Origin of the sequence: Mucilaginibacter sp. UR6-1, from assembly GCF_020880975.1 — a bacterium.
Classification (GTDB): Bacteria; Bacteroidota; Bacteroidia; order Sphingobacteriales; family Sphingobacteriaceae; genus Mucilaginibacter.
Genome location: NZ_JAJIWP010000001.1, coordinates 1,153,427 through 1,211,097 on the forward strand (window position 1 = coordinate 1,153,427; position 57,671 = coordinate 1,211,097).

The 57,671-nt window shown below is 44.9% G+C and carries 42 protein-coding genes (2 of these 42 running past the window's edge); 18 read left to right on the top strand and 24 right to left on the bottom strand.

What is annotated here, in order from left to right; all coding sequences use genetic code 11:
• Positions 1 to 60: the 3' portion of an SDR family NAD(P)-dependent oxidoreductase gene (locus LJ707_RS04910; RefSeq protein ID WP_228949679.1), read on the top strand. It extends 819 nt beyond the left edge of the window; only the last 60 of its 879 coding nucleotides appear in the window; the start codon falls outside the window, past its left edge; its stop codon occupies positions 58 to 60.
• Between the two features lie 56 nt (positions 61 to 116).
• A complete protein-coding gene (locus LJ707_RS04915; RefSeq protein WP_228949680.1) occupies positions 117 to 929 on the top strand; it encodes a helix-turn-helix domain-containing protein in 813 nt (270 codons plus the stop codon).
• A gap of 94 nt (positions 930 to 1,023) precedes the next feature.
• Here LJ707_RS04915 and LJ707_RS04920 read toward each other — a convergent pair whose 3' ends face one another.
• The 3 genes from LJ707_RS04920 to mnmE all read right to left on the bottom strand — a co-directional run bounded on the left by LJ707_RS04920 (position 1,024) and on the right by mnmE (position 4,023).
• A complete protein-coding gene (locus tag LJ707_RS04920) occupies positions 1,024 to 2,076 on the bottom strand; it encodes a cytochrome-c peroxidase (RefSeq protein ID WP_228949681.1) in 1,053 nt (350 codons plus the stop codon).
• 27 nt (positions 2,077 to 2,103) lie between these two features.
• Positions 2,104 to 2,481, bottom strand: a complete 378-nt coding sequence (locus tag LJ707_RS04925) for a hypothetical protein (protein ID WP_228949682.1) — start codon at positions 2,479 to 2,481, stop codon at positions 2,104 to 2,106.
• Positions 2,482 to 2,661: 180 nt separating this feature from the next.
• The gene (mnmE, locus tag LJ707_RS04930) at positions 2,662 to 4,023 is read right to left on the bottom strand and encodes a tRNA uridine-5-carboxymethylaminomethyl(34) synthesis GTPase MnmE (protein WP_228949683.1); all 1,362 of its coding nucleotides are present in this window, start codon (positions 4,021 to 4,023) and stop codon (positions 2,662 to 2,664) included.
• 95 nt (positions 4,024 to 4,118) lie between these two features.
• Between mnmE and LJ707_RS04935 the strand changes: the two genes are divergently transcribed.
• Positions 4,119 to 5,174: a nucleoid-associated protein gene (locus tag LJ707_RS04935; protein WP_228949684.1), complete on the top strand. Its 1,056-nt coding sequence runs from the start codon at positions 4,119 to 4,121 to the stop codon at positions 5,172 to 5,174.
• A 13-nt stretch (positions 5,175 to 5,187) separates the two neighbouring features.
• Here the strand turns inward: LJ707_RS04935 and LJ707_RS04940 are convergent, their stop codons facing one another.
• Positions 5,188 to 6,288 carry a sensor histidine kinase gene (locus tag LJ707_RS04940; protein ID WP_228949685.1) on the bottom strand — a complete coding sequence of 367 codons (1,101 nt, stop codon included), beginning with the start codon at positions 6,286 to 6,288 and terminating at the stop codon, positions 5,188 to 5,190.
• Between the two features lie 154 nt (positions 6,289 to 6,442).
• On the opposite strand from LJ707_RS04940, the gene LJ707_RS04945 reads away from it, so the two are divergent.
• The 8 genes from LJ707_RS04945 (at position 6,443) to LJ707_RS04980 (ending at position 15,382) form a co-directional block, all read left to right on the top strand.
• The gene (locus tag LJ707_RS04945) at positions 6,443 to 7,153 is read left to right on the top strand and encodes a LytTR family DNA-binding domain-containing protein (protein ID WP_228949686.1); all 711 of its coding nucleotides are present in this window, start codon (positions 6,443 to 6,445) and stop codon (positions 7,151 to 7,153) included.
• A 105-nt stretch (positions 7,154 to 7,258) separates the two neighbouring features.
• Positions 7,259 to 10,072 carry a TonB-dependent receptor domain-containing protein gene (locus tag LJ707_RS04950; RefSeq protein ID WP_228949687.1) on the top strand — a complete coding sequence of 938 codons (2,814 nt, stop codon included), beginning with the start codon at positions 7,259 to 7,261 and terminating at the stop codon, positions 10,070 to 10,072.
• 1 nt (position 10,073) lies between these two features.
• On the top strand, positions 10,074 to 10,874 hold the full coding sequence (locus LJ707_RS04955) for a DUF4249 family protein (protein ID WP_228949688.1): 801 nt from the start codon (positions 10,074 to 10,076) through the stop codon (positions 10,872 to 10,874).
• 12 nt (positions 10,875 to 10,886) lie between these two features.
• On the top strand, positions 10,887 to 12,224 hold the full coding sequence (locus LJ707_RS04960; RefSeq protein WP_228949689.1) for an NHL repeat-containing protein: 1,338 nt from the start codon (positions 10,887 to 10,889) through the stop codon (positions 12,222 to 12,224).
• Positions 12,225 to 12,339: 115 nt separating this feature from the next.
• Complete coding sequence (locus LJ707_RS04965; protein WP_228949690.1) at positions 12,340 to 12,639, top strand: CHC2 zinc finger domain-containing protein; 300 nt, start codon at positions 12,340 to 12,342, stop codon at positions 12,637 to 12,639.
• 85 nt (positions 12,640 to 12,724) lie between these two features.
• Positions 12,725 to 13,189, top strand: coding sequence for a RidA family protein (locus LJ707_RS04970; protein WP_228949691.1), 465 nt, complete (start codon positions 12,725 to 12,727; stop codon positions 13,187 to 13,189).
• Between the two features lie 6 nt (positions 13,190 to 13,195).
• A complete protein-coding gene (locus tag LJ707_RS04975; protein ID WP_228949692.1) occupies positions 13,196 to 14,308 on the top strand; it encodes a D-TA family PLP-dependent enzyme in 1,113 nt (370 codons plus the stop codon).
• Positions 14,309 to 14,311: 3 nt separating this feature from the next.
• Complete coding sequence (locus LJ707_RS04980; protein WP_228949693.1) at positions 14,312 to 15,382, top strand: dipeptidase; 1,071 nt, start codon at positions 14,312 to 14,314, stop codon at positions 15,380 to 15,382.
• 5 nt (positions 15,383 to 15,387) lie between these two features.
• Here the strand turns inward: LJ707_RS04980 and LJ707_RS04985 are convergent, their stop codons facing one another.
• On the bottom strand, positions 15,388 to 17,556 hold the full coding sequence (locus LJ707_RS04985; protein ID WP_228949694.1) for a glycoside hydrolase family 3 N-terminal domain-containing protein: 2,169 nt from the start codon (positions 17,554 to 17,556) through the stop codon (positions 15,388 to 15,390).
• A gap of 170 nt (positions 17,557 to 17,726) precedes the next feature.
• Here LJ707_RS04985 and LJ707_RS04990 point away from each other — a divergent pair, with 170 nt between their 5' ends.
• Genes LJ707_RS04990 through LJ707_RS05000 form a run of 3 tightly spaced genes read left to right on the top strand, consistent with a single transcriptional unit; the run spans position 17,727 to position 24,007 of the window.
• On the top strand, positions 17,727 to 19,553 hold the full coding sequence (locus LJ707_RS04990; protein ID WP_228949695.1) for a beta-galactosidase family protein: 1,827 nt from the start codon (positions 17,727 to 17,729) through the stop codon (positions 19,551 to 19,553).
• Positions 19,554 to 19,564: 11 nt separating this feature from the next.
• Positions 19,565 to 21,874 carry a family 20 glycosylhydrolase gene (locus tag LJ707_RS04995; protein WP_228949696.1) on the top strand — a complete coding sequence of 770 codons (2,310 nt, stop codon included), beginning with the start codon at positions 19,565 to 19,567 and terminating at the stop codon, positions 21,872 to 21,874.
• 27 nt (positions 21,875 to 21,901) lie between these two features.
• Positions 21,902 to 24,007, top strand: a complete 2,106-nt coding sequence (locus LJ707_RS05000; RefSeq protein ID WP_228949697.1) for an alpha-L-fucosidase — start codon at positions 21,902 to 21,904, stop codon at positions 24,005 to 24,007.
• 1 nt (position 24,008) lies between these two features.
• Here the strand turns inward: LJ707_RS05000 and LJ707_RS05005 are convergent, their stop codons facing one another.
• From LJ707_RS05005 to LJ707_RS05050, 10 genes are all read right to left on the bottom strand, one after another.
• Entirely contained in the window at positions 24,009 to 24,845 is an 837-nt protein-coding gene (locus LJ707_RS05005; protein WP_228949698.1) for a hypothetical protein, read from the bottom strand.
• Positions 24,846 to 24,858: 13 nt separating this feature from the next.
• Positions 24,859 to 27,111, bottom strand: coding sequence for a GH92 family glycosyl hydrolase (locus tag LJ707_RS05010; protein WP_228949699.1), 2,253 nt, complete (start codon positions 27,109 to 27,111; stop codon positions 24,859 to 24,861).
• Positions 27,112 to 27,161: 50 nt separating this feature from the next.
• Positions 27,162 to 29,831, bottom strand: a complete 2,670-nt coding sequence (locus LJ707_RS05015) for a glycoside hydrolase family 2 TIM barrel-domain containing protein (protein ID WP_228949700.1) — start codon at positions 29,829 to 29,831, stop codon at positions 27,162 to 27,164.
• 25 nt (positions 29,832 to 29,856) lie between these two features.
• The gene (locus LJ707_RS05020) at positions 29,857 to 31,305 is read right to left on the bottom strand and encodes an alpha-L-fucosidase (protein ID WP_228949701.1); all 1,449 of its coding nucleotides are present in this window, start codon (positions 31,303 to 31,305) and stop codon (positions 29,857 to 29,859) included.
• Positions 31,295 to 32,518: an ROK family protein gene (locus LJ707_RS05025; protein WP_228949702.1), complete on the bottom strand. Its 1,224-nt coding sequence runs from the start codon at positions 32,516 to 32,518 to the stop codon at positions 31,295 to 31,297. Before LJ707_RS05025 ends, LJ707_RS05020 begins: the two co-directional genes overlap by 11 nt.
• A 25-nt stretch (positions 32,519 to 32,543) precedes the next feature.
• On the bottom strand, positions 32,544 to 33,890 hold the full coding sequence (locus LJ707_RS05030) for a vanadium-dependent haloperoxidase (protein ID WP_228949703.1): 1,347 nt from the start codon (positions 33,888 to 33,890) through the stop codon (positions 32,544 to 32,546).
• Positions 33,890 to 37,183: a VCBS repeat-containing protein gene (locus LJ707_RS05035; protein ID WP_228949704.1), complete on the bottom strand. Its 3,294-nt coding sequence runs from the start codon at positions 37,181 to 37,183 to the stop codon at positions 33,890 to 33,892. Before LJ707_RS05035 ends, LJ707_RS05030 begins: the two co-directional genes overlap by 1 nt.
• A gap of 84 nt (positions 37,184 to 37,267) precedes the next feature.
• Positions 37,268 to 38,845 (bottom strand): SusD/RagB family nutrient-binding outer membrane lipoprotein, encoded by a 1,578-nt coding sequence (locus LJ707_RS05040; protein WP_228949705.1) that lies wholly within the window; start codon positions 38,843 to 38,845, stop codon positions 37,268 to 37,270.
• 4 nt (positions 38,846 to 38,849) lie between these two features.
• Entirely contained in the window at positions 38,850 to 42,035 is a 3,186-nt protein-coding gene (locus tag LJ707_RS05045; RefSeq protein ID WP_228949706.1) for a SusC/RagA family TonB-linked outer membrane protein, read from the bottom strand.
• Between the two features lie 190 nt (positions 42,036 to 42,225).
• On the bottom strand, positions 42,226 to 42,429 hold the full coding sequence (locus LJ707_RS05050; protein ID WP_228949707.1) for a hypothetical protein: 204 nt from the start codon (positions 42,427 to 42,429) through the stop codon (positions 42,226 to 42,228).
• A 417-nt stretch (positions 42,430 to 42,846) separates the two neighbouring features.
• Between LJ707_RS05050 and LJ707_RS05055 the strand changes: the two genes are divergently transcribed.
• Positions 42,847 to 44,760: a long-chain fatty acid--CoA ligase gene (locus tag LJ707_RS05055; RefSeq protein ID WP_228949708.1), complete on the top strand. Its 1,914-nt coding sequence runs from the start codon at positions 42,847 to 42,849 to the stop codon at positions 44,758 to 44,760.
• Between the two features lie 6 nt (positions 44,761 to 44,766).
• Here the strand turns inward: LJ707_RS05055 and LJ707_RS05060 are convergent, their stop codons facing one another.
• Both LJ707_RS05060 and LJ707_RS05065 read right to left on the bottom strand, forming a co-directional pair.
• A complete protein-coding gene (locus tag LJ707_RS05060) occupies positions 44,767 to 46,668 on the bottom strand; it encodes an OmpA family protein (protein WP_228949709.1) in 1,902 nt (633 codons plus the stop codon).
• Between the two features lie 40 nt (positions 46,669 to 46,708).
• The gene (locus tag LJ707_RS05065) at positions 46,709 to 47,332 is read right to left on the bottom strand and encodes a 7-carboxy-7-deazaguanine synthase QueE (protein WP_228949710.1); all 624 of its coding nucleotides are present in this window, start codon (positions 47,330 to 47,332) and stop codon (positions 46,709 to 46,711) included.
• 98 nt (positions 47,333 to 47,430) lie between these two features.
• On the opposite strand from LJ707_RS05065, the gene LJ707_RS05070 reads away from it, so the two are divergent.
• Together LJ707_RS05070 and LJ707_RS05075 are read left to right on the top strand one after the other, a co-directional pair.
• Positions 47,431 to 48,195: a hypothetical protein gene (locus LJ707_RS05070; protein ID WP_228949711.1), complete on the top strand. Its 765-nt coding sequence runs from the start codon at positions 47,431 to 47,433 to the stop codon at positions 48,193 to 48,195.
• Positions 48,196 to 48,197: 2 nt separating this feature from the next.
• Complete coding sequence (locus LJ707_RS05075) at positions 48,198 to 48,557, top strand: Rieske 2Fe-2S domain-containing protein (RefSeq protein WP_228949712.1); 360 nt, start codon at positions 48,198 to 48,200, stop codon at positions 48,555 to 48,557.
• Here the strand turns inward: LJ707_RS05075 and rsmD are convergent.
• From rsmD to LJ707_RS05100, 5 genes are all read right to left on the bottom strand, one after another.
• The gene (rsmD, locus tag LJ707_RS05080; RefSeq protein ID WP_228949713.1) at positions 48,540 to 49,073 is read right to left on the bottom strand and encodes a 16S rRNA (guanine(966)-N(2))-methyltransferase RsmD; all 534 of its coding nucleotides are present in this window, start codon (positions 49,071 to 49,073) and stop codon (positions 48,540 to 48,542) included. The genes LJ707_RS05075 and rsmD overlap by 18 nt on opposite strands.
• Positions 49,061 to 49,864, bottom strand: a complete 804-nt coding sequence (locus LJ707_RS05085; protein ID WP_228949714.1) for a DUF3822 family protein — start codon at positions 49,862 to 49,864, stop codon at positions 49,061 to 49,063. The genes rsmD and LJ707_RS05085 overlap by 13 nt, the downstream gene beginning before the upstream one ends.
• Positions 49,865 to 49,922: 58 nt before the next feature.
• Positions 49,923 to 50,438, bottom strand: coding sequence for a GNAT family N-acetyltransferase (locus LJ707_RS05090; protein WP_228949715.1), 516 nt, complete (start codon positions 50,436 to 50,438; stop codon positions 49,923 to 49,925).
• Between the two features lie 32 nt (positions 50,439 to 50,470).
• Entirely contained in the window at positions 50,471 to 51,247 is a 777-nt protein-coding gene (locus LJ707_RS05095; protein WP_228949716.1) for an SDR family NAD(P)-dependent oxidoreductase, read from the bottom strand.
• Positions 51,248 to 51,315: 68 nt separating this feature from the next.
• The gene (locus tag LJ707_RS05100) at positions 51,316 to 52,539 is read right to left on the bottom strand and encodes an MFS transporter (protein WP_228949717.1); all 1,224 of its coding nucleotides are present in this window, start codon (positions 52,537 to 52,539) and stop codon (positions 51,316 to 51,318) included.
• A gap of 160 nt (positions 52,540 to 52,699) precedes the next feature.
• On the opposite strand from LJ707_RS05100, the gene LJ707_RS05105 reads away from it, so the two are divergent.
• Entirely contained in the window at positions 52,700 to 52,933 is a 234-nt protein-coding gene (locus LJ707_RS05105) for a helix-turn-helix domain-containing protein (RefSeq protein WP_228949718.1), read from the top strand.
• A 218-nt stretch (positions 52,934 to 53,151) separates the two neighbouring features.
• On the opposite strand, the gene LJ707_RS05110 is transcribed toward LJ707_RS05105, so the two are convergent.
• Together LJ707_RS05110 and LJ707_RS05115 are read right to left on the bottom strand one after the other, a co-directional pair.
• A complete protein-coding gene (locus LJ707_RS05110; RefSeq protein WP_228949719.1) occupies positions 53,152 to 54,567 on the bottom strand; it encodes an efflux transporter outer membrane subunit in 1,416 nt (471 codons plus the stop codon).
• 16 nt (positions 54,568 to 54,583) lie between these two features.
• Positions 54,584 to 57,671, bottom strand: partial view of an efflux RND transporter permease subunit gene (locus LJ707_RS05115; RefSeq protein WP_228949720.1) — the 3' portion only. Its footprint extends 92 nt past the window's final position; 3,088 of the gene's 3,180 nt are visible here — the last part of the coding sequence; the start codon falls outside the window, past its right edge; it ends in the stop codon at positions 54,584 to 54,586.

The window sequence follows — 57,671 nt, forward strand, 5'->3', positions numbered from 1 at the left end:
GCAAATATTAAAATGTACGAGGCTTTTAAGATGTCGCACCTGATCAAGGTCAAAAAATAAGCGTGATGAAATGACGGGCTGTAGCCGGTCATTATTGGAACCTGGCGTAAAAAACTATGGAAAAGAGATTAAAAGACCCATCGGCTGAGGTGGTCATAACCTGTCTCGAAGATAGATTATTAAAGAACGAAGTGATGTTGAACTATCATTGCTTCGTTCGCATATTATCCGGTGGATTAAAGGTTGTTTTGGCTGATAATAGTATGACTTTTGGCCCTGGCGACACGATATTGTTCCCAAGACGCCAGTTATCTACCATCATTCAATATCCAATGAACGAGCTGCCGTATAAGTGTTTGTTAATTATCCTGAAGGATGATCGTATTAAGGATTATTACTCTCGTCATAAGGTTGATAAAAATGCTGTACATTCCGTATCTGTGCATTATTTTGAGCAACATCCGCTACTGGAAAGTTTCTTCAATTCATTACTGCCATACTTTGATATGCAGGGTAAACTACCGGAAAGTTTGTTAGGTCTAAAGATCGACGAGGCAATAACTATTTTAAGGATCCTTGACAAGGATGCAGATGCATTATTAGGGAATCTATCAGAACCGGATAAGATCGATCTTGCCGGATTTATGGAACAGAATTATATCTTTAACATGCCAATCGCCAAATTCAGCTATTTAACAGGAAGGAGTTTGCCCACATTTAAACGTGATTTCAAAAAACTGTATGGAATGCCGCCTCAACGGTGGCTCACAGAAAAACGGTTGAAGTTAGCGCATTACTTACTTGCCGAAAAGCAAAAGAAACCTGTTGAGGTTTTCCGGGAAGCAGGATTTGAGAACCTATCGCATTTTTCTTATGCATTCAAAAGAAGGTATGGATATGCCCCTACAGAATTTCGATCCGTAATCTGAATTTGGTCAGTGTCTATTCAAGGTTTTATCGCCTACGCTTTTTAGACGACCGGTGGTCCGCCCAAGAGTGTAGACTATGCGTTGCAGCCTGATTTCAGAATGAAATGGCCGGAATGGATAGAATCTCCCAGGATAGAAAATTGCGTCGTTTCATATCTTTATTTTTAGCTGGATTTTTCTGTTTTTTTAGTTGCTTTAGTTTGCCGGCAAAGCGTTTATCCGTCAGCGCTTCTATAAAACTGACCAGGTCGGTTTTCTCCTGTTCCGTTAAATTCATGGGTCTGGCAATCAGCGTATCGCGGCCGATGTCATGCGGAACAACCTTATCCGGATCATTATAATAGCCGATCACCTCTCTGAGCGTTTTGAACATGCCGTTGTGCATGTACGGCGGGGTGATCGCGACATTACGTAAGGCTCCGATCTTGAATTGGCCAAGGTCATTTGGTCGTTTTGTAATAGCAGCGCGGCCGCTATCCCTGAGTGCTATTCCGTCATATAAGCCAATCGAGCGGAACTCGGTATTGTTAAAATCGGCGCCGAAATGACATTTCACACAATTGGCCTTGGTGCCGTTGAATAAAGCATAGCCGCGTTTGGCAGAAGCACTAACCGCGCTTTCATTATGGTTCAGCAGCCAGTCGTCCAGCGGAGCATCGCTGGTTTCCAGCGTGCGTTCAAATTCCGCGAGAGCTTTGGCCAGGTTGCGCTGATTAGGCGCTTCTTGAAAAATGGCCTGGAATAACTTCCTATAGGTCTTGTTATTATTCGGCCTCCATATAGCTGTCCTGACCGGGAGATCCATTTCGATCGGGTTTTCAATAGGAATCAAAGCCTGCTGCTCGAGTGAGTTTGCCCTGCCATCCCAAAAGAAAGCCACCTGCAGTTTCATATTCATGGCCGAGGGTGTATTGCGTACGCCTTTTTGGTTACGCACACCGAGACTCACCGCTGAGGTATCTGCAAAAGCGAACTCCTCCTTATGGCAGGAAGCGCAGCTGATCTTTTGGGTCTTGGATAATATGGGGTCAAAGAAAAGCTTGCGGCCTAATTCAGCCGGCGTATTTAGTTCGCTATCCGTAAATGCACTTTGTGATACTACCAATACCAGGCCGGTTAATATTAAGATGAGATACAGCTTCTTCATATCTTTTGATTTTCCAGGCTCGTTGTATTATTTTAATTTTCTGAACAGGAAATTATCGGTGCCTTCCCGGCGGCCCTGGCAGGTATCCCGGATCACATGGAATTTTAGAGAGTCCTGTCCGAAGAATTGCACTTGATAAATACCTGTGTAACCTGTACCACAGGTGCTGTCATCGATATATAGCGTGTCGTGCTTCAGTTGATATTTACCGGTGACAAAAGCCTTCTTATTGATAAACCCGCTGTAAGTACCGTCGGATTTGAAATTGCCGATCAGTGACGTTTTAGAACCCTGGAATATGCGGATGTTCTCCCAGCGGCCGACCAGCGGGTTAGGCCCATCTTTTAGTTTAAAAGCGGATAATACGACAAGGGCCAGCAGGCAGGACAAAATGATCTTTTTCATAAATTCCTCCCTAAAATTGTCCACTCAAATTTTTTCTGCTTTGAGTAACAAGATAGTAACAAAAATAAGAAATACATCGCTAATTATCCAAGAATTTGGACAAGTAAAATTAACATAAATTATTAACAATGAGCTGTTTAATTGCCGTTAGTTGTCGTTAGTTTTGGTTGTTTGACAGGGTCACTTGCCGATACAAAACTTACTAAATATATTATCCAACAGGTCGTCGGTTGTAACGGTGCCGGTGATCTCGCCTAAGTAGTGCAGGGCTTGTTTTATGTCCATAGCTAAAAAGTCGGAAGTAATATAACCGTCGATACCGTTCAGCACGCGGTTCAGGGCGTCTTCGGTTTTTTGGAGCGCTTCGAGGTGACGGATATTAGTTACCAGGGTTTCGTTGCCGGTAAGTTGTTCTTTTATGGCTGCATGATATACTTTGTCCTTCAGCTCATCAATATGCTGCTTTTGCTGTGCCGATACCTGGATTACTTCCGCGGGCAGGGTGTTGAACTGCTCTTCATTTAGCAAATCTATCTTGTTGGCTACCAACAACAAATTCATCCCCGGGCGTTGCAGCTTTTCAATATCTACAGTAAGTTCATCGGCGGTTATATGGGCAGCATCATAAACGTAAATGATCAGGGCTGATTGATTAATCTTCTCCATTGTACGCGCCACCCCTATCTGCTCAATGGCATCCGTAGCTTCGCGTATGCCAGCGGTATCTATCAGCCTGAAATTAATCCCCCTTATGTTCAGCACCTCCTCTATGGTGTCGCGCGTAGTGCCGGCAATATGGCTTACAATGGCACGTTCCTCGTTCAGCAAGGCATTTAAAAGGGTTGATTTACCGGCATTTGGTCGCCCTGCAATAACGGTGTTCACCCCTTGTTTTATGGCATTACCCAGTTCAAATGAACGAATAAGCCCGCCAATCACTTTCATGATATCAACCACCAGTTGTTTTAGCTGGTCGCGGTTGGCAAATTCTACATCCTCTTCCGAAAAATCAAGTTCCAGTTCAACCAATGATGCAAACTGCACTAACTGTTCGCGCAGGTTAGTTAGCTGGTTGCTGAAACCGCCACGCAATTGCTGCAATGCCACTTGTTGTGATGCTTTTGAATTAGCGGCTATCAAATCGGCAACGGCTTCGGCTTGCGAAAGGTCGAGCTGACCATTCAAAAAAGCCCTCAGGGTAAACTCGCCCGGTTTGGCGGCTCTGGCCCCTTTTTTTATCAGCAACCGAATGATACTTTCTAAAATATAGGTCGATCCATGGCACGATATCTCCACTACATTTTCGCGCGTGTATGAGCGCGGCGTTACGAATAATGACATTAGCACCTCATCCAGCAGTACATCGCCATCGGCCACATGGCCAAAATGTATAGTGTGTGATGCCTGTTTGGTCAAATCCTTGCCTTTAAACACGCTATTGGCAATGCTAATAGCTTCGGGACCTGAAAGGCGGATAACGCCGATGGCACCAACGCCATTGGGTGTGGCAAGTGCAACAATGGTATCTTCGTGTAGTATCATACGTTGCGGCAAAGGTCGGCATAAATCGGCAACTTTCAACAATGAAGCATCAGGCGCATGTCATCCCGAAAAAAACCTCATCTTTGCCCTGCATTATGATAACCTCTTTCGAAGCTTTTTTAGATACCCTCTCCGTTCACCATGTTGGCAACCAGGCACAGGATGAAATGTATTCCCTGTCCGACGAGCCGCTTGACCTGAAGGACGAAATGATCCCCCGCCTGCTGATGCAGTATTTTTTAACCCCGTTTGAGAAAACAAACGAGGTATACCACCTGATGCATCATAGCGACATTAACCTGAACGAAATATACAGTTTTGCCACGCAAATTTTTGAGGATAACGAGCGTTTCCATGAGCTATCGCAGCAGATAGCCAAACACCTCTACAGCGTATCCAATCACCCCAAAATAAAACCGGGCGAGGTGTATATCGGCTTGTTTAACCAGGTTCAAATAGAGGGCGAACTGCTGGATGCCATTGGTATATTCAAATCAGAAACCAAGGAAACCTACCTTAAAGTATACCCCGACAAAGGCGGCTACAAAATGGACTACGAAGAAAACGGCATCAATATTAATAAGCTGGATAAAGGCTGCCTGATCTTCAATACAGCGAAAGAGGAAGGTTATAAGGTTGTTGTGATCGATAAAACCGGCAACAGCCAGGAAGCCGCCGTTTATTGGAAAGACGATTTTTTGCAGCTAAAAATCCGTAACGACAACTTCAATCAAACCGCCAACACGCTCAGCATCTATAAAAACTTTGTTACCCAAAAGCTTGATGATGATTTTGAGATGAGCAAGGCCGACAAAATAGACCTGCTTAACCGCAGCATGAAGTATTTTAAGGAGAAGGAAACCTTTGATATGGACGAGTTTGCAGGCGAGGTGATCGGTAATGAGCAAGCCATCGAATCATTCAAAAACTATAAACAACAATACGAGGAAGAGTTTGAAACCCCGATTGCCAACAGCTTTGAAATTTCAACCAACGCGGTAAAAAAACAAGCGAGGGTGTACAAAAGCGTATTAAAGCTCGACCGCAACTTCCATATTTATATTCATGGCGATAAGGAGCTGATAGAAAAGGGTTTTGATGATGATAAAGCCATGAATTATTATAAAGTTTATTTTAAGGAAGAACAGTAGTCAACTTTATCGATCAGCTTAACTCAATGCTTAACTGAGCAGTAAATAGCAAACCGTTGTTTACAATACGCAGGTCATGTTTTTCGGGGTAAAGTATAGTAAGTCGCCGCCGCAGATTTTTAAGGCCGATGCCGCTGCTTTCAGGCTTAGTTGCTGATTGTATAAAGCTGTTGATCACAGTAAAATATAAAACGTTATTATCCGGATCAACCCTTAAACGTATCAATATGCTGGCATTTTCGTTGTCGTCAGTACCATGTTTAAAAGCGTTTTCAACAAGGGCTATCAGCAACATGGGGTCAATCATCCGGTCGCCGTAATTATCATTCAATTCGGTAGCTATTGAAACCTCATCGCCAAAACGCAGCATTTGCAGGTCGATGTAGCTTTTAAGATATTCAACCTCTTTAACCAAAAGCACCTTATTATCATCACTCTCATAAAGCATATAACGCATCAGTTGCGACAGGTTGATAATGGCCGGCTCCATTTGTTCAGACCGTTTGCGGGCCAGCGATGTAAGGTTATTAAGTATGTTGAACAAAAAATGCGGGTTGATCTGCGATCGTAACAGGCTTAATTCGGTACGTAAGTGCACCGTTTCACGCTCTTTAACAGCCTGCTGCCGTTTAGCATCATCAAGCAAAACAAGATAACAAAAGCTGCACAGCACCGCAATAAATGGTGATACTATGGGTATAAATGCCCCCGGGCCGCCGCCCCTTGGGCCAAAATGTTGCTGCCGGGGCATATTAGGGTCTGGCAGGCGTTGCGCACCGTTCTGCATATGCCGCATCATACCATTATCCGGCCCTGGCGGCTCGCTGCGTATAAAGTACCAGCATAACCAGTAAGCCGCCAGCAGCACCACAAGTGCCAACACATATATAAACCAGCCCTTACGCTGCAATAAGGGATATACGCCATAAGTGTGCAGGTAAAAAACCACAAGCAACAGGCTGTTAAGGATGAGTATATGCTTTATAAAATGATAGCGTATATCTTCCGGAACATTTGATGGCGAGGTAGCCAGCGGCAATGCCAGCAACAACACCCACACCAGCAAAGGCAGCACTTTATATATGCCGGGTTTTAACGTAATATTATTAGCCATGATCCAAATAAACCGATAATGAATTGCAGATGCTAACATACTCGACCAAAGGCAGCATTGTAGCGACGAACACGTTAAATAATGTTAAAACATCTGCTTATGTGCGCCAAACACATTTACTTTGATGCAACACTGAACTATTAACTATTGAGGTATGCGTTGTATAATTGTTGATGATGAGCCACTGGCGCTTGAACTGCTTGAGGATAATATAAAATATTTTGATGGCCTGCAGTTAGTGGCAAGCTGCCGATCGGCAGCGCAAGCCATGCAGGTAATGCACGAGCAGCAAATAGACCTTATTTTTTGCGATATACAAATGCCCGGCATTACCGGCCTGCAACTGGTAAAAAGCATGGTGCAAAAGCCTTTGGTAATATTTATTACCGCCTACAACCAATTTGCTGTTGATGGCTTTGAGCTTGATGTGGTTGACTATCTGCTAAAGCCCGTTCCATTAGAACGCTTTTTAAAGGCATGCAGCAAAGCCCAGGTCATTTTTGACCAGCAACGGCGCCTGGCAAATGATATTGCAGGCAAAAACCGCGACTACCTTTTTGTATATGCCGATTACAACCTGGTGCGTTTAAGCCATCACGAGATAACCTATATTGAAGGATTAAAGGATTATGTAAAACTATACCGTGAAGGACAGCCTAAACCTCTCCTGTCCCGTATGACCATTAAGGCGCTGGAAGAGCAATTACCTACTGATCAGTTTTACCGCACGCACAAGTCATTTATCATTAACCTTGATCATGTGCAATCTATACGTAAAGGGCGCATTAAGATAGGCACTGCCGAAGTTCCTTATAGCGACAATTATCGCGATGTTATTGGCAGAATGACAGGAAAAGCCGTTTAAACTGCGGCACAAGGGGCGTTTTCGTCTACAAATAAAGCTGCCTTATCTCATTTATTTTATAGTAGTACCGCTTAACCGCAACTTAGGGCATACCCTGTTAAGTTGATGAAGCAAAAACTATTATTAATTTCCGTTTTTTACGCCTTAGCCACCACTGTTGCCTACGGGCAGCAAACAACTAAGGATAAGCTAAAGAAAACCCGGATAGACCACTTCTTTACCTGCTCGTTGGACCAGTTTATGGACACCATTGCCCGCAGGCTTGATATTACCATTGTCTATGAGCGCGACTCGCTCGTTAAAATGGATGTTAACGAGCATTTCTTTAACGAATCCATGCAGGCGGTACTCAAACAGGTTTGTAATGAAAACGACCTGCAATACTGGATTGAGAATGACGGCACGGTATACATACTACAACAGCCGGATGACCTACCCCGCCTGCAGCAATTATACAAGCTGCAGCAAACAGCTCGCAACTTTAACCCCAAACGCATACCCGAAGCTAAACATGCGCCAAAGCACTTTATGTTTGCGCTTACGGGCAGGGTTACCGATCAAAAAACGGGCGAAGCCTTGCCCGGCGCTACGGTAAAAGTTCGTGGCACTGATATGGCCGGGCAAACCAATACCAGCGGCAATTTTACCATACTGAATATACCATCAGATACCTCGGTTGTCGAGGTAACCTTCGTGGGTTATCAGGCTGATTATTTCAGGCTTGACAGCGGTAGTGTTAAAAGGCCGGTAAGCTTTGGCCTGTTCCCGGCCATGAACAATACCATTAGCGAGGTAAGCATTACCGGGCGTAAAAAAGGGGTATTGAATACTGATAGCCGCAAAGTGAGCGTACTACAGCTTACCCCTGCCGCGCTTAACAAACTACCCAACATTGGCGAACGTGATATTATGCGCGCCTTTCAGTTGATGCCGGGTGTAAGCGCTACTAACGAATCATCATCCGGAGCGTATGTACGCGGCGGTACACCTGATCAAAACCTGGTGACCTTTGATGGCTTTACCGTTTACCAGGTTGACCACCTGTACGGCTTTTTCAGCGCCTTTAACAGCAATGCCGTACGCGATGTGGAATTGTACAAAGGCGGTTACTCGGCAAAATACGGCGGTCGCCTGTCCAGCGTTACCGAGATCCGTGGCAAGGATGGCAATAAAAAGGAAGCTAACATCGGCGGTGATCTGAGCTTGCTCAGCACAAACATATATGCCGAAACCCCTATCGGAGATAAATCATCGGCATTGGTGGCTTTCAGACGATCATACCAGGGACCGCTTTACGATAAGATTTTTGGACAGTTTAATACTTCAACTGCCAACAATGGCCCCGGAGGGAGTGGTGGCCCTACCGGCGGAGTGGGTGGAGGAATGGGAGGCGGACCGGGCGGGTTCGCCAACCAAACCACCCCATCATCATACTTTTATGATCTGAATGCCAAATACAATTATGCCATTAATGGCTCAAACACCATAAGCTGGAGTTTATATAACGGTGCCGACAAACTGGATAACAGCCGTGAAATGACGCTTCCCTCCTTCCAGACCTCAACAGGCGGAACGCTGAACATCAATGATGATACGCACTATGGCAATACAGGCACCAGCCTGAAATGGACAACATCTGCCGGAAAATTATTCGGCTCAACCGTGGCCAGCTACTCGGGCTTTTTCAGTGATCGTAACCGTGGCACTACCGGAACCATTACCGACAGCAATACAACCACAACCATAAACAATGGCATCCTCGAAAAAAATAAGCTGAGGGATTACAGCCTGAAATCTGACTGGGAATGGCAGATAGCCTCACCTTTAAAGCTTGACTTTGGTGGCTTTGCCACAAGGCAATCCATTGATTATACTTATGTTCAAAATGATACCACCACGCTTATTGACCAGCACAACAGCGGCACAACAGCAGGCGGTTTTGCTGAGCTGGAAATTGATCCGAGCGATAAACTGCATATTCAGCCGGGGTTCCGTACAACATACTTCTCGCCAACAGGCAAAATGTATTACGAGCCAAGGCTGTCATTAACCTACAAACTTACTGACAGGATTACGCTGAAAGGCGCTACGGGCCGCTACTACCAGTTTACCAGCAAGGTAACGCGTGAGGATGTTGCGGGCGGCGACCGTAACTTTTGGGTATTGGCCGATGATAAAAACATCCCGGTAGGTAAGGCCGACCATTTTATTGCAGGAATTGGCTATGAAACCAACAACTGGCTTTTTGATGTTGAAGGTTATTATAAAAAACTTGATGGCTTGACCGAATACTCCATACGCCAGCAAGGCGGCGGCATGGGTATGGGTGGTCCGTTTGGCGGCGGCACTACAACTACTACCCTGACACAGAATTTTTACAACGGATCGGGCTATGCCAAAGGCCTTGAATTTTTGCTGCAGAAAAAAGCGGGCATGTACACCGGCTGGCTAAGCTATACCCTTGCCGAAGCTAAAAATAAATTTGAGAACTACGGTACCGACTATTTCCCGGCCAATCAGGACATTACCCACGAGTTTAAGGCCGTGAACATGTACCACTGGCAGCGATGGAGTTTCGCGGCAACCTTTATATTCAGCACAGGGCACCCGTATACCGCGCCGGTAGGCACTTACACCATCAACACGCTGGATGGCAACAAGATAAACTATCTGTCGGTTAGCAGTAAAAATGGCGAGCGCCTTCCCGCCTATCACCGTCTTGACCTCTCGGCCACTTACGACCTGTTACGTACCGATGGCAGTAAAAAAGGCAGCCTGGGCTTCTCATTCTTTAACGCTTACAACCACGTTAATACCTGGTATAACGAGTATTATATACGCAACAACCAGGTAATCACCACAGTGGTAAAATACCTGGGCTTCACCCCTAACGTAACGTTAAGCCTTAATCTTAAATAACATGAAATTCAAGCACATATACATACTCATCACTTTAATCAGCACAACCCTGTTCGGCTGTAAAAAGGAAGACAATACCGTAGTGGCCGACCGCGCGGTAGTAGTTGCCTACCTGATGCCGGGGCAGGCACCATCCGTTAAAATTTATCAGCAAAAAGCGTTTGATGACACCGCATCATATGGTGCTTTGGTAACGGGGCTAAATCTAACCCTTTACAATGGTGCTGATTCGGTATCAATGCAGGAAACAGCCACCGGTACCTATAATTACAGCAATACCGCCTACATTCAAACCGGAAAAACCTACAGCTTAAAATTCAGCTACAACAACGAAACCGTAACGGCTACTACCACTGTACCGATAAAAACTACAGGCTTTACGGCATCAGTAACAACCATTTTGGTACCCGTAGATGATGACTTTCCAAGTGCCGGCACTACAGATTCGGTTGCCGTGGTTTACCGGTGGAACAATCCTGATTCGCTGTACCATGTGCTGGTATTTAAAAACGACGAGCTATACCCTTTCATCCTGAGCGGCAGGCGCGGTAATGCCCAGGCAAACTTTACTATTAACGCCAAGCAGCAGGCCGGGTATGATCTGTATTACCGAACGCTTAACTACAAAGGCACTTATAAGGTGATACTGTTTACCGTTAATAAAGAATATAATGACGTTTTAAGCAGCAACGCCAACACCTCATCGCAACAGCTTACCAACCCGCCGGGCAACATTACCAACGGCTACGGCATATTCACCGCCATGCAGGCCGATACCCTACAATTAACAGTAAACCAGTAAATCACCATTATCATGAATAAGCATTTATATAAATTTTTATTATTTGCCGCTGTTTTAATAGCAGGCTGCGGTAAAAGCACACAGTATGACCTGCCTGCCATAACCACAGTACAGCCCATTTTTGAGGCAGCTACCGGTATTGTATGGACAGGTGGTAACGCACCGGGCGATGATTATTATATATCGGGCTATGGTGTATGCTGGAGTACTACAAACGCTATCCCTACTATAGCCGATTCAAGAACATCCGAAACGTTAAACAGGCTGGCATTTACCAGCACCATTGCCGACCTTGCCGCGGGTAGTACCTGTTACATCAGGGCGTATGCCTCAAACACCACGGGTACATCATACGGCGAGGTTTTCACGATGCAAATTCCTGAAAAAAGCGCTGTTAGTACGCAGGTTACTACCCTTGCGGGTAATTCAGCGGCAGGTTTTGTTGATGGTAACGGCGCATCAGCCTCGTTTAATTCCCCGATGGGTATCTGGGCGGATCAAAACGGGAACATTTATGTGGCGGATTCATTTAACAGCGCTATCCGTAAGGTTACATCAGCCGGAGAAGTATCAACCGTTACCGGTAAGGGATATATTGGTTATGTTGACGGCAGTTTAACTGATGCACAGTTTTACGCCTGCTCGGGCATAACGGGCAACAACAACGGTACATTTTACGTGGCCGATCGCGGTAATAACATGATCAGGAAGATCAGCGGCGACGCAGTAACTACCTTCGCGGGTGTAGGCACCGCCGGAAGCGATGATGGCACAGGTACCGGCGCTACGCTAAATAGTCCGGCAAGCGTAGCCTTAGCGGCATCGGGTTACTTATTTGTTGCCGATAACGGGAACAGTCTGATCCGTAAAATATCGCCGGATGGCGTAGTTACCACCTTTGCAGGTAATTTAACAGCGGGTTATACCAACCGTACCGGTACCGATGCGGCCTTTAATAAACCCAATGCAATAGCAGTTGATGCCACGGGCAACGTTTACGTGGCGGAAGCAGCCAACCATGCTATCCGCAAAATTGACCCTGACGGCGTAGTAAGCACCGTAATAGGCAGTCCTGAAAATACCGCTATAGTGGGTAACCCTACAGGCTTGGCTGTTGATGCAAGCGGCAACTTATACATAAGCGATACTGCCGGGCGCATATTAAAGCTGGATACAGAACATGTGTTGACAGTGATAGCGGGCTCAACCACCGCAGGTTATACCGATGGCGGGGGTAGCGTAGCACTGTTTAATAATCCGCAAGGGTTAGCAACTGATGCCGCAGGTAATTTGTATGTGGCTGATTATGGCAACCATCGCATCCGTAAAATTACGTTTACGACTAATTGATTTTTTTTGATTGCAATACAGCAAGATACAATTAAAAAGGGCCTTATTTATGCTTTAATCACCATAAATAAGGCCTTTTTTATTAAGTTTGATGAGCTAACAAGCACAATTAATCATGCCTTCTGACGAATTGATCTCGCACATTCAAACTAAAGCAAATATTGTAAATGTTGTATCAGCGTATATCCCTTTACAGGATAGCCGTAAAGCCTTAAAGGGGCGTTGCCCATTTCACCCGGATACAAACGCTTCACTCATGGTATCGCAGGAGAAAAATACATTTAAATGCTTTGGCTGCGGTAAAGAGGGCGGCCCTATTGAGTTCTTAATGGCTGTTGAAGGTAAAAGCCGCACTGAAATTGCCGGCAGATTAGCCGTAAAACTTGGCCTGGTGCACGATATGCGTACGGCATAACCAAAATTTTACTTACCGCACATAAAATATTGGCTTGCTTTAGCTGTTTTTTAGTAAAATAGCAACCACTAAATACAGCATGCCCATGAATACTCCTGAAGAGAACTTCGCACAACTCGGCTTAACCCTTCCACCCGCCCCTGCCCCGCTTGGCGTTTACAAACCCTGCCTTGTAGATGGTAAATACCTGTATGTATCAGGCCACGGCACGGTGCAGCATGATGGCTCACTTATCATAGGCCGCATAGGTGATACCATTGATATGGAAAACGGCAAACTGGCCGCAAGGCAGGTGGGCCTGGCTATACTGGCAACCATAAAGGCCAACATTGGCAGCCTCGACAAAGTTAAGCGGGTTATTAAAGTGCTGGGCATGGTAAATTGTGTGCCCGAGTTTGAAAAACACCCTTACATTATAAACGGCTGCAGCGAATTATTTGCGCAGGTATGGGGTACCGAAAATGGCATAGGTGTGCGCAGCGCCGTGGGCTTTGGATCGCTGCCTGATAATATTCCGGTTGAAATTGAGGCGCTGTTTGAATTATTATAAACAGCTATGGAAGCTACATCATGGTACGCCATAACTGATATTAACAAGCTGGATACGCCTGCGCTGGTGGTATATCCCGACAGGGTAAAACACAACATTGAATTACTCAAGCAATTGGTTGGTGATACAGGCAGGTTAAGACCTCACCTCAAATCGCACAAAAGCGCTGATGCTTTGCGGCTGAACATGCAGGCGGGCATAACCAAATTTAAATGCGCCACCATTGCCGAAGCAGAAATGGCCGGGTTGTGCCTCGCACCGGATGTTTTGCTGGCCTATCAACCTGTTGGGCCAAAACTGGAGCGATTTGTTAACCTCATAAAATACTATCCGGAGACACATTATTCGTGCCTGGTTGACAGTGTAATTGCCGCAAAACACATTGCTGAGGCTGCATTTGCTAACAAACTGGTGATTGATGTTTATATTGATATAAATGTGGGTATGAACCGCACAGGCATTGCCGCCGGTGCCGATGCTATTGCTTTATACATTGCATGCAGCCAGATGAACGGTATTAACCTGCGCGGCCTGCACGCGTACGATGGCCATATCCACGATGCCGATATTGAGGTGCGGCGAGTACGGTGTGAAGCTGCTTTCGAGCCATTAAAAAAAATGATCGTACAGTTAAAAGCCCTGAACTATACACCACTTGTAATTGCCGGTGGTACGCCCACCCTGCCTGTACACCTGCAATGGAAAGAAGCCGAATGCAGCCCCGGTACTTATATTTACTGGGATGTGAACTACGAGCAATCATACCCCGAGCAACCATTTTTACCTGCCGCTTTACTGGTTACCCGGGTGGTATCGTTGCCTGATGAAACGAAGATCTGTGTTGATCTGGGTCATAAATCAATATCTGCCGAAAACCCATTGGATAAACGTGTGGTGTTTTTGAACGCGCCCGAACTTACGCCGGTTAGCCACAGCGAAGAGCACATGGTTTTGGAGGCAGGCATAGGCCATACCTACCAGCAGGGTGATGTATTGTACGGTTTGCCCTATCATATTTGCCCCGGCGTGGCGCTGTATGAACGTGCCATCACCATAGAAAATGGACACATAACGGGCGAATGGAAAACCACCGCGCGCGACCGTAAAATTAATTTTTAAGCTATGCTGATTGTAGATGCCCACCTTGACCTGAGCATGAACGCGCTGGAATGGAACCGCGACCTTACCCGCCCTGTTGCCGAGATCAACGCCCGCGAAGCAGGCCTTACCGATAAGCCCGACCGTGGCAAGGCGGTAGTATCATTGCCCGAATTGCGCAAAGGCAACATCGGCCTGGTGGTAGCAACCCAGATAGCACGGTATGTTGCACCTGGTAATACGCTGCCGGGCTGGCATTCGCCTGAGCAGGCATGGGCGCAAACACAGGGACAGTTGGCGTGGTACAGGGCGATGGAAGATGCCGGTGAAATGGTGCAGATACATAACCTGCAAACGCTTGAAGCGCATTTGAATGTATGGGCTGATGGATTTGATAACATTGAAAAACCTGTCGGTTATATTTTGAGTCTGGAGGGAGCGGATTCGATAATTACTATTGATCATCTGGAAAAAGCTTACAACTATGGCTTACGCGCTTTAGGCCCGGCACATTACGGCCCCGGCAGGTATGCGCAAGGTACAGATGCGACGGGCTATATGGGTGAGGCGGGGCGCGAGTTGCTGAAAGAGATGGAACGCCTGAACATTATTTTGGATGCAACCCACTTATGCGATGACAGCTTTTGGGAAGCGCTCGACAATTTTAACGGCCACGTATGGGCGAGCCATAACAACTGCCGTGCCCTGGTGAACCACAATCGCCAGTACAGTGACGATCAGATTAAAGCGCTGATCGAACGCGGCGCGGTGATTGGCGCGGCGCTGGATGCCTGGATGATGGTACCGGGATGGGTGCGCGGCGTATCTACTCCCGAAGGCACTAACTGTAACCTTGAAGCGATTATTGACCACATTGACCATATATGCCAGTTGGCGGGCAATACGCTTCATGTAGGTATTGGCTCAGATCTGGATGGAGCTTTTGGGCGTGAACAATGCCCTTATGATCTGCATACCATAACCGATTTAAACAAAATACCCGCGCTGCTTGGCAAACGCGGGTATAACAAAAACGACATTGAAAATATGATGCACGGCAACTGGCTGCGCTTTTTACGCAAAGCCTGGGCCTGAATGGGTTATGGTTTTACGGTAAAGCTGGCCGTCAAACTTTCGTCAGCCGAGTTGTTGCCGATACTCAGCGTATAAGTACCCGGATAGAGTTTCCATTTATTGGCTTTCAGATCCCACTTTTGCAGATCGCTTACCGGAATTTTAATGGTAGCCGTTTGCTGGCCGCCTTTGGCAACGCTAACACGCTTAAAGCCTTTTAATTCCTTTAACGGCATACGCTCGCCTTGTGGGTATTTGATATAGGCTTGCACCACTTCATCGCCATCCATAGCGCCGGTATTAGTTACATTAACTGACACGGTGATCGAATCCTTAGCGCCATAGCTTTTTTGTGGCTGCGTGTTCCAGTCAAACTTAAATGAGGTATAGCTCATACCAAAACCGAACGGATATTGCACCGGGCCGGTAAAATAGCGGTAAGTACGGCCTTTCATGTTATAATTATCATAAGCAGGCAGATCATTGATCGACTTGTAAAACGTCAAGGGCAAGTGGCCCGATGGTGAGTATTTACCGAATAATATATCGGCCAATGCGTTACCACCCTGCTCGCCCGGGTACCATGCCAGTATAATGGCATCAGCATAAGGCGCTATCTCGGCAATATCAACATCACTGCCTGATGTTACCACGGCGATTATAGGCTTGGTTACTTTTTTACGCAGCTCCTTTAAAAAAGCAATATTATCAACCGGAAGGCTCAAAGTTTTTTTATCACCGCCACTTTCAGATAAAAAGGCATCACCGGCCTCTCCCTCTAATACCGGGGTAAGCCCAACTACGGCCACGGTAACATCAGCATTTCCGGCCGCCCATATACCTCCAAAGTGCGTTGTGTCTTTATTGCCCGAACCCAGGTCATACTCCACACGTGTAGCCGGACCAACCGCGGCGGTTATACCCTCCACAAAGTTTACCATGCGGCTGCTTACGCCATGATAGTTGGCTACCAGCGCATCTAACGATGCCGCATTAGGGCCTACCACCATTATGCTTGAGTAATCCTGCTTGCTTAGCGGCAATATACTTTTTTCATTTTTTAGCAACACCATACTTTGTAGGGCAGCCTTGCGGGCAAGCGCTATATGGTAATCGTTATGCACGCTATCGGCACCGTAACCTGCATATGGCGATTTTGCCGGTTCATCATAAAAGCCAAGCTTGAACTGCGTACGTAAAACCTGCGAAAGCGATTGGTTCACCTCTTTCTCGGTAATCAGTTTCTTTTTGATAGCATTTTCAATATCACTCTGGAAAATGCTCGAACAATCCAAATTAGTACCTGCCTTAATAGCCGCCGCCGCTACGGATACCTTGTCGGGCAGTACCTTGTGGGTTAAGTATATATCGTCCAGCGCGCCGCAGTCAGTAACCACGTGGCCTTTAAAGCCCCACTCGCCGCGTAATATTTGAGTTATCAGTTTTTTGTTAGTTGATGTTGGCACACCGTTAACCCGGTTATAGGCCGTCATTACCGATTCGACACCGGAATCAACCAGTTTATGGAAAGCGTACAGGTAAGTTTCGCGCAGGTCTTTCTCATCTACTTTAGCATCAAAAAAATCGCGCTGTGCTTCCGGGCCGCTGTGTACGGCAAAGTGTTTGGCTGTCGCCGATGTTTTAAGGTGCGCCGGATCATTACCCTGCATCCCTTTAATGTAGGCACTGCCGATAGTACCGGTCAGGAATGGGTCCTCACCATAAGTTTCCTGCCCCCGGCCCCAGCGCGGGTCACGGAATATATTAATATTGGGCGACCAAAAGGTTAACCCCATATACATCAAACGCCTGTTTTGCGCTGTCGAAAGATTGTATTTAGCCCGTGCCTCGGTGGATATGGCACTTGCCACCTCATTCACCAGCCCATCATTAAATGTTGCAGCCATAGCAATAGCCTGCGGAAAAACAGTAGCCTCGCCCGCCCTGGCCACGCCATGCAAGCTCTCATTCCACCAGTTGTAGGCAGGTATGCCCAGGCGTTTAACCTCGGCGCTGCGATAACCCATCAGGGATGCCTTTTCGGGCAAAGTCAATTCAGAGATCAGGGCGTTCACCCTGCTGTTAACGGGCAAACTTTCATCACGAAACTTCGGCTTGTTTTGCCCTTTGCTGATAAAACTGCATGTACATGCCGCGGCTAACAGTATGTACTTAATGTTTGGCTTAATTGTCATAGCTTAAAAAATTATGCAATCGGTTGCATTGAGAATTACAAGAATATTAATTAATTTCGAAAATCAAATACATTTTAAAATTTTTATAAAAGTAAATGAGTTTTTATAAATATTTTAATTTGTTTTGAATAGCATTTTACTAATTTGGTACTATACTACAATTCTGATTAATGAATATCAAATCAATAATTACCTGTGTGGCATTAATGGCGGCAACCTTAACATCAACCGCCCAAACCAAACACACCTTTGCGCTTGGCGACAGCAGTTTTGTGCTGGATGGCAAACCTTTCCAGATGATCTCGGGCGAGATGCACTGCGCCCGTATACCTAAAGAATACTGGCGCGACCGTATGCGTATGGCCAAAGCCATGGGCCTTAATACTGTTGGTACCTACATTTTTTGGAACGCGCATGAGGAAAAACAGGGCAAGTATGATTTTAGCGGCAACAATAACATAGCCGAGTTTATAAAAACCGCGCAGCAGGAAGGCCTTTGGGTGGTATTACGCCCAAGTCCATATGCCTGTGCCGAATGGGAGTTTGGCGGTTATCCATCGTGGTTATTAAAGGATAGCACCGTTAAAGTTCGGAGTAAAGATCCACGCTTTATCGATGCCTACAAAAAGTACATCGCGCAATTAGCCAAGCAACTGGTTCCGCTGCAAATTACGCATGGGGGCAACATTGTGATGGTGCAGATAGAGAATGAGTATGGCTCATACAGTGATGATAAAAGCTACATGGACCTTAACCGCAAGATATTCAGGGAAGCAGGTTTTGACGGCATCCTGTTTACCTGCGATGGTGCCGACCAAATGCCCAAAGGTTACCTGCCGGGCTATCTGCCTGCAGTAAATGGCCTGGATGACCCTGCGGCGGTAAAGCAACTCATCAATAAATACCATAATAACAAAGGCCCGTATTATATAGCCGAGTGGTACCCGGGTTGGTTTGACCATTGGGGCGAAAAACATGCCCATACCGATGCTGCTGCCGATGCAGCCAAACTGGAGAAGATATTAGCGGCAGGCATATCCATCAATATGTATATGTTTCATGGTGGTACAACACGCGGCTTTATGAATGGCGCCAACATGAACCGTACCGAGCCTTACGCCCCGCACGTATCAAGCTATGATTATGATGCACCGCTGGATGAATCAGGCAACCCGACGGAAAAGTTCATCAAATTCCGTGAGGTGATCGCCAAACATTTGCCTGCGGGTAAACAACTGCCGCCTGTACCGGCTAAAAAAGCGGTGATGGCCATTAATGATATTAAACTGACCGCCTACAGCAGCGTATTTGATAACCTGCCGAAACCTGTTGAAGCTCAAAAAACCATGACCTTTGAGGCGCTGGATCAGGCTTATGGTTTCCTGCTGTATCGTACCCAAATATCAAAAGGCGGTTTGTTAAAGCTGGATGCCCTGCGCGATTATGCCCAGGTATACATCAACGGTAAAAAAGTAGCCGTGCTTGACCGCCGGTTAAAACAGGATAGCGTATTGCTTAAAAATGTACCGGCAAACGCGGTGCTCGACATACTGACCGAGAACAACGGCCGCATAAACTATGGCCCCTACTTAACCGATAATACGCATGGCATTACCAAACAGGTTACACTTGCCGGCGAGGTGGTTAGCAACTGGAAAATGTACCGCCTGCCGTTTGAGAGCCTTGCCGGATTTAAATTTTCGGCCAAAAATATAAGCAATGATCTGCCTGCGCTGTACAAAGGCACATTTACGTTAGATAGCGTTGCCGATACTTATTTGGATATGCGTGGGTTTGGTAAAGGCTTTGTATTTTTAAACGGCCATAACCTGGGCAAGTACTGGAACATTGGCCCGCAACAAACCATTTATATACCATCGGTATGGCTTAAAAAAGGCAAAAATGATATATGCGTTTTTGATCAGTTAAAAAATGGTCATACAACTATCAGCTCGCTTAAAGCACCGATACTTGACCAAAACCCGGCAACCAAATAAATCAGCAGATAATGACATCCAGACAATCGAACTTATTACTCGCGCTTGGCATTACCCTGCTTGGTGTTTTAACAGGTGTTAACAGCGTAAAAGCCCAAACCACAACGCCTGATGTGAACCTTATACCCTACCCGCAATCGGTAGTTAAGGGTAACGGTGTATTCAGCATTAATAGCAAAACCAAAATAGCATTGCCTGCCGGTAAAAAATACTTACAGGAGGCCGAATTACTTAACGCGTTTATCACCAACGGATCGGGCAAGGCGCTTATTTATGGTGCGGCATCAACTAACATTATACAATTTATTACCGATAATACCATTACTGCCGATGAAGGCTATAAGCTGAACATCACCGCGCAAAAAGTAACCCTGTCAGCTAAAACCGCTGCTGGTATATTCAGAGGTGTTGAAACTTTGCGCCAGTTACTGCCCGAAAGCGTTGAACAAACCGGTAAAAGCGGTGCGCTAATATTGCCTGCTGTACAAATTGCGGACCAGCCTGCTTATGCCTGGCGTGGCATGCATCTGGATGTATCCCGTCACTTTTTTTCTGTTGATTATTTGAAAAAGTATATCGACCGCCTGGCCTTATACAAATTCAATAAGCTGCACCTGCATTTAACGGATGACCAGGGATGGCGTATCGAAATCAAGAAATATCCTAAGCTTACCGAATTTGGGGCATGGCGCACGTTTAACAACCAGGATTCGGCATGTATCGAAAAATCAAAGGATAACCCTGATTTCACCATCGACCCAAAACACATTATTAAGCGCGACGGCAAAACCCTTTACGGCGGCTTTTATACCCAGGCGCAAATGAAGGACGTGATTGCCTATGCCACCAAAAGGCATATCGACATCATTCCCGAAATTGATATGCCGGGGCACATGATGGCGGCGATTAATAACTACCCTTTCCTGTCGTGCACGGGCGGCAGCAAATGGGGCGAACTTTTTACTACCCCGATATGCCCATGTAATGAGAGCACTTATGAGTTTGCCGAGAATGTTTACAAGGAGATATTCGCCTTGTTCCCGAGCAAGTACATTCATATAGGCGGCGACGAGGTTGACCGTACCAGTTGGGGCGAATCAGAAGCCTGCAAAGCCATGATGGCCAAAGAAGGTATCAAAACCACTGCCGAACTGCAAAGCTATTTCATCAACCGGATGGAAAAATTCTTTAACAAGAATGGTAAAAAACTGATCGGCTGGGATGAGATACTGGAGGATGGCATCAGCCCGACCGCGGTGGTAATGTACTGGCGCAGTTGGGTGCCTAACGCGCCGATAAAGGCCGCTAAGAATGGCAATAAGGTGATCATGACACCAGGTAACCCGCTGTATTTTGATAATGACCCCGACCAAAACTCGGTTTACAATGTTTACAATTTCAACCCGATACCCGAGAAACTGAACAAGCAGGAAGCTGCAAACGTAATAGGTGCTCAAGCCAACTTGTGGAGCGAACGCATACCGACAGAGAACCGTGCGGACTATATGATATTTCCGCGTATGACAGCGCTTGCCGAAGTTTTATGGACAAATAAAAAGGATTACAAAAGCTATCAGCAACGTTTGCTGAAACAGTATCCACGCTTTGATGCATTAAAGATACACTACCGTTTACCTGATTTTACGGAGCTGGTTGAAAGTAATGTATTTACTGATGAAACCACGCTTAATATAAGCAAACCGCTACCGGGCCTAAAAATATTTTACAGTACTGATGGCTCGCTGCCTGCACAGCAATCAACTGAACTAACCGGCCCGTTAAAGATCACGCAATCGCAGAATATCCGGTTGGTGGCTTATACCGCATCAGGCGTTCGCGGCGATCTGTATAACCTGAAATATGTAAAGCAGCCTCTTGCCGAGCCGGTGAACAAAAAAGGTTTACAGGCGGGCTTAGCCGTACGTTACTTCCCGGCGTTTTATAAAAAGACTACGCTGATACCTGATACAGCTAAAAATCAGGCACTAACCGTTAGCACAGTTACCGTACCTAAAGAGGCTACCGCGCCAAGCTTCGGCCTGAAATACAGTGGCTATATTGATATCCCTACAGATGGGGTTTATACCTTTTATTTAACCTGCGATGATGGTGGTGTACTTAAAATAGCCGACCGCCTGGTGGTTGACAACGAAGCCATGCACTCGGCTATTGAAAAAAGCGGACAAGTAGCCCTTAAAAAAGGCTTGCAACCTTTTGAGCTTAACTTTTTAGAAGGTGGCGGCGGTTATGCCCTCAAACTGCTTTACACTAAAGATGGCTCAGCCCCTGCCGAAATACCGGCATCGTGGTTAAAACATTAATTAAACTTTTTTAGATCGATACACGAAATGAAAAAAATAGCCCTTGCCTCCCTCCTGTTACAAAGCGCTCTGGCTTTTGGTCAGCCAGCACCAAAGCCTTACGGCGTAACGCCATCGGCAGCACAGCTTAACTGGCATACGTTAGAAATGTATTGCATTATACATTATGGTGTTGATACTTATACCGATAAGGAATGGGGCTTTGGCGATGAAGACCCGAAACTCATTAACCCGGCAAAATTTGATGCCGCGCAGATTGTACAATCAGCTAAGGATGGCGGCTTTAAGGGCATTGTTATGGTAGCCAAACACCATGATGGCCTATGCCTGTGGCCTACTAAAACCACTGAGCATAACATCAGCAAAGCCGCCTGGAAAAATGGCAAGGGCGATATGGTGAAAGAATACCAAATGGCTTGTGAAAAACTGGGTATGCAACTGGGCCTATACTGCTCGCCGTGGGATAGGAATAACGCCTTTTACGGCAAGCCCGAATACCTGAAAATATACCAACAACAACTGCGCGAGTTATATAGCACTTACGGCAAGTTATTCATTTCATGGCATGATGGAGCCAATGGCGGCGACGGTTACTATGGCGGTGCCAACGAGGCACGCAAAATAGACCGCACCACCTATTACGACTGGCAGAATACCTGGGCCATTACCCGTAAAATGCAGCCCGGCGCTACCATATTTGGCGATGTTGGCCCTGATGTGCGCTGGGTAGGTAATGAGGAAGGCCACGCGGGCGAAACCAGTTGGGCAACCTATACGCCTAAAGCATCGCAACCCGGCAAACAACCTGCTAATGGCGAGGTGCTGTATGAATTAGGCATAGAGGGTACGCGCAACGGTAAATACTGGATGCCTGCGGAGTGTGATGTACCTTTCCGCCCGGGATGGTTTTACCATGCCAGTCAGGATGGTATGGCTAAATCACCTTACACTTTGCTTGATCTGTATTACAAAAGTGTTGGCCGCGGCGCGGCGTTGGATCTGGGTTTATCACCTAACCGTGATGGGGTGATAGATGCAGATGATGTGGCCAAGCTGAAAGCCTTTGGTGAATTACTGAAGCAAACATTCGCCGTTAACCTGGCTAAGGATGCTGCTATAACGGCGAGCAATATACGCGGCAAAAACAGCAAACTGTACGGCACTAAATTTCTTACAGACGCTGACCGTTTCTCCTACTGGGCAACGGATGATAAGGTTAACACCCCAACACTTACCCTGAGCTTTAAAAAGCCGGTTAGCTTTAACGTGATCCAACTGCGTGAGAATATTAAATTAGGGCAGCGTATTGAGGAAATTGCCGTTGATGCCTATCAAAACGGTGAGTGGAAACAGGTAGCTACGGCAACCAGCATCGGCTCAAAACGCTTGATACGCCTGCCGCAAAACATTACGGCAAGCAAGGTGAGGCTGCGTATTGTAAAATCGCCGGTAAGCATCGCGCTGAGCGATTTTGGCTTGTATAAAGAGCCTGTACATGTTACTGCTCCAATCATCAGTAAAACCAGCAGCGGCGAGGTTACCATCAGTACCGATGCGCCTGTTTCAAACATCTATTACACATTGGATGGCAGCACGCCAACCAAGGCATCAACCCCATACGGTAAACCTTTTGTACTGACTGACGGCGGGGCTGTTAAAGCTATAGCCATTGATGGCGATGTAACCAGCGAAGCCGCTAATGTAAAATTCAGCCTGAACAAGAAAGAATGGAAAATACTGAATGCTGCCAATAACGATGCCGCGCAAGCTATTGATGAAAACTACCGTTCGGTTTGGAGTACCTTGCAAAAGGATACTTCGGCAGCATTTAAACCAACTGAACTTGCTGTAGATATGGGTGAAGCGCAAATCATCAGCATATTTACCTATCTGCCCCGTCAGGACAAGAAAACCGAAGGTATTGTTGACCGCTATACCTTTTATGTGAGCGATAATGGTACCGACTGGAAAGAAGCTACCAAAGGCGAATTTTCAAACATCAAAGCCAACCCTGTTGAGCAGGAAGTGAAGTTGAATACACCAATAAAAGCGAGGTATTTTAAATTCCAGGCCGATCATGTGGTTAGCGGTAATGGCGTGGTGGTTGCCGAGGTTGGCGTACGCTCAAAATAATCTACCCGGAAATAATTACTGTTTTTTGTGCGCCGTGTACTGGTTTGGCATGCGGCGCGCAAATAAACCATAAGGCTAATAAAACGCCATAACTTCCTCCCCTTTCAATCCACTCAAAAGCGGCGTATTGTGGGTATAAAAGCTCGGTAGCTACCTTCCATATAAAAAACACTAATAGCAATCTGCGGTTAGGTCGTAATAAGATAAACAACGCTGCTACTATTTCCACAACACCATTCACCAAAGCTACATTTTCAGCCTGGCGAAAGCCTAAAGCATTGTATTGAGCAATCAATCCCTTTTTATGCAGCAGGTTTAACCAGCCATGCCCGGTAAGCAGCAAAAACGCCGCTATGCGTAAAGCTAATTGCACCATTTTAAGACGATCGATACTTACTGATACCGGCTGTTTCATCTTACTGAATAAAGATTTAACAGACGGCTCAAATCCACACAATAGTAATAAAGCCAATGGCGCTCCGTAATTACCGGCACGTTCAATCATTTCGGCAATGGGCTCGCCGGATAATGGGCGCATGGATGCCGTGATTAATCCCCAGATCACCAGCCATAATGTAATAGCCCGTGTTGGATAGACCAGGATGCTAATGCCCATTAAAATATCAATGGTACCAACAACCGGCATCAGCTTATAGGCCATCACCTCGCCAATACCGACAACGGCAAAGTAATTACACCAGATGGGTTTGGTAATAATGCCAAATGCGCCGTGGCCAATAAAACACATGGCTACGGCGCATTGCAGTATAATATATACCGGCTTTACAGTGCCGGTATTTAAAGTACGGTTAAACAGAATTGCCTTGAGCGGCATCATCTCATCAATTAGTTTACTTTATGGAATACGGGCGATCAGCCGCTTTTGTACTCCATTTAAGGTTGGGTTTGTTGCCCATTACAAAAACCAGCTCGCCGCCCTTCATTAATTCGGTATGGCTAATATAAGCTTTTGTGTATGGTTTTCCGTTTAAAGTAACGCTCTGAATGTATTTATTTTCATCGCTGTTATTACGTGCGGTAAGTTTAAACTTCTTGCCCTCCGGCAGGTTGATTACCGCCTCGTTAAACAACGGACTACCAAACACATAGTTGCCGTTAGCCGGATTAACCGGGTAAAAGCCTAATGATGATAAAACATACCATGCCGACATTTGGCCAACATCCTCGTTACCGATAATGCCATCAGGCTTGGTGGTATAAAAATCTTTCATGATGTAACGTACCTTTTCGGCAGTTTTCCACGGCTGGCCGGCATAGGTATACAGGTAAGTAATGTGGTGACTTGGCTCGTTACCATGCGCATACTGGCCTATCAAGCCCGAAATATCATTTGAAGCTTCGGCACCCATATCGCCTTTGGCTACAAAAAAGGCATCCAGCTTGGTTGTGAACTTTTTATCGCCACCTAATAGTTTTATCAATCCTTCCACATCCTGCGGAACCAGCCATTGGTATTGCCAGGCATTTCCTTCTGTGTAATCGCCACGCTCGTGTATGGAGCGGAAAGGATCAAAAGGTTCTCTAAACTTACCATCCGAAAGTTTTGCACGAAAGAACCCGGTTTTGCTGTCGAAGTAGTTTTTGTAGTAATTACCGCGTTTCATAAAATATTCGTAATCGGCCATGTTACCCATCTTCTTCGCCATCTGCGCCGCGCTCCAATCAGCCAAAGCGTACTCCAAGCCCATTGATACCGATTCGGCAGTGCTATCAGCAGGCACATAACCTAATGATTTAACGAACTTGATTCCACGCTCATCGCCCATTGCGGTAGCTTTTACAGCCTCCCAGGCCAGCTTTTCGTCAAAGCCTTTGTAGCCTTTAAGGTAAGCGTCAACCACCACAGGTATAGCACTGTAACCCACCATACAGTTGGTTTCATTAGCCATAAGGTGCCATACAGGCAGTTTGCCCTGTTGCTTGTAAATGGCCAGCATTGTGTTCACCATATCGCTAACACGCTCGGGGTGCAGCAAAGTATACATTGGGTCGGCAGCGCGATAGGTATCCCATAACGAGAAGGTGGTCAGGTTATTGAAACCCTCATTTTTATGCACCTTTTTATCGGTACCCCAATAATCGCCGTTAACATCATTAAATGTTGATGGCGCTATCATGGTATGATACATGGCCGTGTAAAAAACTTTCTTCTTATCCTCGTCAGGAGTAGTAATGGCTACCTTGTTCAATGCCTTATCCCACGCGGCGTAAGCCCTGGTTACGGTACCATTAAAATCCCAGCCCGGCAGTTCGGTTTTTATGTTAAGCGCGGCATTTTCTGCGCTTACCGGAGAGATACCTAATTTAACATAAACCTTTTCGCCTTCTTTGGTTGCAAAAGTCACCACACCTTTAGCTCTCTCAGCTTCAATAGATGTACCGGTTTTAACGGTTGTGCTATCGTAAACGGTTAATGTTTTTACAGGTTTTGACAGGATCATGGTGAAATAGATCCGCTGATCCTGCGCCCAGCCTTCAGAGTAGCGATAACCGTTGATAGTGGTATCGTTCACTAATGTTAGTGATGTTTTCATTGGCCTGTCCCAGCCTATACCCTGCTGCAGGTCGATCACGATGTGCGATTGATCGTTTTTAGGGAAGGTATATTCGTGAAAACCTACGCGAGTTGTAGTAGTTAATTTAACACCAATATTATAACGATTTAGCTTTACAGCATAATAACCGGCATGGGCTGTTTCTGACGAACGGTTAAATGTAGATATAAAACCCGATTCCGGATTTTCAACGCTGCCTTTGGCAACCTTGATAGGGCCTGTGGTTGGCATCAGGGCTATATCACCCAGATCGCCAATACCGGTACCACTGAGATGGGTATGGCTAAAGCCCACAATGGTGGTATCGCTAATGTGATACCCCGAGCACCAATCCCAACCTTCGGATATATTTACAGGACCTAACTGTACCGCGCCAAAGGGTACGTTTGCCCCCATAAACACGTGACCGTGAAAACCCGTACCAATATACGGATCAACATATTTTGAAAGGCCCGTTGGTTTGCCCTGCCCATACACTCCACCGCATATGGCTGCCAAGGCAAACAGCGAGAAAATACTTTTTTTCATTTGTTTTTATTTATAGGCTATTAAATAGCCCGCCAATTTAGCCCTAATTTTTAATTAACGCCGATGTTTGTTTCCTTTAAATTCCAACCGCTAACAGTTACTGCCGGTGTGGCGGTATGCAATTTGGGGTCGTAATCAATAGTAACCGTTTTGCTGGTGCCCGGTAATACCGATACATAGTTATCATTATAAAAAACCGGCAACATACGCTCTTTAGTATTGCTGTTTACTAATGATACACGGTTAAAGAACGCCAGCGGCGCGTTAGCCGGATTAGTTAATGTTACCTGTACCTTGCCATTAGCAACCTTTTTAGCTGTAGCGGTTACTTTTGAGGCAGCCATACGCTGTAATCCTGAATATTCTCCCTTTGCATCAGCTACCCAATAAATATTCTCGCTGATTATTTTTTGCGTATGATCCTGCAGTTGCAATACCAGGAACGCGCCTTTATCCTTAGCCACCGCGTCAAGTTCCTTTTTTACTGACAGGTACCTTTTGGTAGTCGTAGGCGTAACATCGGCAAACACCTGGGTTATCGGGGTTTCCTTGCCATCCAAATCAAGTATCTTGGCCACGATCATCAGGTTGGTATGCGTTTTAAAAGTATTGTTGGCTACCATCACCATACCATCACCCGGGTTGTACATAATGTGCAGAGGCTGGCTACCGTTAGTCAGGCCGTATAAACAAGCGTTAGGGTCAAGGTAATAATCGTACATCTGGCCGCGCATGGCTGTCCATGGGTTTTGTGTTTTCCAGATGATAACACCGGTATACCAATCCCACATGTGCGAGCTAAAGCCCTCCATCAGCGCACGGTACTGATCGTAGTTCACCAACTGGGCTTTCTCGGCAAAATCCTCGGCATCCTTTGGTTTGCCATATTTATCTATCGACCAATCGTAACCAATATATTTATGGTAATCCCAAACCGAATCAACCTTTGATTTACCGGTTGATGCATCAAACTCAGGGAAAACCATATTCTCTTTAGGGATGAACCTTTTTAACGATGTGTAATCGCTCACACCTACCGAGCCAACCTCTGAATTGAAAGGGAAAGTTTTAAAATCCCAAAAAACAGATAGCTGCTGAATGCCGTAAGGGCCATCGCCATTACCACCCAATACATTGCGCGACATTAACTCGGAGTTTGAGTATGACACGAACCAACGGGTTGGATCAAGCTTTGGGAATACCGTATCCTGCAAAGCAGCCAGGATGTCCTGCGGAGGAGTGATCTCGTTACCGCCACACCATAAGGCCAGCGATGGGTAGTTGCGCACCATCTTTACCTGGTCAGACACTGAACGCATGTACAGGTCATGATCATCCGGATATTTACGGCGCGTCCACTGGTCTTCGGCCTTCATCGGGTCAACCCAACGGCCATTACAATCGCCTGATCCCCACAGATCCTGGAATACCAGTAAGCCATATTTATCGCAAGCCTTGTAAAACTCAGGGCGCTCAACAATAGCGCCGCCCCAGATACGGATGAGGTTCAGGTTCATATCATGATGATAACGAACCTCGGCATCGTAGCGCATGTCCGAAAAACGCAGCATCGCGTCGGATATGATCCAATTACCGCCTTTGATGAATATCTTTTGGCCGTTCACGTTAACCTGGCGGCTCTCGGTCTTTTCGTTCCAGTTGGTGGTGATCTGCCTAACCCCTACCTCAACATCTTCTTTTGATGATACCTTGTTATCGGCAGTTAAAAACTCAACACGCAGGTTGTACAGGTTTTGCTCGCCGTAACCATTAGGCCACCATAGTCTCGGGTTTTTAAGCACATAATCATCCAACTGAACATCAAGTGATGATGATGGCTTTAGGGTGATTTTTTTTGAAACCGTAACGCCTGCAATGGTATAACGCAGGGTACCGGTTACCGCCTGCGCGGTTGGATTTTGGACAGTAGCAGCTACCTTAATTGTAGCCGGGGCTTGCAGGCCTTCAGGCTGGCGCACACCCGGAACCAAAGTAATTACATGCGGATTGAGCACAGCGACAGCACCGGTTTTTTCAATGATCACCTTATCCCATATACCTGTGTTGCGGTCGCGGGTGGGTTGAATCCAATCCCAACCGGCAGTGTATTGCAGGCCCACGCCTTTGGCAATGGTGCCATCGCCGCCCTGGCCGCCGTTAGGATTGCCCACCACATCTGGCGGGTGAACAATAACAGCCAAACGGTTGCTGCCATTTTTTGCCAGCCATTTGGTAATATTATAACGCTGACGCAAGAACATGCCCTGGTGCAGCCTGGCATTCAGTTTATGACCGTTCAAATAAATATCGGCGCTGTAATTAACACCGCGCAGGTTTAGGTAAACCTGGTTGCTGCCTTGCGGTGCGGCCTCCTTAAAATCCTTTATAAACCAGTAGGTATAGTAATCACGGCCTACCTTGTAAATATCAGGTATACGCTGGTTGTTCATGCCGTAAAACGGATCAGGAATTTGCTTGTTGTTAAGTTGAGTGGTTAAAACTGTACCCGGTACGGTAGCCTTTTCCCAACCTGACGTTGCAAATGACGCTTGGGACATCTTGACGCCATCAGCTTGTACAGTCGACGCTTTTTTGCATAACCAGCCCTGATTCAACTCATACGTAGTTTGTGCCTTCGCGGCAGGTAAGCTCAGGGCCATGAGTAAGCCTGAACCTAAACCGATCTGTGATTTTAAAATACTTTTTCTGTTGATCTTCAAAACAATAAATGATTTTATTTAAACTTTAGTTGTAGATGATTTTAAACCCGGCAGCTTCTTTTAAACCGGCTTGCTTGTAAAGCGCCTGGTAGTTGCTTACCACAATACCATTAGCTCCGGCCTTCCATTTTACTTTTTGTTTGCCGCCCATCAGTAATACCTGCTTAGGCTTGCCCATACCCTCAATATTGATGGTCACGTTATCGCCTTGCTCACCCTCGGGTAATACATAGGCGTAGGCAACTTTTTTATCTTTCGATTTAGTGTAGAACACGTTACCATTTGAATATGGCGCTACCGCGCGCGAGTTATAGATACCCTCGCCGTTGATCTTGATCCACTCCCCAATAGATTTCAGCCTATCGTAAGCGACAGGGTCCCAATCACCATCAGGGCCCGGGCCAATGTTCATCAGCAAATTACCACCGCGCGATACAATTTTAACCAAAAGGTCAATAACATCATGTGCCGATTTGTATTTATCGCCCGGTACATAGCTCCATGAGTTACCCATGGTGATGCAGCTCTCCCATGGATAGCTTAACGGTTTTTCTGGTACTTCCTGCTCAGGAGTAGTATAATTTTCGTACTGCCCGGCAACCGTACGATCAACGACCATTAAACCCGGTTGATGTTGCCTTACCATGGCGGCAATCTTAGGCATATCAATATCCTGGTTAAATTTGATGCCTTTCTGCCACTCAACCGTAGTATCAATGGTTGCTTTTGGCCTTACCCAGCCGCCATCAAGCCATAAAATATCAACCTTGCCATAACCGGTCATTAATTCCTCTATCTGGTTATAGGTAAACTTTTTAAAGGCATCCCAACGCTCCGGATATTTAACCGGGTCATAATTCACGTTACGGTCCTTTGGCGGGAAGTATGGCCACCAGTAATCTTTTGAATGCCAGTCGGGTTTTGAAAAGTAAGCCCCTATCATGAAGTTCTGCTTCCTGAAAGCGTTAAATATCTCTTTGGTAACGTTAGCCCTTGGGTTGGTTGAGAACGGCGATTTTTTATCCGTTATTTTATAGTCGGTTTGCTTGGTGTCAAACATACTAAAGCCGTCATGGTGTTTGGTGGTAAATACCACGTATTTCATGCCGGCTTCGTTGGCTGCTTTAACCCATTTTTCGGGATTGAACTTTACCGGGTTAAAGGTGGTTTGCAAATTCTCATACGCCTTTAAATAATTATTGTAAGTATCAGCATATGGGCCTTTACGCTGCGTCCATCCTTCATCCTCAGGGCAAATGCTCCAGCTTTCAACCACGCCCCATTGGCTGTAGGTACCCCAATGCATAAACAAGCCGAATTTAAGGTCCTGCCATTGGGCCAGCTTGGCTACCACTAACGGGTCATCAGGTTTTTCGTACTTTTTAGACAGGTTGTGTGCCTGCCCTAAAACACCTGTGCTGTACAGCATTGCTGCCGCAGCAAAGGCCTTACATATAGTAGATCTACTTATCATAAATTGTAACCGCTTTATTTTTTAACGCGTTTATTTTATTTACCAGGGGCTGCCCCAAATGCTCAATAACCAGTACCGAGCCACCCAGCAACTGCGCTTTAACATTCAGGTTAGAGATAACAAGTTCAGTTTCGTTAGCCAACTGGGGTATGCAATGCTCATATATAGCCTGTTGTATAGGCGATAACCATAACTTACCTATAACACTTCCCTTACCGCTTAAAACAATGATGGACGGATTCATGATATGTATCAGCATGGCCAATCCGCGACCAATATTGTACGCCGCCTCCGATATCAGCTTTACGGTAAGCATATCGCCCCGTATAGCTTCGCTGATGATAGCATCAACATCTACCAAATCGTAATTTTTGAGGCTGCTTTTTTGCCCGCTCTGCATTTCGGCAACGGCATTTTCGGTAATGGCTATAAGTGATGAATCCGTTTCCAGGCATCCCCGCTTACCACACTTACATATTTTGCCGTTATTAACCAGCGATATGTGGCTGAACTCGCCTGCCAAACCGCTGTGCCCGCGAAACACTTTATTATCTACGATCATACCAAGGCCGATACCCCAGCCCAGGTTAAGTATCATGGCATCATTCTGATCAACAGCCGCGCCAAACTTTTGCTCACCCAGGGCTATCGCTGTCGAATCATTCTCGATGAATACGGGTATCCCCAGATCCTGCTGCAACTTATCAGCCAGGGTGGTATCCGCATCAACATGCAGGTAGCTCAGGTTTATGCCACGCTCGGTTGCTATAAAGCCGGGCATGGTAACGCCTACGCTCAAAAACCTGTCATGAGCTATACCGGTGCCTTTTATAAACTGATCAATACGTGCTACAAGCTCATCGGCCTGCATATCGTATATCACTATCTTTTCCTTTACCGTTTCCTTTACAAACCGGTTGTTAAGGTTAAGCACGGCATATTCAATATCATACTGGCTCATAGCTACTGATATGATAAAGAAGGTATCGGGCACGAGCGAATACTTTAACGGCTTGCGGCCACCGTTCGAGTCGGCATAGCCTTTCTTCTCTATCAATCCCGATTTGATAAGACCGTTTATTACCTTAACGGTATAAGGTATACTTTTATTGATGTAATTACTTATTTCGGTACCCGATAACGAGTTGTGATAACACAAACATTGTATTACGTTGGCGTTATCGTTCAGTACAGACAGATCAGGGTGTAACATATTCCTCGCTTGCTAATAATTATCTTTATTTAATGCAGGGCTTTATACCTGCCTCCTTCATCCTGGCTATTATAACACCAGCTACATTTTTTCCTTGTGTACTGCCTGTTTCTATGCTTTCTATATAGTGTATCCCTCCGTAAAATCTTGACATGCCGGCCTCCAACGCTGCCTGCCGAAATGATGTGAATGAGCGCTTGCCGCTGCCAAATGGTATCTCTGTATCATCCTCGTATTTAAAGTTATCGCCCAGCATATAGGTAAGTACCTCTGCCGATGCCGCCGAAACAACCGAGTGCCCGCTGGTATACTCCGGAAACGGCGGCGTTTGCAATACCGGCTGCCATTTTACATCCATATACCGGTTGATAAATGTTTCGGGCCGTATACGGTTAGTGGCGAATTTTTCTTCCCAGCAGGCGATGAACGAATCCATCAATGTTAGTCCCTCAACATTCAATAAAGCTATCGTTTCGTCAAAGGATAGCCGGGCTTGTTTTGATACCAGCGCCGTTATGTGCATCCAGTGCCCGCCGGGACTTATCTTTTTATAGCCTATAGACATGTGGCCTGATGTGGTAATAGCAAAAGGATTACAATCCCAAAACAGTGCCTGATTGATCTGCTCGTCGGTTAGTTTTTTTGAGGCCTGGTATACTTCTTTTACCTGCTTATAAAACACTGATGCGGTATCTTTACTGAATGGCGTAAGCGGTGCAGGTTTACATTGCGTTGCCGTATCAAGCACCATGGTGCGGATGGTGCGCCAGTTGGGTTCAACGGCCTCAAAATACCCCGGAGGGGTTGGGTACCAGTAGCCCTCGCCTTGTAACGGGGTATAGCGTTTTAACGCGCTTAGTTTGCCGTAGCGGTCGCCTTTTGAAAAGTTAACCGCGTCAACCGCGGCCTGCTGCCCTACCTTGATCGAGTTATCAATGATCTCCTGTTTAATACCTGTTTTTTTAACCAGCATAATAAACGCGTCTTCATCATCTTTGATCAAAAAGCCTGATGGCAGCATTAACCTGGCGGTTTCGAGTATGCTGTAATAGCTGGCTATACGATAATCATAAGCTGCCTTTACCGTATCAATACCGTGTGTGGGCGAGTAGCTTTTTATCAGTTTATTTAATTGCGGAAAGTTTTTATTGTGCGCGGTAACAATGTTATAAGCCCCGAGCATGCAATAAGAATAATATCGCGCCGCTACCGGCGGACTAACAACATCATGCACCATAACCATACTCACATTATGGATAGCATGGCCCGGCCACATATAATCAGGGAAACCTTTGGCACGTTGCTGCGCCTGGCTTGTTGCAGCAACAAACAATATTAAAACAATAACAAGCCTTTGTAAAACTCCCTTCATCAGTACTTATAAAATTGCAATGGCCCTTCTGCCGTACCTACAACTAAAAATTTATCCTTACCGGCCTTTATTTCTATTGCCGATTTTACATCTCCGGTTATTGATAAACCCGACTCGGGCTGCGGCACGTAATTGAATTTGCCTTTACCATCGCCTTTTAATAAAGTTCCGTATCCTGCATCAATGCTGCCAAATTTGAGGCGGTTATCCGAGTGGTTACCCAGCAACAATACGTCTGTATGCTGATCGTTATCAAAATCGCCGGTTATAATTTTAGTAGTTACCGTAAACTGCGCCTGTACCGGTAATGCCGCACCTTCAAATTTGCCGCCTTTATTAATAAAGCAGGTAGTTTCAGTTGTATTGATGCTGAGCATACTGGCCTTGGCCAGCTCATCAGCCGTGAATATCTCCTTAATGGTAGCATCCGAATAGGCACTGTACGATGCAAAACGGCGGCGCATTGGGTATATCTGCTCATTCAGCTCATCACGACTAACAAAGGGGTAGCTTTTACCCTGCACATAAAAACTCAGGAATGGATCGATTGATCCGTTACCGTCAAAATCAGCATAATACAACTCGGCAGCTTGCTTATCTGATGCGTTGAGGGGCGAATTTAACCCCATATTACCGGCAATGATATCGGGTTTACCATCGGCATTTACATCAGCGACAGCTAATGAAAGCCATACGCCCTTTTGAGGTGAAGTAAAGTAATCTGTTGTTTTATCAACAAAGCCATTAGCGGTATTCAGGTAAACAGTTATTGGCATAAACTCACCGCAAACAACCAAGTCAGCACGTTTATCATTATTGAGGTCGACCCATTGCGCATCGGTAACCATACCGGGCTTGGTAGTGGTATATATAGTAAACCTGCCTTTACCATCATTTATCAGCAAAAAACTTTCGGGCGCTGTTGGATATTTGCCCGGCACTACCCTGCCGCCTACAAAAAGATCAAGGTCGCCATCGTTATCAAAATCAAACGGACGAACGCATGATTTACTGCTTGCCCCTGTTTGCGATGGCAAAGCTGTTGGCGCCCAGGTAAAATTGCCCTTTCCATCATTAAGGTAAAGTTCATCCTCAAGATTAGCTGTGTTTGCCTCGTAGTTGGCGTAACCTCCCTTAGCCAGATACAGGTCAGGGAATTTATCGCCATTGGCATCAAAAAAAGCCGCCGCGGCAACGGTACCTATGTTTTGACTATTACCACGTATCAATTCGGTTTCTTTAAAATTGCCCCCTTGCTGTTGCAGGTACACTTTACCAATGCCGGTGTTATCAGCACTGCTAATGTAAACATCTGTCAACCCGTCGCCATTAACATCGGCTGTTACCATTACCGGTGAGGTTTTAGAGTACATGAACATCATCAGCAACTGGCGCTTAAAATCATTAATGGCCAATGCTTGCTGATTAAAATCTATAAGTGGCTTTTGCTTACTGAATATTGTTTTTGTTACGATTACCTGCTCCTTAAATGGCGCGGTTGCGTTTTGCTCAACCTTTAAACGCTGGTTAAGAGTTGGATTGCTGATAATCTGCACCGTTTGATCAGGCCAGATAATTTTCACCGAATCGCATTTCTTAACATCGCCCAAGCCAAAGTTCAGTATGGTTGATGTGCAGCTTAAATATCCTCTGTTCGGGTTTACTTCCTGGTACTGCACACCTTCTGCACTATACAGGTATACCTTTGCGCCAACAGCATTGGTATTGGGCTTTTTGCCGTTTAGCTTAATTGTAAGGTATGTGTTGCTGGTTGTGTTATGGGTATTTTCGTACACCGATGCAGGCTGATTGATATTATTTACTACCAGATCAAGGTCACCATCGTTGTCCAGATCTGCATAGATAGCCCCATTAGATATAGCCGACTCCGTTAAGCCCCATTCGGTTTGTTTGTTACTGAATGTAAGATTGTGATTGTTACTGAATACATAGTTGGGCAGCTTGGTTGAAGGCATAGCCTTTATCAGGTCCATCAGCAGGAAGGGCTCCTTATTCATGGCCTTTTTTATCTTGTAATCGCCCCAGTAACGTAAAAAGTCCTTGTTGGTATAGTCGCGCAGGTAGCCGTTGCTAATAAAGATGTCTTTATATCCATCGTTATCAAAATCGGCTATCAGCGGGCACCAGCTCCAGTCGGTAGCGGCCACGCCTGCCATATTAGCTATTTCGCTAAACGTGCCGTCGCCGTTGTTTAGCTGCAGCATATTGCGCATATATTGTTTGTAGAGATCCTGTTTAAGCATCAGCTCAAACGACTCATAGTTTTCTTCCAATTGTAATGATTTTTGCCTGTGGTTATCCTCGGGCAACATATCAAGGGTAAGGATGTCGGGCAGGCCGTCGTTATTATAATCGGCAATATCAACCCCCATCGAGAAATGCGACAAATGCCTCAGCATTTTCTTTGACGCATCGGTAAAAGTTTTGTTGTGGTTGTTCAGGTAAACGTAGTCGGGCTCGTTATAATCGTTGGTAACGTATATATCCTGCCAGCCGTCCTTATTAATATCGGCAATGGCAATGCCCAAACCAAAGGTTAGCGGATTTTGCAGAATGCCCGCCTTGCTTGTAATATCAGTAAAATGGTTGTTATTATTCTCAAACAGTTTATTGCCCGCCAGCATATCCGTTTCATTTTTGTAACGGGCCAACTCCATATTATCAATTTTTTTGATGTTATGGTTGAGTAAAAACATGTCGAGGTCACCATCGTTATCATAATCAAAAAACGCGGCTTGTGTGCTGTAACCCGGGTCATCAAGGCCGTAAGCGGCTGCCTCTTCCTTGAATTTATTATTGCCCTGGTTGATGAAAAGCTGATTGCGGCGCTGGTTGTTTTCAACCTTGCCCGAGTAGCATATATAAATATCTAAAAGCCCATCGCCATTAACATCGGCCATGGTAACGCCCGTTTTCCATGAACCGGAACGCCCGGCCAGTTCTTTGCAGGCATCTTTGGTGATGTCCTTAAACTTTAATCCGCCTAAATTGAGATACAATTTATTGGGCTGCATATTGGCGGTAAACATCAGGTCTGTTAAGCCATCGTTATTGATATCGCCTGCGGCTACGCCCCCACCGTTGTAAAAATATTCGTACGAAAGTACGTTGAGTGATTCCGTTTCATTTATCGCGTTAGCGAAAGCGATACCAGTTTGCTTTACGTCGAGCTGCCTGAATAAGGGCTGCTGGGCAATCATATCATGAGGTACAGCCAATGCCGCCGTAACACACAAAGCGAACGATCTCAAGCCGACATTAATAAACTTCATCAGGAAAAATGAATGGAGCGTAACGAAATTAAAGCATAGTTGCACCCCGGAAACAGGGCGCAACTATTGCTTTATGTGGTTTTATTATTGTGCATCCCACCAAACACGGGTTGCAAAATTATCAGGACCCTGGCTTTGAACAGCCGCCTGGTAATTGGCACCGTTAGTGTTAATTAATGAACCCGGATAAGGCACACGGCGTGGAATTTGACCAGTTATGAACTGACCTGAAAAAGTAACCGGTGTCAACTGAGGAATTCCAGTCCTTCTCCAGTTGGCGTAAGTTTCATTAAAATTGAATGTAGTTGAAGTAGCTACATAATATTCCATATTGATTTGCTGTAATGCTGTTGCAGCAACCAATGGGTGAGCTGTAACATAAGTAGCAATATCACTTGCATTTACCGTTGCAGCACCTGTAGTATTATACTGGGCAAGCGTAGCCATATCTGCAGTTAAAGCATTAGCATAATGGGTAGCTGCTGCGCCTGTTGCCCAGCCTCTTGTTGCTGCCTCGGCTAATAACAACTCCGATTCGCCATAAGTGTAAATAAAGTTTGCACTTGCCCTGTCAGCGTAAACCTGCAAACGCGGACGTGAATATTTACCCAGTGGAGCTGCTGCATCCTGAGCATCAGCAGCTGGTGTAGAGCCTGGGTAATTAGGAGCATTTACAATACTTGTAATAGTATATCCATTAGGCATGCCTAATTGTAAACTATCTGCATTATTTCCCGGCAGATCGCGATTTTCATTAGCTCTGCGACCATTACCTACGGTAATTTCTGCGATAGCTGAAACACGAGGATCATCAGTTGATTGCATATAATTAAGCAGTGTTCTACCCCAACGCACTTCTCTGAAATCGTCGGTCACACGCAAAGCATCAGCATTGCTGCTCGCATTACCGTTTGGATCAGTCAATACTTTTGCATTATCAGCAACGCTTGACATTGTACCGCCTGCGTAAGCTTTTTCAACCCATGTTCTGGCTGTTTGCGGATCTACTTTAGTTAAACGCATACCTGCTTTTAACATTAAAGAGTAACCTAAACGTTTCCATTGCGCTACGTTACCACCATATAAAAGGTCAGCCGTTGGCCCAGCCTTTGAGGCATCAAGAGCCGCTGTAGCTTGTTCGAGTTGAGTTAAAATAGCAGCGTATATATCTTCCTGTTTATCAAAAACCGGCTCGTATACACCATTATCAGCTAAACCTGCCTGCGAATATGGCGCATCACCATATAAATCTGTAATACGCTGAATAATCATGGCCTGCATGATAGTAGCACAGGCATCAAGATTGGCATATTCAGGTTTGTCTTTAATTAACGTCCTCATCCTTACAACCAAACCAAGCGCAGTATAAGCCCTGTTCCAGGTGTTAGCATAATAACCAGTACCGCCACTGCTAAATACATATTTATCACCATTGGTGTAATAGTTATATGTTGAGGCCAATGACTGTACCCACATACTTTGGAAAAGCAACTGATCATATCCGGTTTGCGAGAACTGTATTTGCGCTTGCGACATAAAATAGTTCGGATCTATTTCAGTTGTTTTATCCGGCTGTGTGTTTATCTCCTCAAAATTTTTGGTACAGCTTGCCATAAACGTAGCACCTGCTACCAGGAAGCTAAAAATATATCGTTTTTTCATCTGTTTAGTTTTTAAATTTAAAGTTCACATTTAAACCATAAGTTCTGGCGAAAGGCAAACTGCTACCTTCAATACCTGAATATCTTGGGTCTGATGAAAATCCAGATTCCGGATCAATGTTATCTGTTTTTTTCATGATTGTCCAAAGGTTACGTGCTACTGCAGACACATTTATGCTGCTGAATGGTGAACCTTTCAAGAAATCAGCATTAAACGTATAACCTAAAGTTACCTGGCGTAATTTAATAAAGCTACCATCAAGTACTGAGAATGTACCTACCTGATTAGCCAGTGCCTGATAATAACTTTGAGCCGGTACATTCACTGTATTTGTTGCGCCGGATTCAGTAACACCGTTACCAACAATACCTGTTTCACGGCCTTCAAGCGTTAATTTATTTAAACCCCTTGAAATACTGTAAGTTTCGGTAGCTGATAATACTTTGTTACCAAAACGGTAATCAACAAGGAAGCCTAAATTGAACTTTTTGTAATTGATGTTGTTATTGAAGCCACCATATATCTTAGGTATGGTTGAACCCATTGCTATCAAATTACCTGCTTGTGGTAAACCTGAATCACTGTATACAATATTACCCGAAGCATCGCGCTTGTAATCGGTAGCTAAAATTTGTGGGCCTGGTAAACCTTCAACAAGTGCTGTAATGGCAAAACCTGAATTCGCTGATGGGCGGAACCTGCCAAAGTTGACGTTACCACCTAAATCATCTGTTTTCAGGATCTTATTTTTAACATAAGTGAAATTAAATGACGGAGTCCAACTGAAATCAGATTTTCTGACAGGAGTACCATGAATTTCAACCTCTAAGCCTCTGTTTTGAGTAGAGCCTGTACCAATGTAACGGTTAGAATAACCTGCAGACCAATCTAAGTTACCTGTAATGATCTCATCATTTGTTTTACGAGAAAAATAAGTAACATCAAAACCAAACCTGTCTCCCCAGAATTTCATTTCCACACCAGCTTCAAGCTCTTTTAAAGTAAACGGTTTTAAAAACAAATTTGGTTGTAAACTACCATATCCGGCTGTTGGTGTACCATTAACTGAATTGTTAAGGTTGTAGTACACTGTATTGGCATAAGCATTAGGGTCACCACTGGTTTGTGCAAATGATAACCTTACTTTACCCAGGTCAACACCATTCATCGGATATAACTCTGAGAAGATAAAGCTACCTGAAACAGAAGGCGAAAATATGCCCGGGCCTACAGATGAACTAATAGAGCTGTAATAATCATAACGACCGGTGGTGCTTAAAACTAAATAATTTTTTAATGAAAAATCTGCTGAATAATAAGCTGAGTTAACTTGCTTTTTGCTTGCAGGATCAACCAGTGGGCCAGAATTTCTTGAATTAAAGTTAGTTAAGCTATAAAAATAAGGGATAATAAATCCGTTATTACCATTAATAAAATTACCTGTTAACTGGCTTTTACGAATGTTACCACCAATGGTCAGGTCTAAATCTAACAGATCTTTAACAAGATAGTGTTTTGCATTAGCCAAAACATCAGCGTTGAACTCTGTAATGTGTGTGTTTGTGGTGTTCATTGCACCATTATCACTGCGGTAAGCAGTACCTGTAGGCTCTATGTCTACTCTACCATCATTGGCATCATCGTAACCTAAACGGCCTTGTACATAAATCCATTTTGTTAGATCATATTTGGCAGATAGAGAAGATATGAAACGATTTCTGTTCACATCTTTGATAAAGTTATTTGCCGCGAAATAAGGGTTAGTAACGTATGGATCATCAGTAAATGATAATTCTTTACCATCTGCAGTTGTGCCCGGTGCTAAAGTAGCCTGATCCTGATTGGGGGCTAAAAATTGCACGTTATTAGGGTTGCCCGGACCATCGCTCAGGCCTGATCTGTTTTTTGATTTCTCGAGTACATAGTTGGCCACTACGTTAATGCTTAACTGCTTTGTAACCTGCTGGCTGCCATTAAAGTTAAACGTTTTTCTGTCCAGATAACTATTTTGCACCATTGAGTTGGCACGAAGATTAGATAGAGACAAACGGAAAGCACCTGTTTCACCACCGCCTGTAAATGATGCAGTATTGGTAAAGCTTGGCGCAGTACGGTAAAAATCGATGTAATTATTCACCGGAGAATATTTATGCATTTGTCCGTCGATTTGCATTACATCTGAACCATCCATTCTTGGCCCCCATGCAAGGTTGCCTGAAGCTCTTGCCTGATCAAGCGTAGTTGGCTTTTGAGGTACATTAAATTCATCAATCCTACCCTGACCATAAACTTGTTGAAAATCAGTATTATCAACCGGCTGATCAAATTGAACGTTGGTATTAAACTCAATACCAAACGGAGAATTCTTTTTACCGGTTTTAGTGGTGATCAAAATTACACCATTGGCAGCACGTGAACCATACAGCGCCGAAGCTGACTGACCTTTAAGCACCGTCATTGTTTCGATATCGTCAGGGTTGATATTTGAAATACCATCACCATAATCGGCACCGCCCCACTCGCCTGATGAACCACGCTGAGTGTTATCCATTGGCACACCGTTTATAACGTATAGCGGGCTGCTTGCGCCAAAGCTGGTTAAACCACGTAATAACACACGTGCTGATGAACCAGGACCACCGTTTGAAGCACCTACACTTAAACCGGCCACACGGCCTTGTAATGATAAGGCAACGTTTGTTTCCTTAGCTTTATTAAGTTGTTCACCATTAACTGTTGATACAGCGTAACCCAGTTTCTTTTGCTCTTTGCTGATACCTAACGCTGTTACAACAACCTCTTTAAGATCGTTTTGCGCAGGTTGCAAACTTACGTTGATAACTGTTTTACCAGCTACAGCTACTTCCTGAGTTGTATAACCTATAAATGAGAATACCAATGTACCGTTATCGGGTGCATTGATAGAGAATTTACCTGAAGCATCAGTAACGGTGCCTGCGGTTGAGCCTTTTACAGCTACTGATACACCCGGAAGCGGAGCGCCTTTTTCGTCAACTACCCTACCGGTTACGGCTACTGGAGCAACTGCTTTTATTGATACCGGTGCTGCAACAACTGTATTGTTAAAGTTGGTTGCGGCCACGGCTAACATGGAGAACTTAAAAATTAATGAGGCTTTTTTTAGCCAATACTTATCCCTTACACCCGATGGATGTTCAAAATATTTCATAATTTTACTCGGTTAAAGTGACTTGATTATGAGGCAATAACAGTTGCCACTGCGATTGCCGTTTGTTAATTAGTTTCTTGCAGGAGTTATGTAAATAATTCCTGTTTTTTTTTGAGGAGTACTGTTTATCTCATATTTTATTTTTTTGTTTAAAGGTTAATACTTAATTAATAAACATACATATCTTTTTTTAAGTGCTGTTAACCGGCCTGCCGGTGATGCTACCTATCAGAAACAGGCCGTTTGTAAATGCCACAACAGCTACCTCCTTCAGTACCGAAGACCATGATTTATATTGGATGAAATTTAATGCGGAATAATCGATTGCAACACACGTAAAAGCGCGGTGATCCGCAGTATTGCTGCGAACATTTAGGTTTGTGCTACTACTCATGTACTTGGTAAAATTTTGGTACATATTTACGTGCTTACAATAGTTATTTTAAAAATGTTGAGGCAATTTAACATTAATGTTACATATCCAAAACAATTTTTAATTTTTTTTTATAAACATTATCCAAAATATTAAAAAACTGTAATCTTGACAGTACTTTTTAAATATTTTAATTATTCACTAATATATAGATTATAATTTTATTTAAAAACCGACCTTAAGCATTTTGATTAAATAACAAATTGTTAAAACTTGAGGCATAATATTGATATTTATGATGTATATCACATAAAATTATGTTCAAATTTTTAATAAAACGTTTTAGGTTATGACCCACTCCAAGCTATCCTCTAAACGGCTGTTTTATAAAAAAATAAAATTAGCTTTGTGATAACGATAACCAATTAGTCAACTTAAATGAACTTTGACAGCAAATTAGCTACTGTACCAAGCCTGATACATAATATTGTTAACAACATACATCCTGTTACCCAGCCGTTTTTATGCCATAAGGTAAAGAACGATTGGATTGACATTTCATACCAGGAAGCGCTCGAAAAAATAAATGCCGTATCGGCATGGTTGCTGCATATAGGTGTAAAAAAAGGCGACAATATTGCGTTAATAATCGAGAACGGTCCGGACTATATCTATTACGATCAGGCTCTACAACAGATAGGTGCTGTTAACACTTCCATCTACCCTACCCTTAGTGAGGCCGATGTAGAGTATATATTAAATGATTCGCAGGCGCGTACCATATTGGTGGGTAACCCGTTTCTCTTCCGTAAGATACAGAAGATAGCCAACAACTGCCCTGGCCTGATCCGCATTATTCCTGCTTTTGATGATTTTGAGAAACATGTATCAGGTGTGTTAAATGCCGGTATTATAGGGTTTAAGCAGGTTATTGCCGAAGGCACGTCACTATTAAATCAATATGAATCAGCTATAAAGATCGCACGTGAGGCCATACTTCCGTCTGATCTTTCATGCCTTATATATACCTCGGGCACCACGGGTACACCCAAAGGCGCCATGCTTACCCATTATAACCTTACCGCTAACGTATGGGCCAGCCTGATGCAGATCACCGTGGTTGAAAAAACAGATGTATTCCTGTCGTTCCTGCCCCTATCGCATGTATTTGAGCGCACAGCTACCTACCATATTTGTTTGGCGGCGGGTTGTAAAATAGTGTTTGCGCAAAGCCTTGAGCTGTTGGCAAAAAACATGGGTGAAGTAAAGCCCACCATTATGAACTGTGTGCCCCGCCTGCTTGAACGCATACAGGACAAGGCCATGAAAAGCGGCACCGAAGCAGGTGGTTTTAAGGCCAAGATATTTTTATGGGCACTTAGGGTAGGCCGCAAATACCGTTACGCTATTGAGGCAGGTAAATTGCCGGGGTTGATACTTAATACTCAAAACAAGCTTGCCGATAAGCTGGTATTCAGCAAAATAAAGGAGAAAACCGGCGGGCGTTTAAAGTTCATGATATCGGGTGGCGGTGCATTACCCAAAAATGTGGGTGAGTTTTTTGGCGATCTGGGCATTAAGGTTCTGGAGGGTTACGGGCTTACTGAAACATCACCGGTAATGAGCGTTAACGAGCAGGACAGGCAGGTTTATGGTACCGCCGGGCGCGTTATTCCGGGTATTGAAGTTGCTATACAAAATATTGATACACAAAAAATTTACACCATACAAACGCACGAAAACTTTAAGCCAGAATTTGAATCAGAAGAAGGTGAGATCATTGTACGGGGCCATTGCGTAATGAAGGGCTACTGGAACAAACCTGAAGATACCGCAGCCGCGATAGATAAGGATGGTTGGTTCCATACGGGCGATATCGGTCGTTTTTTTAAGGGCAATATCCAGATAACCGACCGGTTGAAAAACATGCTGGTAAACGCCTATGGTAAAAATGTTTATCCAACACCTGTTGAAAATACTTATCTGAAGAGTCCGCGTATTGAAGGTGTATTTTTAATTGGCGACAGGCGCGAATACATTACGGCTATTATCATCCCATCAAAAGATGCCCTACAAACCAAATTTGGCTTGCCCGAAAGTTTTTTTGAGCAGGAAAAAACTTTTATTGAAGATGCCGAAATAATTAAATGGATAGCGGAGGACGTTCGCAAATTTTCAAACGAACTGGCAAAATTTGAACGCATAAAAAGCTTCAAGGTTAAACGCAAGCCGTTTAGCATGGAGGATGGCGAGATCACGCCTACTATGAAAGCCAAACGCCGCGTTATTGAAAACAAATACGCCCGGGCTATTGATGACCTGTACGCCGCTGATGCGGATGATACATTATAATATACATTATTGCGCTATGATCTTGAATTCGGTGCGCCGGTTTAACTGGCGGCCGCTTTCGGTATTATTATCAGCGATGGGCTGTGTTTCTCCGAAACCTTTATATATTAATCTGGAGGCGGCTACTTTGGCAGCTACCAGATAATTATACACTTCCTTCGCCCTGTTTTCTGAAAGTACCTTATTCAGATCATCATTACCCATGTTATCAGTATGGCCTGATATTTCAATCTTTACGGCAGCATTATCATTCATAAACTGTATCAGCTTAGCTAACTCAGCCTTTGATTCGGTTTTAAGATCATACTTATTCGTATCAAAAAATATATTGCGCAACACTACCTTTTTACCTACCTCAATGGGCGACAATTCAACATTAATAATAAACGGCGATTTAGGTACCTGCCCAATCAACGAAAAATTTTCTGAATAAAACAGATATCCGGTTTTAGATATGTTTAAACCATAGTTTTTGCCCGAAGTGAGCGTAGCTAAAAAGCCGCCATCATCCTCGCCGCTGTAATCCTGGTAAACAATACGGTTTCGCTCCAGTTCAATAATCTCCACATCAGCCTCAATAGGTTGTTTGGTTTTAGCGTCAACCACCTTGCCCTTTACATAAGTTACCAGTTTGGGCCGTGCCTTTGGCGGCATCTCAAAGGTGTAAATATCAAACCCGCCGCTGCCTTGCAGCTTGTTTGACGAAAAGAACGCGTAATCGCCGTGCGCGGTGAGGGTAAGCCCATTCTCATCTCCGCTTGAATTGATAGGATAACCCAGGTTTTCGGGCTTTTGCCATTTACCGGCGGCATCAAGCCTGCTCACAAACAGATCCTTATTGCCTAAGCCTGGCCAACCGTTTGAGCAAAAATAGAGCGTGTTATCATCGGGGTGTATAAAGGGCGATTGTTCATCATAAGGCGTATTGATGCCCGGCCCCAGATTTTCAGGCTCTGTCCACCCTTTATCCGTTAGTGTAGTTTTCCAGATATCATATCCCCCGATGCCTCCGGCCTTATTGCTCACAAAATAAAGTGTACGCCCATCGGCACTAATGGATGGCTGCGACTCCCATGCGCCCGTATTTACCGGCGGGTTAATACCTACAGGTTTCCCCCAGCCGTTGCCACGCCGCTGTGCAATATAAATATCGCACTTACCTCTTCCATCCGGCCGGTTACAGCCTGTAAAAAACAAGTAGTGCCCATCCTGCGATATGGATTGCGCGCCCTCGTTATAATTAGGGGTATTGATATTATCGCTCAGGTAAGTGGCAGGCTGCCATTTATCATCCTTTTTCTCGCTTTTATAAAAATCTTCGTTGTTGTTTATCTTCCGGGTAAAAATCAAGGTACTTTCATCGGCAGTAGCTACCGGCATATATTCATCATCGGCAGAGTTTACGCCCTTGCCCAAATTAAGGGGTTTAAATGCTACCGGATTTTTAACAGCCACAATGGCAAAATCACAATCGGCAATCAGCTTTTGGGCATACGCCATATTTTGCAGTGTGATATTAGCAAAGGTGAGGTATTTTTGCAGATGCTGTTTGGCCTGCTCATACTGCGCCTCGGTAACCTCTACCTCACCCAACTTCAGGTATACAGCACGGTTAAAATCAGGGTTAATGGCTATGGCTTTACGGTAATGATCTATCGCGGCAGCGTAATCACGTTTGCGGCGGTACAGATCGGCAAGCTGAATATGGGCTTCAATAAATTTATTATCAGCAGAAACCGCTTTGCCAAGTTCGGCTATGGCTTCATCAAACAGGCGATCGTCCATTAAATGGTTGGCAGCAACAAAATGCTTAATGGCCTGCTTATCGTTACTGGTGTATTGCCCGCTTTGGGCAAAAGTATTAAAGGTAATTAACGATAAAAAGAACAGTATATATACATATCGCATAAAACCCGGTTACGATGTTACGTAAACCAAGTTACAACAATCAGGGAATATTCAAAAACTTATGCGTTTGCAATGATATTTCCCACTGAGGATTGTTCATTACATAATCTACAATAAGCGGAGTCATTTCCTTAGCGCGCGACCATTCGGGCTGTAAAAACAGTTTGCATCCCGGTGATACATTTTTGGCATGCTGCTCAGCAAATTCAAAGTCGGACTTGTTAAAAATGATCACCTTCAATTCATGAGCCATTACAGCCACATCAGGCGATGGTGCCTTGAATTTTTTAGGCGACAGGCAGATCCAGTCCCAGTTACCCGATAGCGGATATGCGCCCGATGTTTCAATAAACGTACGGATGCCGTTAGCCTGTAACCTGCTGGTAAGGTAATCAAGGTTATATATCAACGGCTCGCCGCCGGTAACCACAACATTTTTAGCCGGAAATTTCGAAGCATGTTCAACTATAGTATCAGCGGCAGTGAGTGCATGCAGTTCAGCATCCCAGCTCTCTTTTACATCGCACCAATGGCAACCTACATCGCAGCCGCCAAGGCGGATAAAGTATGCGGCCTTACCGGTATTGTATCCCTCGCCCTGTATCGTGTAAAACTCTTCCATTAATGGAAGCAATGTGCCGTCGTCCGGAATTTGATGTGCCATAGTAATAATCGGCAAATATACACATTAGCGGCTAAGTGATTTTTACAGGCTTTTTTTATTTTATTGATTATTAGTTATTTTACTTTAAATTTACCTTAATGAAAAAACGCTACCTGCCTATCACCCTCATAACCATGCTCTTGCTATCATCATGTGTTGATATTGAGGAGCGTTACAGCTTTGCCGCCGATGGATCGTGCAGGGTAATTTACGGTTTTGATATGAGCCGGGCTATATCGGTATTACAAAACCTGATGACCGACTCGTTGCGTACCACACCGCAATTTTCCATGAAAAAGGATACCGTGCTTAATTTTTATAGTGCCATACCCGACAGCATTCAGCGTACCATGACCGCCGAAGATATTAAACTGGCCCAAACCAGCGACCTTGCTGTTAAGATGGACCTGCAAAAAAGCCTGATGAATGTTAAGGTTAGCCACTATGCTAAAAACACTGCCGACCTGGAGTATTACCTGAAAAATATTTCGAAAATATCGCAAAGCAGCCAGTTGAGCGCGCTGACCAAAGGACAAGGCCGTAATACCGAAAGCGATTCAAAATCATTAATAGGCAGCCAGGATTATTATACTTATGAGATAACACCTACCCGCTTTCGCCGGATAGTTGACAAAATTAAGTTCAACGCTTTTTTAAAGAAAACACAATCAACCCTGGTAATGGCCAAAGCCATGCTTATTGATATGCCCTACAAGGTGGTGCTCAACTTTGCAAAACCGGTAAAAAAGGTAAACAACCCTAAAGCCGTACTCTCTGCCGACAGGCGCAGCGTTACCCTGATCACCGATATGGACGAAATTATACGCAACCCGGCAGTGATGAACCTGCAGGTTGATTTTTAACAATGAAGTGGTTTAAAGTTGACGATATAAACCCCACCGATACCTTCATAAAAAAAATAAAGGCCGAAGGCAAAAGCATTTGTGTTGTTGGTTATGAAGGTAAAATATACGCGCTCTCGGCAAGATGCCCCCATGCGGGTGAAGACTTGAGCCGTGGTTGGTGTAACGAAGGTAAACTGGTTTGCCCCGTTCACCGTTTCTCCTACTCGCTCCACAATGGCCGTGGCAGCACCGGGCAAGGCGATTACGTGCGCACCTATCCTGTTAAACTATCAAACGGGAATATTTACATCGGCATCAATTCCTTCTGGCAAAAAATCAGAACGTTGTTAGGCCGGGATGATTCACTTTTTGAAGAATGAGAACGACGAGTGGCCGTATTTACGCTGCTCAACAAAAGCCGGGTGATTGCTGAGGTTTTGCATGGATTGATGCTCAATGATAAGCAAGCCACCATCAACCAGCACATCCTTTTCAAAAACTACCTTAGCTATTTCGGGTATACGGTTAAGATCATACGGCGGATCAGCGAAGACGATGTCGTACTGCTCTGTTTCCATATCCAGGTATTTAAAAACATCAGCCCGGTAGGTTTTGATGCTTTCGAGGCCATGTTTTTTGGCCATATCTTTCAAATAGTTTAACCCGGTTATATTACGATCGATAGCTGTTACCTGACTTGCTCCTCTTGATGAAAATTCAAGCGACAGGTTGCCCGTACCGCTAAACAGATCAAGTACTTTTATATCTTCAAGTTCGATTTGATTTTGCAGGATGTTGAACAGCGCCTCTTTAGCCAGATCGGTAGTTGGGCGCGCCGGCAAATTATTGGGCGGATTTAAACGTAAGCCACGCAGTTTGCCACCTATAATGCGCATAATGATAAAGCTACTAACGATAATACCTGCTGCTGCTCTATATCCAACGGTAATTGTACCAGGCTGATGTTATTCAGCTCAACCGCTTTAAAATATGGTGCGGCTGTACTGATCAGTTCATCACCGGCCTCAACCGCCCCACTTACTGATAAGCGTACATCGGCCGTTTCCATATTAATCGCCTTGGCAGCAAGGGCGGCAAAGTAAACCGCATCACTATCGCTATTACATTCAAAGCTGTTGTAATAGCGTATTTTATCGTACCGCAAATACAGTAGTTCTATCCGGTTATCCAGCAGGTTAATATAAATAGTATCATCAGCCGGCTGGTTCGCGGCAATGGCTTTCACCCACCCTTTGGCATTAAAAACGGTATACGCTAAACCAAAACGTGTTTTAGCCAGATCGGCCAGTTTAGTATCTGCTTTATATATTATAAAATTTTCGCTGTCAAGCTGCTGTACAAAAACGCTTTCGGTTGGTTGTACATTTAACAAACGGGCATAACCGTTAGCATTGGCGGCATCATAAACCTGTACAGGAATCAGCGAAAAGCCTGTTGCAGGCAAACCAACAACCAATTGCTTATAATCGGCCTCAAAAATATCGGCCAGTTCTTCGGGTGCCGAAAGCTCCTGAAGCGGGTGATTGCTTTCGCAAACCAGCAACTTATCGTTTGCTGTTATAGCGTAGCTAAACCCGTTGCCATGCAACTGTACCAGCAAGGTACAATCAGTTGCCGCATCAAGCCCGAAAGCTTCGTCATGATAGTTAAATGTAGGTTCGTTCATGTATACAGTAGCAGCAAAAGTAATATTTTTTTATTGCGGAGGATACATCAGGGTCAGGCTATTGCTTGTTGAGGCTATAAAGCTGTAATAATTGTTTATCACCAGCCATATACATTTCCTTCTCCAACGTAAAGTTTAGCTTACCCAACAACGCCCGTGAACGCGCATTTTGCGGAATAGTTATGGCCACAATACGCTTCAGGCCAAAATCAGTAAAACCCTTTTTTACCACAGCATCGGCTGCTTCAAAAGCATAGCCCCGGCCTGAATGCTCTTCAAACAAAGCGTAACCTATATCAATATCTTCCAGATTATTGCGTTTGATCAATCCACACAGGCCAATAGCGCTATCGCCTACCTTTAATGTAACAGCCCACAAACCCAGGCCATAATCTGCATAGCTTTTTATAGGGCCCTGCAAATATTTTTCAGCGTCGGCAATGGTATGCACGTTACGGTCGCCAACGTTAGTTAACCATCCGGGTGTATTTAGTAAGGCCAGTATAAATCCGGCATCATTTAAGGTTAGTTCACGCAAAACAAGGCGCTCTGTTTCAATAATTATATTGGCCATTATACAGCCAATATAATTATAAAATTATTAGGTTATGCCCCCTGCCCCAGGTTGATCATTAACCCGCCATCCATTGCATAGGTAGAGCCGGTAACATAATTAGCCGCCGGTGAAGCCAGGAACAGAGCTACCTGTGCTATCTCCTCGGGTTTGCCCGCGCGTTTAGCCGGTATATGTGCGGTAGCTTCCTTTAACTTTTCAGGGTCATCCATAGCTTTTTGGTTCATCGGCGTAAGTATCATACCTGGTGCTATGTTATTTACCGTAGTGCCGCTTTCGGCCAGTTCAAGCGCCAGCGAACGGGTAAAATTACGCAGGGCACCTTTCGAGGCATTATAATCCGCATTGCCCGGCGTAGCTATCTCTTCGTGTATGGATGATATATTGATGATTTTACCCTTTATGTTTTTTTCGGCCAAATGCCTTACAAACTTACGGCTGGTAAAAAACGGACCATAAACATTGGTGCGGATGCACAGATCAAAAGTTTTGGTTTCCATATCGGCCACTTTAATGTTCGATCCGTTTACGGCAGCGTTGTTTACCAATATATCAAGGCCGCCAAGTTCGCTTATAATATTATCGATAGCCTGGTCTACTTCGTGTTCCTCGGTTACATCCAGCTTGAACGACATGGCTTTTACGCCTTGCTCTTCAATACGTATTTTAGTTTCTTTAGCGCCTTCTTCGTCAGAGTGATAGCAAATAGCTACTGAAGCACCTTCTTTTGCGAATGCTATAGCTGTGGCCCTGCCAATGCCCGAGTCGGCACCGGTTATAAAAGCTACTTTTGATTGTAATATGCCCATATTTTTAACGGTTGATGTTTGCTTAATTTAAACCGTTAAAAGCTGAATTGTTTTGAGTAATAATTAAATTAATACAGGTTTGACGCGCGAGGTTTATACAGTGGCGTACGTTGCCATACAAACATATACAACAAGGCAGTTAGCGCTATGCCACCGCAAATAAACAGGCTTATGGGTATGCGCTCAATAACATCCTGGTAATAAGTACCGGCAAGCAGTGCGCCTAAGCCTATACCGGCCTCAAGCGAGATATACATGGTAGCTACCGCCTTACCCCGGTATTGAGGGTCGCTCAGGTCAACCGTCCAGGCGTTAATGGCCGGTGATGCAATGCCCGAACCTATGCCAAATAATACAGCACCCGCCATCAGCACAAATGGCGTAGTACCAAAGCCTGCTACTATTAATGATACGGCTATAATGGCTATACCCGCGCGGATAACGTTGACCCGGCCATGCCTGTCAGACACCTTGCCTGCCACAAATCTTATCAGCAGGGATGCAATGGTGAAAACCATAAAGAACAAGCCTTTATTGGCGATACCCAAATGTTTTGACCAATCAGGTATCAGCGTGAGTATAGCGCCATATGGCATGTATGATATTAAGGTAACCACCCCTGCCGGTATAACGTGCCTGTCAATAACATCACTTTTTGATATGCGGAATAATGAAAAACTAAAGCGCTGTTTGGGCTGCAATGTTTCTTTCATATTCATTAGTATAATGATGGACATTAGCGCCAGTGCCGATGAACAGTAGAACAGTACATTTATTGAAAAATACAACGTTATGGCACTCCCTATTGCCGGGCCAATGGCCATGCCTGTACTAAAACACAAACCATGTATGCCCAATGCCTCTCCCCAGCGGTTTTGAGGAATAATATCAGCCACGTAAGCTGCCGTAGCTGTAGGTTTAAAGCCGGTTGAAAAGCCGTGTATCAACCTTAAAAATAAAAAACCGCTCACACTGATCAGCAACGGATACAGAAACCCGCATACAAAACATACCATTGAGCCTACCGCCATAATAGGCACACGGCCAATGGTATCGGTAAATTTTCCACTAAATGGCCTTGATATACCTGCCGTAAGCGTAAATAACGCGATGATAAGCCCTTTGTACTCCGCGCCACCTAAACTGCTGAGGTATGCGGGCAACTCCGGTATCAGCATATTAAAGCTGGCCGAAAACAGTAAAGAGCTTAAACAGAGCAGGCCGAACTGAAGGGTATAAATACTTTTTGGATTTGTTGAGTGGGTAGGATATGTTTCCGTGTCATCGTTCATTGCCATCAGCAAAGATAATTTTTTTAACGTAACACGGGTTTGATAATGCTTTATGGATAACAAATGCTTATGCAGGCATACAAATTATGCACAAAAAAAACCGAAGTCAATTTTATCTCGTAGTTAATTTAATTACCAATAATTATTAGCCGTATCAAATATGCATTCTAAAACCAAAATGGTAGCTGCCAACATCAGGAGATTACGTGAAGCGCGCAATTATTCGCAGGACTATGTGGCCATGAAGGTGAACATCTCACAAAATGCCTACAGCAAAATTGAACTTGGTTATTCAAAGATCAGTTTAGACAGGCTTTTTTTAATAGCCGATGCACTTGAAGTTGACTATACGCAACTGATAGAGCCCAGCAGCGATAACAGGATGCTCGCGTAAGTACAAAAGGCATCAGTTTAGTACTGGTGCCTTTTGCATATTAAACATTGATCGGCCATAATAGGTAGCTGTAATCATACTCGGCATTAACATGGGGCACTGCGCATCGCAACCACATTATCAATAAACATAAACATACTGATGCCATTGAGGTATAAAAAAACCGGTCTGCACAATTAAGTACAAACCGGCTCTCACAAATTATTAAAACTATTTTTTTATTGCCAGCCGCCGCCTAATGAGCGGTAAAGCTCAACAACAGCGCCTAATTGCTGGCGTTGTATTGATGCAAGGTTTAGTTGCGCCTGTAACGAATTGGTTTGCGCTGTAATTACCTCAAGATAATTGGCCATGTCGCTCTTGAACAACAAGCGGGCGTTTTTTACCGCCTGGTTTAAGGTATCAACCTGACCGGTAGCAATTTGCCTTTGCTGCTGCAGTTTTTGATTTTGCACCAGGGCGTTGCTCACCTCACCTACCGCGTTCAATACCGATTGCCTGAATTGCAGCACCGCTTGTTCGCGCTGTATTTTGGCAACCTCGTATTGTGTTTTCAGGGTGCGGTTTCTGAAGATAGGCTGCAATACCGTACCAGTAGCCAAACCGAACAATGAACCCGGGATATTAAACCAGTTGCTTGATTTAAATGATTGCAAACCACCTTGTGCCGTAATAGTAAGCGACGGGTACATGTTAGCCTGCGCCACCCCTACCTGGGCGTTTGATGATACCAAAGCCATCTCGCTTGAGCGAACATCAGGTCTGCGGCTTAATAAGGCGGCAGGTAAACCGGTGTTTAATGAGGTTGGCAGTTCGGCGGTTTCAATGCCTTTGTTGCGGGCAATAGCACCGGGTAGCTGCCCTGTCAGTATTTGCAGGGCATTTTCCTGTATAGTGATGCTTTGTTCAAGCTGCGGAATAAGCAGCGCCGTAGTTTGGCGTTGCGCATCAGCTTGCTGAACAGCCAGCAGGTTAACCTCGCCTGCATTTTTCAGCAGGCGAGTTAAGTTAACCGTACTGTCGCTAAGACTCAGATTTTGTTTGGCAATGGTTAACTGCCTGTCCAACATCAGCAGGTTGTAATATCCTTGCGCTATATCGGCAACCAATTGGGTTTGTACTGCCTTGGTGGCCTCATAGGTTTGCAGGTATTGCGCCATTACTGATTCTTTTTGACGACGGATTTTACCCCAGGTATCCAGCTCCCATGACAGTAGCAAACTGGCATTATAATCCTCAATGTGCTTGCTGCCTAAAAAGCTGCTGGCACTAAGGCCGTTCAAGCTATTGTCTGACGGGCGGTTGTATTGCCCCGTTACCTGCAAATTTAACTGCGGTAATAACGATAGCTTGGCCTGTTTAACCTGTTGCTGGGCAATATCAATACGTTTAACCGCAATTTGCAGGTTGTAGTTGTATTTAATACCCTTGTCAATCAGTCCTTGTAAAGTGGTATCAGTAAAAAACTGTTTCCACTGTATGTTGGCAATGCTGCTGGTATCGGCATAGCTTACACCGGCAAAATTATCGGGTAGCTGCACCTGTGGCCGCTGGTAGTTTTTACCTGCCTTACAAGCGTTCAGGGTTAACGCTATCAGCAATGCGGCATATATTATTAAACTATTCTTTTTCATGATGATATATGATGGATCAGGCATTTTCAAGTTGTACTTGTTGGTTAGCTTTTACTTCGGTTTTCTTTTTACCGCCGCTCAGTTTTTCCTGCAAGGCCTGGAAGATGACGAACAATACCGGGATAACAAATACACCCAGTACTACACCGGTAAGCATCCCTCCTACGGCGCCGGCGCCAATACTGTGGTTACCCAGGGCTGATGCGCCTTTGGCCCTCATCAGTGGTATCAAACCTACGATGAACGCAAACGAAGTCATCAAGATCGGGCGAAGCCTTAATTGAGATGCTTCAAGAGCAGCCTCAACCAAACCCATACCCGCCTTACGGCGTTGTACAGCGTACTCCACAATCAGGATGGCATTTTTGGCTAACAAACCGATGAGCATGATCAAACACACCTGTACGTAAATATTGTTATCAATACCCAGCAGGTTAATGAACAGCATTACACCGAATATACCCAGCGGTATGGTAAGTATAACCGCCAGCGGCAGGATATAACTTTCATACTGCGCGGCCAGCAAAAAGTACACGAATATCATACTCATAACGAAGATGAGCAGTATTTGCGAGCCGGCATTGATCTCCTCACGGGTCATACCGGTCCATTCGTAACCAAAGCCGCGTGGCAATGCCTGTTTGGCTGTTTCTTCCACCGCTTTAATGGCATCACCAGTACTATAACCCGGTTTAGGCACCCCGTTAATGGTAACGGCGTTAAACAGGTTGTTACGTGTTACCGTTTCAGGACCGTAAACGCGTTTAAGTTTCACTACCGAGTTAACAGGTACCATTTCGCCCTGGTTATTCTTTACAAATATGTTGTTGAGCGATTCAGGGTTGGTACGGTATGTAGCATCAGCCTGCACCATTACACGGTAATATTTACCAAAGCGGTTAAAGTCGCTTACAAAGCTGCTACCATAGTACACCTGCAGCGTTTGCAGCAGATCTTTTACCTGCACACCTAACTGGCGGGCCTTGGCATTGTCAACATCCAGTTGATATTGCGGGTTACCGGCGGCAAACGTAGTAAACGCGTAGGCAATTTCCTTACGTTGCATCAAGGCACCCAGGAAGGCCTTTGTGGTTGAGTCGAGCTTACCCATGGTACCGTTGGTTCTGTCCTGCAACATCATTTCAAAACCGTTTACGTTACCAAAACCCTGTACTGTAGGAAAGGTGAAGAAGAACGCGCTTGCGCCTTTAACCTGGGCGGCTACCTTTTGGGTCATCATGGCGGTGATCTGGTTCAGATCCTTCACCTCACCACGATCGTCCTCAGCCTTCATGCGGATGAAACCTGCACCGTATGACGAAGCGTTGGCGTTAGTAATAAAGTTCAAACCTTCTACCTGGTAATGATTCTGGGTAATCGGGTCTTTCTTAACGATATCGTCAATCTCCTTCATCGCCTTACGGGTTTGCTCCAATGAGTTACCCGGAGGGGTGTTTACCGCGTAAAGCAGGAAACCCTGATCCTCGGTAGGGATAAAGCCTGATGGCGTACGTTTGATCATGACAAAAGTAACTGCGGCCACCAATGCCAAACCTGATACAGCCACCCATTTGCGGTTGATCAAAAACTTGATCGACTTAATGTATTTATTAGTAAGGGCGTTAAACGCAGTGTTAAAACCTGCAAAAAATCTCCCTACAAAACCTTTACGTTCGGTATTGCCATGCTCGCCTTCGGCGTGTGGGTTTTTAAGAAATAAGGCAGTAAGTGCCGGGCTAAGCGTTAAGGCGTTCAATGCCGATATAAGGATCGCGATAGCCAGGGTAAACGCGAACTGACGGTAGAAAACACCGGCAGGGCCCTGCATAAAGCCTACCGGCACGAATACCGCCGCCATTACCAATGTTATGGATACGATAGCGCCTGATATTTCACTCATGGACTCAATTGTAGCCGTTCTGGCATCCTGCCCGGTATGCTCCATCTTGGCGTGAACCGCCTCAACCACCACAATGGCATCATCCACCACAATACCGATAGCCAGTACCAGCGCGAATAGCGTAAGCAGGTTAATACTGAAGCCAAACAGCCCCATAAAAAAGAAGGTACCGATAATTGCTACCGGAACGGCAATAGCCGGGATCAAGGTAGAGCGGAAATCCTGTAAGAAGATAAACACAACGATAAATACCAGCACGAATGCTTCGATCAGGGTATGTTGTACCTGCTCAATTGAGGCATCCAAAAACTCTTTGGTGTTGTACATTACCACCGGCTCAATACCTTTTGGCAACGTGGTTGAAAACTCATTCAGCAAACGTTTTGCTTCTGTTAAGATATCGTTAGCGTTTGAGCCCGCGGTTTGGAATATGGCCACACCTGATGTAGCGCTGCCGTTAAGCACACTGTTTGATGAATAGGTATATGAGCCGAACTCAACACGGGCAACATCCTGCAAGCGGATGGTTGAACCATCAGCGTTGGCCTTGATCACGATATTTTCGTAATCCTTTACCTTGTTAAGTTTGCCTTTATATTTTAAAACGTACTCAAACACTTCCTTGCTGCTCTCGCCCATACGGCCCGGAGCGGCTTCTAAACTCTGATCCTGTATAGCACTGGTCACGTCAGATGGTGACAGGTTGTATGATGTTAAGCGATCAGGCTTTAACCATATACGCATCGAGTAATCGTGCGTACCGAATGGCTGGGCCTGGCCTACACCGGGTATACGTTGTAATTGAGGTATCAGGTTGATCTTGATGTAATTCTGCAAAAAGGTTTCGTTGTACGATGTATCCTTACTGGCCAGGGCCACAAACATGATGATACTGTTTTGCACCTTTTGTGTTGATACACCGGTTTGTACAGCTTCCTGCGGTATCTGGCTCAAGGCCTTTGATACACGGTTTTGTACGTTAACGGCGGCAATATCCGGATCGGTACCCTGTTTAAAGTAAACGTTCAGGGTCATAGATCCGTCGTTGCTGGAGTTTGAGGTCATGTAGGTCATGTTCTCCACACCGTTCACGGCTTCCTCAATAGGCGTGGCAACCGAACGGGCAACCACCTCGGCATTTGCACCAGGATATGATGCGGTTACCTGTACCGTTGGTGGCGCGATGTCAGGAAACTGCGTGATA

Coding starts and splice junctions, on each gene's coding strand:
- LJ707_RS04915 (WP_228949680.1), top strand. CDS start 117: ATGGAAAAGAGATTAAAAGACCCATCGGCTGAGGTGGTCATAACCTGT.
- LJ707_RS04920 (WP_228949681.1), bottom strand. CDS start 2,076: ATGAAGAAGCTGTATCTCATCTTAATATTAACCGGCCTGGTATTGGTA.
- LJ707_RS04925 (WP_228949682.1), bottom strand. CDS start 2,481: ATGAAAAAGATCATTTTGTCCTGCCTGCTGGCCCTTGTCGTATTATCC.
- mnmE (WP_228949683.1), bottom strand. CDS start 4,023: ATGATACTACACGAAGATACCATTGTTGCACTTGCCACACCCAATGGC.
- LJ707_RS04935 (WP_228949684.1), top strand. CDS start 4,119: ATGATAACCTCTTTCGAAGCTTTTTTAGATACCCTCTCCGTTCACCAT.
- LJ707_RS04940 (WP_228949685.1), bottom strand. CDS start 6,288: ATGGCTAATAATATTACGTTAAAACCCGGCATATATAAAGTGCTGCCT.
- LJ707_RS04945 (WP_228949686.1), top strand. CDS start 6,443: ATGCGTTGTATAATTGTTGATGATGAGCCACTGGCGCTTGAACTGCTT.
- LJ707_RS04950 (WP_228949687.1), top strand. CDS start 7,259: ATGAAGCAAAAACTATTATTAATTTCCGTTTTTTACGCCTTAGCCACC.
- LJ707_RS04955 (WP_228949688.1), top strand. CDS start 10,074: ATGAAATTCAAGCACATATACATACTCATCACTTTAATCAGCACAACC.
- LJ707_RS04960 (WP_228949689.1), top strand. CDS start 10,887: ATGAATAAGCATTTATATAAATTTTTATTATTTGCCGCTGTTTTAATA.
- LJ707_RS04965 (WP_228949690.1), top strand. CDS start 12,340: ATGCCTTCTGACGAATTGATCTCGCACATTCAAACTAAAGCAAATATT.
- LJ707_RS04970 (WP_228949691.1), top strand. CDS start 12,725: ATGAATACTCCTGAAGAGAACTTCGCACAACTCGGCTTAACCCTTCCA.
- LJ707_RS04975 (WP_228949692.1), top strand. CDS start 13,196: ATGGAAGCTACATCATGGTACGCCATAACTGATATTAACAAGCTGGAT.
- LJ707_RS04980 (WP_228949693.1), top strand. CDS start 14,312: ATGCTGATTGTAGATGCCCACCTTGACCTGAGCATGAACGCGCTGGAA.
- LJ707_RS04985 (WP_228949694.1), bottom strand. CDS start 17,556: ATGACAATTAAGCCAAACATTAAGTACATACTGTTAGCCGCGGCATGT.
- LJ707_RS04990 (WP_228949695.1), top strand. CDS start 17,727: ATGAATATCAAATCAATAATTACCTGTGTGGCATTAATGGCGGCAACC.
- LJ707_RS04995 (WP_228949696.1), top strand. CDS start 19,565: ATGACATCCAGACAATCGAACTTATTACTCGCGCTTGGCATTACCCTG.
- LJ707_RS05000 (WP_228949697.1), top strand. CDS start 21,902: ATGAAAAAAATAGCCCTTGCCTCCCTCCTGTTACAAAGCGCTCTGGCT.
- LJ707_RS05005 (WP_228949698.1), bottom strand. CDS start 24,845: ATGATGCCGCTCAAGGCAATTCTGTTTAACCGTACTTTAAATACCGGC.
- LJ707_RS05010 (WP_228949699.1), bottom strand. CDS start 27,111: ATGAAAAAAAGTATTTTCTCGCTGTTTGCCTTGGCAGCCATATGCGGT.
- LJ707_RS05020 (WP_228949701.1), bottom strand. CDS start 31,305: ATGATAAGTAGATCTACTATATGTAAGGCCTTTGCTGCGGCAGCAATG.
- LJ707_RS05025 (WP_228949702.1), bottom strand. CDS start 32,518: ATGTTACACCCTGATCTGTCTGTACTGAACGATAACGCCAACGTAATA.
- LJ707_RS05030 (WP_228949703.1), bottom strand. CDS start 33,890: ATGAAGGGAGTTTTACAAAGGCTTGTTATTGTTTTAATATTGTTTGTT.
- LJ707_RS05035 (WP_228949704.1), bottom strand. CDS start 37,183: ATGAAGTTTATTAATGTCGGCTTGAGATCGTTCGCTTTGTGTGTTACG.
- LJ707_RS05040 (WP_228949705.1), bottom strand. CDS start 38,845: ATGAAAAAACGATATATTTTTAGCTTCCTGGTAGCAGGTGCTACGTTT.
- LJ707_RS05045 (WP_228949706.1), bottom strand. CDS start 42,035: ATGAAATATTTTGAACATCCATCGGGTGTAAGGGATAAGTATTGGCTA.
- LJ707_RS05050 (WP_228949707.1), bottom strand. CDS start 42,429: ATGAGTAGTAGCACAAACCTAAATGTTCGCAGCAATACTGCGGATCAC.
- LJ707_RS05055 (WP_228949708.1), top strand. CDS start 42,847: ATGAACTTTGACAGCAAATTAGCTACTGTACCAAGCCTGATACATAAT.
- LJ707_RS05060 (WP_228949709.1), bottom strand. CDS start 46,668: ATGCGATATGTATATATACTGTTCTTTTTATCGTTAATTACCTTTAAT.
- LJ707_RS05065 (WP_228949710.1), bottom strand. CDS start 47,332: ATGGCACATCAAATTCCGGACGACGGCACATTGCTTCCATTAATGGAA.
- LJ707_RS05070 (WP_228949711.1), top strand. CDS start 47,431: ATGAAAAAACGCTACCTGCCTATCACCCTCATAACCATGCTCTTGCTA.
- LJ707_RS05075 (WP_228949712.1), top strand. CDS start 48,198: ATGAAGTGGTTTAAAGTTGACGATATAAACCCCACCGATACCTTCATA.
- rsmD (WP_228949713.1), bottom strand. CDS start 49,073: ATGCGCATTATAGGTGGCAAACTGCGTGGCTTACGTTTAAATCCGCCC.
- LJ707_RS05085 (WP_228949714.1), bottom strand. CDS start 49,864: ATGAACGAACCTACATTTAACTATCATGACGAAGCTTTCGGGCTTGAT.
- LJ707_RS05090 (WP_228949715.1), bottom strand. CDS start 50,438: ATGGCCAATATAATTATTGAAACAGAGCGCCTTGTTTTGCGTGAACTA.
- LJ707_RS05095 (WP_228949716.1), bottom strand. CDS start 51,247: ATGGGCATATTACAATCAAAAGTAGCTTTTATAACCGGTGCCGACTCG.
- LJ707_RS05100 (WP_228949717.1), bottom strand. CDS start 52,539: ATGAACGATGACACGGAAACATATCCTACCCACTCAACAAATCCAAAA.
- LJ707_RS05105 (WP_228949718.1), top strand. CDS start 52,700: ATGCATTCTAAAACCAAAATGGTAGCTGCCAACATCAGGAGATTACGT.
- LJ707_RS05110 (WP_228949719.1), bottom strand. CDS start 54,567: ATGAAAAAGAATAGTTTAATAATATATGCCGCATTGCTGATAGCGTTA.